At 63.4% G+C, this 56,908-nt stretch carries 55 protein-coding genes (2 of these 55 cut by a window edge); 27 read left to right on the top strand and 28 right to left on the bottom strand.

The genetic code is table 11. The features are described from left to right. Positions 1-109: the final stretch of a protein-export chaperone SecB gene (gene secB / locus FN835_RS10830; protein ID WP_142663241.1), read on the top strand. 407 nt of this gene lie to the left of the window's left edge; only the last 109 of its 516 coding nucleotides appear in the window; its start codon lies off the left edge, out of view; its stop codon occupies positions 107-109. Between the two features lie 106 nt (positions 110-215). Next, positions 216-821, top strand: coding sequence for a YfbR-like 5'-deoxynucleotidase (locus tag FN835_RS10825; protein ID WP_142663240.1), 606 nt, complete (start codon positions 216-218; stop codon positions 819-821). Positions 822-868: 47 nt separating this feature from the next. On the opposite strand, the gene FN835_RS10820 is transcribed toward FN835_RS10825, so the two are convergent. After that, positions 869-1,177 (bottom strand): H-NS histone family protein, encoded by a 309-nt coding sequence (locus tag FN835_RS10820; RefSeq protein WP_142663282.1) that lies wholly within the window; start codon positions 1,175-1,177, stop codon positions 869-871. Between the two features lie 92 nt (positions 1,178-1,269). Continuing rightward, positions 1,270-1,821: an ActR/PrrA/RegA family redox response regulator transcription factor gene (locus FN835_RS10815; protein WP_142663239.1), complete on the bottom strand. Its 552-nt coding sequence runs from the start codon at positions 1,819-1,821 to the stop codon at positions 1,270-1,272. A 168-nt stretch (positions 1,822-1,989) separates the two neighbouring features. Here FN835_RS10815 and FN835_RS10810 point away from each other — a divergent pair, with 168 nt between their 5' ends. From FN835_RS10810 to FN835_RS10800, 3 genes are all read left to right on the top strand, one after another. Continuing rightward, positions 1,990-3,330 (top strand): ActS/PrrB/RegB family redox-sensitive histidine kinase, encoded by a 1,341-nt coding sequence (locus tag FN835_RS10810; RefSeq protein ID WP_142663238.1) that lies wholly within the window; start codon positions 1,990-1,992, stop codon positions 3,328-3,330. A 76-nt stretch (positions 3,331-3,406) separates the two neighbouring features. Then, the gene (locus FN835_RS10805; RefSeq protein WP_142663237.1) at positions 3,407-4,996 is read left to right on the top strand and encodes a PAS-domain containing protein; all 1,590 of its coding nucleotides are present in this window, start codon (positions 3,407-3,409) and stop codon (positions 4,994-4,996) included. Between the two features lie 63 nt (positions 4,997-5,059). Beyond that, complete coding sequence (locus FN835_RS10800) at positions 5,060-5,701, top strand: 5'-methylthioadenosine/S-adenosylhomocysteine nucleosidase (RefSeq protein ID WP_142663236.1); 642 nt, start codon at positions 5,060-5,062, stop codon at positions 5,699-5,701. Positions 5,702-5,710: 9 nt separating this feature from the next. Here FN835_RS10800 and FN835_RS10795 read toward each other — a convergent pair whose 3' ends face one another. The 7 genes from FN835_RS10795 to FN835_RS10765 all read right to left on the bottom strand — a co-directional run bounded on the left by FN835_RS10795 (position 5,711) and on the right by FN835_RS10765 (position 13,782). After that, a complete protein-coding gene (locus FN835_RS10795; protein ID WP_142663235.1) occupies positions 5,711-7,339 on the bottom strand; it encodes a DUF4139 domain-containing protein in 1,629 nt (542 codons plus the stop codon). 86 nt (positions 7,340-7,425) lie between these two features. Beyond that, on the bottom strand, positions 7,426-8,448 hold the full coding sequence (locus FN835_RS10790) for an aspartate-semialdehyde dehydrogenase (protein ID WP_142663234.1): 1,023 nt from the start codon (positions 8,446-8,448) through the stop codon (positions 7,426-7,428). 100 nt (positions 8,449-8,548) lie between these two features. Further along, entirely contained in the window at positions 8,549-9,163 is a 615-nt protein-coding gene (locus FN835_RS10785) for a glycosyltransferase family 29 protein (protein ID WP_142663233.1), read from the bottom strand. Further along, complete coding sequence (locus tag FN835_RS10780) at positions 9,160-10,191, bottom strand: glycosyltransferase family 4 protein (RefSeq protein ID WP_142663232.1); 1,032 nt, start codon at positions 10,189-10,191, stop codon at positions 9,160-9,162. The genes FN835_RS10785 and FN835_RS10780 overlap by 4 nt, the downstream gene beginning before the upstream one ends. Then, positions 10,178-11,377 (bottom strand): MFS transporter, encoded by a 1,200-nt coding sequence (locus FN835_RS10775; protein ID WP_142663231.1) that lies wholly within the window; start codon positions 11,375-11,377, stop codon positions 10,178-10,180. Before FN835_RS10775 ends, FN835_RS10780 begins: the two co-directional genes overlap by 14 nt. A 65-nt stretch (positions 11,378-11,442) precedes the next feature. Next, positions 11,443-12,417 carry a glycosyltransferase gene (locus FN835_RS10770; protein ID WP_142663230.1) on the bottom strand — a complete coding sequence of 325 codons (975 nt, stop codon included), beginning with the start codon at positions 12,415-12,417 and terminating at the stop codon, positions 11,443-11,445. 117 nt (positions 12,418-12,534) lie between these two features. Next, entirely contained in the window at positions 12,535-13,782 is a 1,248-nt protein-coding gene (locus FN835_RS10765; RefSeq protein ID WP_142663229.1) for an MFS transporter, read from the bottom strand. A 122-nt stretch (positions 13,783-13,904) separates the two neighbouring features. Between FN835_RS10765 and FN835_RS10760 the strand changes: the two genes are divergently transcribed. After that, positions 13,905-14,492 carry a glutathione S-transferase family protein gene (locus FN835_RS10760; RefSeq protein ID WP_142663228.1) on the top strand — a complete coding sequence of 196 codons (588 nt, stop codon included), beginning with the start codon at positions 13,905-13,907 and terminating at the stop codon, positions 14,490-14,492. On the opposite strand, the gene FN835_RS10755 is transcribed toward FN835_RS10760, so the two are convergent. The 5 genes from FN835_RS10755 to FN835_RS10735 all read right to left on the bottom strand — a co-directional run bounded on the left by FN835_RS10755 (position 14,471) and on the right by FN835_RS10735 (position 20,223). Then, positions 14,471-15,655: a BaiN/RdsA family NAD(P)/FAD-dependent oxidoreductase gene (locus FN835_RS10755; RefSeq protein ID WP_142663227.1), complete on the bottom strand. Its 1,185-nt coding sequence runs from the start codon at positions 15,653-15,655 to the stop codon at positions 14,471-14,473. The genes FN835_RS10760 and FN835_RS10755 overlap by 22 nt on opposite strands. Then, positions 15,652-16,680 (bottom strand): DNA polymerase III subunit delta, encoded by a 1,029-nt coding sequence (gene holA, locus FN835_RS10750; RefSeq protein WP_142663226.1) that lies wholly within the window; start codon positions 16,678-16,680, stop codon positions 15,652-15,654. Before holA ends, FN835_RS10755 begins: the two co-directional genes overlap by 4 nt. Next, entirely contained in the window at positions 16,677-17,171 is a 495-nt protein-coding gene (gene lptE, locus FN835_RS10745) for an LPS assembly lipoprotein LptE (RefSeq protein WP_142663225.1), read from the bottom strand. The genes holA and lptE overlap by 4 nt, the downstream gene beginning before the upstream one ends. Then, complete coding sequence (leuS, locus tag FN835_RS10740; RefSeq protein WP_142663224.1) at positions 17,158-19,695, bottom strand: leucine--tRNA ligase; 2,538 nt, start codon at positions 19,693-19,695, stop codon at positions 17,158-17,160. Before leuS ends, lptE begins: the two co-directional genes overlap by 14 nt. 63 nt (positions 19,696-19,758) lie before the next feature. Further along, positions 19,759-20,223, bottom strand: a complete 465-nt coding sequence (locus tag FN835_RS10735; RefSeq protein ID WP_142663223.1) for a DUF3576 domain-containing protein — start codon at positions 20,221-20,223, stop codon at positions 19,759-19,761. A gap of 456 nt (positions 20,224-20,679) precedes the next feature. Between FN835_RS10735 and FN835_RS10730 the strand changes: the two genes are divergently transcribed. The 8 genes from FN835_RS10730 to FN835_RS10695 all read left to right on the top strand — a co-directional run bounded on the left by FN835_RS10730 (position 20,680) and on the right by FN835_RS10695 (position 29,451). After that, positions 20,680-21,645: a porin gene (locus FN835_RS10730; RefSeq protein WP_142663222.1), complete on the top strand. Its 966-nt coding sequence runs from the start codon at positions 20,680-20,682 to the stop codon at positions 21,643-21,645. A gap of 69 nt (positions 21,646-21,714) precedes the next feature. Continuing rightward, a complete protein-coding gene (locus tag FN835_RS10725; RefSeq protein ID WP_142663221.1) occupies positions 21,715-22,368 on the top strand; it encodes a YggS family pyridoxal phosphate-dependent enzyme in 654 nt (217 codons plus the stop codon). Continuing rightward, positions 22,365-22,877 (top strand): DUF1643 domain-containing protein, encoded by a 513-nt coding sequence (locus FN835_RS10720; protein WP_425467468.1) that lies wholly within the window; start codon positions 22,365-22,367, stop codon positions 22,875-22,877. The genes FN835_RS10725 and FN835_RS10720 overlap by 4 nt, the downstream gene beginning before the upstream one ends. Positions 22,878-22,960: 83 nt before the next feature. Continuing rightward, positions 22,961-23,827 (top strand): calcium-binding protein, encoded by an 867-nt coding sequence (locus FN835_RS10715; RefSeq protein ID WP_142663220.1) that lies wholly within the window; start codon positions 22,961-22,963, stop codon positions 23,825-23,827. A 144-nt stretch (positions 23,828-23,971) separates the two neighbouring features. After that, on the top strand, positions 23,972-24,241 hold the full coding sequence (gene rpsO, locus FN835_RS10710; protein ID WP_142663219.1) for a 30S ribosomal protein S15: 270 nt from the start codon (positions 23,972-23,974) through the stop codon (positions 24,239-24,241). Between the two features lie 228 nt (positions 24,242-24,469). After that, positions 24,470-26,167: a malate dehydrogenase (quinone) gene (gene mqo / locus FN835_RS10705; protein ID WP_221930411.1), complete on the top strand. Its 1,698-nt coding sequence runs from the start codon at positions 24,470-24,472 to the stop codon at positions 26,165-26,167. 266 nt (positions 26,168-26,433) lie between these two features. Continuing rightward, positions 26,434-28,581, top strand: coding sequence for a polyribonucleotide nucleotidyltransferase (gene pnp, locus FN835_RS10700; protein WP_142663217.1), 2,148 nt, complete (start codon positions 26,434-26,436; stop codon positions 28,579-28,581). Positions 28,582-28,653: 72 nt separating this feature from the next. Further along, positions 28,654-29,451: a hypothetical protein gene (locus FN835_RS10695; RefSeq protein ID WP_142663216.1), complete on the top strand. Its 798-nt coding sequence runs from the start codon at positions 28,654-28,656 to the stop codon at positions 29,449-29,451. A gap of 355 nt (positions 29,452-29,806) precedes the next feature. Here the strand turns inward: FN835_RS10695 and FN835_RS10690 are convergent, their stop codons facing one another. Next, positions 29,807-30,469 carry a peroxiredoxin gene (locus FN835_RS10690; RefSeq protein ID WP_142663215.1) on the bottom strand — a complete coding sequence of 221 codons (663 nt, stop codon included), beginning with the start codon at positions 30,467-30,469 and terminating at the stop codon, positions 29,807-29,809. A 176-nt stretch (positions 30,470-30,645) separates the two neighbouring features. On the opposite strand from FN835_RS10690, the gene FN835_RS10685 reads away from it, so the two are divergent. The 6 genes from FN835_RS10685 (at position 30,646) to FN835_RS10660 (ending at position 37,515) form a co-directional block, all read left to right on the top strand. Continuing rightward, positions 30,646-32,097, top strand: a complete 1,452-nt coding sequence (locus FN835_RS10685) for an aldehyde dehydrogenase family protein (RefSeq protein WP_142663214.1) — start codon at positions 30,646-30,648, stop codon at positions 32,095-32,097. A 95-nt stretch (positions 32,098-32,192) separates the two neighbouring features. Further along, the gene (locus FN835_RS10680) at positions 32,193-33,092 is read left to right on the top strand and encodes a sugar kinase (protein ID WP_142663213.1); all 900 of its coding nucleotides are present in this window, start codon (positions 32,193-32,195) and stop codon (positions 33,090-33,092) included. Between the two features lie 125 nt (positions 33,093-33,217). Beyond that, positions 33,218-34,264: an ABC transporter ATP-binding protein gene (locus FN835_RS10675; RefSeq protein ID WP_142663212.1), complete on the top strand. Its 1,047-nt coding sequence runs from the start codon at positions 33,218-33,220 to the stop codon at positions 34,262-34,264. A gap of 75 nt (positions 34,265-34,339) precedes the next feature. After that, positions 34,340-35,653 (top strand): ABC transporter substrate-binding protein, encoded by a 1,314-nt coding sequence (locus FN835_RS10670; RefSeq protein WP_142663211.1) that lies wholly within the window; start codon positions 34,340-34,342, stop codon positions 35,651-35,653. Between the two features lie 57 nt (positions 35,654-35,710). Next, a complete protein-coding gene (locus tag FN835_RS10665) occupies positions 35,711-36,637 on the top strand; it encodes a carbohydrate ABC transporter permease (RefSeq protein ID WP_142663210.1) in 927 nt (308 codons plus the stop codon). Next, the gene (locus tag FN835_RS10660) at positions 36,637-37,515 is read left to right on the top strand and encodes a carbohydrate ABC transporter permease (RefSeq protein WP_221930410.1); all 879 of its coding nucleotides are present in this window, start codon (positions 36,637-36,639) and stop codon (positions 37,513-37,515) included. The genes FN835_RS10665 and FN835_RS10660 overlap by 1 nt, the downstream gene beginning before the upstream one ends. A 149-nt stretch (positions 37,516-37,664) precedes the next feature. Here the strand turns inward: FN835_RS10660 and FN835_RS10655 are convergent, their stop codons facing one another. The 4 genes from FN835_RS10655 to FN835_RS10640 form a co-directional block, all read right to left on the bottom strand. Further along, positions 37,665-38,399 (bottom strand): SDR family oxidoreductase, encoded by a 735-nt coding sequence (locus FN835_RS10655; RefSeq protein WP_142663208.1) that lies wholly within the window; start codon positions 38,397-38,399, stop codon positions 37,665-37,667. Between the two features lie 26 nt (positions 38,400-38,425). Continuing rightward, complete coding sequence (locus FN835_RS10650; RefSeq protein ID WP_142663207.1) at positions 38,426-39,163, bottom strand: GntR family transcriptional regulator; 738 nt, start codon at positions 39,161-39,163, stop codon at positions 38,426-38,428. Continuing rightward, positions 39,150-40,124 (bottom strand): D-erythronate dehydrogenase, encoded by a 975-nt coding sequence (denD, locus tag FN835_RS10645; RefSeq protein ID WP_142663206.1) that lies wholly within the window; start codon positions 40,122-40,124, stop codon positions 39,150-39,152. Before denD ends, FN835_RS10650 begins: the two co-directional genes overlap by 14 nt. Positions 40,125-40,225: 101 nt before the next feature. Continuing rightward, on the bottom strand, positions 40,226-41,137 hold the full coding sequence (locus FN835_RS10640; protein ID WP_142663205.1) for a dihydrodipicolinate synthase family protein: 912 nt from the start codon (positions 41,135-41,137) through the stop codon (positions 40,226-40,228). Between the two features lie 139 nt (positions 41,138-41,276). On the opposite strand from FN835_RS10640, the gene FN835_RS10635 reads away from it, so the two are divergent. From FN835_RS10635 to FN835_RS10605, 7 genes are read left to right on the top strand one after another with little or no spacing between them, the layout of a single operon-like run. After that, a complete protein-coding gene (locus tag FN835_RS10635) occupies positions 41,277-43,058 on the top strand; it encodes an IlvD/Edd family dehydratase (RefSeq protein ID WP_142663204.1) in 1,782 nt (593 codons plus the stop codon). Positions 43,059-43,082: 24 nt separating this feature from the next. Continuing rightward, on the top strand, positions 43,083-43,817 hold the full coding sequence (locus FN835_RS10630) for an SDR family oxidoreductase (RefSeq protein ID WP_142663203.1): 735 nt from the start codon (positions 43,083-43,085) through the stop codon (positions 43,815-43,817). A 4-nt stretch (positions 43,818-43,821) separates the two neighbouring features. Beyond that, positions 43,822-44,757, top strand: coding sequence for a 2-hydroxyacid dehydrogenase (locus FN835_RS10625; protein WP_142663202.1), 936 nt, complete (start codon positions 43,822-43,824; stop codon positions 44,755-44,757). 11 nt (positions 44,758-44,768) lie between these two features. Beyond that, positions 44,769-45,446: a GntR family transcriptional regulator gene (locus tag FN835_RS10620; protein WP_142663201.1), complete on the top strand. Its 678-nt coding sequence runs from the start codon at positions 44,769-44,771 to the stop codon at positions 45,444-45,446. A gap of 3 nt (positions 45,447-45,449) precedes the next feature. Then, positions 45,450-46,388 (top strand): DMT family transporter, encoded by a 939-nt coding sequence (locus FN835_RS10615; protein WP_142663200.1) that lies wholly within the window; start codon positions 45,450-45,452, stop codon positions 46,386-46,388. After that, positions 46,385-47,227, top strand: a complete 843-nt coding sequence (locus tag FN835_RS10610; RefSeq protein WP_142663199.1) for an ureidoglycolate lyase — start codon at positions 46,385-46,387, stop codon at positions 47,225-47,227. The genes FN835_RS10615 and FN835_RS10610 overlap by 4 nt, the downstream gene beginning before the upstream one ends. Before the next feature lie 55 nt (positions 47,228-47,282). After that, positions 47,283-48,038, top strand: coding sequence for a hydroxypyruvate isomerase family protein (locus tag FN835_RS10605; protein ID WP_142663198.1), 756 nt, complete (start codon positions 47,283-47,285; stop codon positions 48,036-48,038). 13 nt (positions 48,039-48,051) lie between these two features. Here FN835_RS10605 and FN835_RS10600 read toward each other — a convergent pair whose 3' ends face one another. The 9 genes in view from FN835_RS10600 to mmsA are tightly spaced (at most 45 nt apart) and all read right to left on the bottom strand, a layout consistent with a single transcriptional unit that may run on beyond the window. Continuing rightward, a complete protein-coding gene (locus FN835_RS10600; protein ID WP_142663197.1) occupies positions 48,052-48,804 on the bottom strand; it encodes a GntR family transcriptional regulator in 753 nt (250 codons plus the stop codon). A 45-nt stretch (positions 48,805-48,849) separates the two neighbouring features. Beyond that, complete coding sequence (locus tag FN835_RS10595; protein WP_142663196.1) at positions 48,850-49,860, bottom strand: aldose epimerase family protein; 1,011 nt, start codon at positions 49,858-49,860, stop codon at positions 48,850-48,852. After that, entirely contained in the window at positions 49,857-50,702 is an 846-nt protein-coding gene (locus tag FN835_RS10590) for an SMP-30/gluconolactonase/LRE family protein (RefSeq protein ID WP_142663195.1), read from the bottom strand. The genes FN835_RS10595 and FN835_RS10590 overlap by 4 nt, the downstream gene beginning before the upstream one ends. Beyond that, a complete protein-coding gene (locus FN835_RS10585; RefSeq protein ID WP_142663194.1) occupies positions 50,699-51,292 on the bottom strand; it encodes a 2-dehydro-3-deoxy-6-phosphogalactonate aldolase in 594 nt (197 codons plus the stop codon). The genes FN835_RS10590 and FN835_RS10585 overlap by 4 nt, the downstream gene beginning before the upstream one ends. Then, positions 51,289-52,191, bottom strand: coding sequence for a 2-dehydro-3-deoxygalactonokinase (locus FN835_RS10580; RefSeq protein ID WP_281285406.1), 903 nt, complete (start codon positions 52,189-52,191; stop codon positions 51,289-51,291). Before FN835_RS10580 ends, FN835_RS10585 begins: the two co-directional genes overlap by 4 nt. Continuing rightward, positions 52,185-53,117, bottom strand: a complete 933-nt coding sequence (locus tag FN835_RS10575) for a Gfo/Idh/MocA family protein (protein ID WP_142663193.1) — start codon at positions 53,115-53,117, stop codon at positions 52,185-52,187. Before FN835_RS10575 ends, FN835_RS10580 begins: the two co-directional genes overlap by 7 nt. Continuing rightward, positions 53,104-54,846 (bottom strand): L-arabinonate dehydratase, encoded by a 1,743-nt coding sequence (gene araD, locus FN835_RS10570; protein WP_142663192.1) that lies wholly within the window; start codon positions 54,844-54,846, stop codon positions 53,104-53,106. Before araD ends, FN835_RS10575 begins: the two co-directional genes overlap by 14 nt. Then, complete coding sequence (gene mmsB / locus FN835_RS10565; RefSeq protein ID WP_142663191.1) at positions 54,846-56,033, bottom strand: multiple monosaccharide ABC transporter permease; 1,188 nt, start codon at positions 56,031-56,033, stop codon at positions 54,846-54,848. The genes araD and mmsB overlap by 1 nt, the downstream gene beginning before the upstream one ends. Further along, positions 56,026-56,908 carry the 3' portion of a multiple monosaccharide ABC transporter ATP-binding protein gene (mmsA, locus tag FN835_RS10560; protein WP_142663190.1) on the bottom strand. The gene runs 689 nt beyond the window's last position, so 883 of the gene's 1,572 nt are visible here — the last part of the coding sequence; its start codon lies off the right edge, out of view; it ends in the stop codon at positions 56,026-56,028. The genes mmsB and mmsA overlap by 8 nt, the downstream gene beginning before the upstream one ends.

Genomic DNA, 56,908 nt, shown 5'->3' with positions numbered 1-56,908 from the left:
TGGTTTCCCGCCTTTCAACATGGACCCGGTGGATTTCGTGGCGCTGTATCGTCAGGAAATCGCCCGCCGGATGCAGGCCGAACGCCCTGCCGATCAGCCCCTGTCCTGATCCCGTTACCAGATTGCAGAACCCGCGTTGCTGACGCGGGTTTTTTCATGCGCTGGCGCAGGCAGGCCGATCCGTCTAGTTTCACCCGAAACATGAGGTGGGGCGAATGGCAAAAGCCGCAAAAAGGGCGTGGCAAAGAATGCTGTCGGGACGCAGGCTGGATCTGCTGGACCCGACGCCCTTTGATATAGAGATCAGCGATATTGCCCACGGTCTGTCCTTTGTTGCCCGCTGGAACGGTCAGACCCACGGAGACTGGGCTTATTCCGTGGCTGAGCATTCCTTGCTGGTCGAGGAAATTCACCGCCGCAGCAATCCCGATTGTGCGCCCAAATGGCATCTGGCCGCGCTTTTACACGATGCGCCGGAATATGTGATTGGGGATATGATTTCTCCGGTCAAGGCGGCTTTGGGCAGTGAATATGGACAAATGGACGACCGGCTTTCTGCCGCGATCCACCAGCGTTTCGGTTTGCCTGCGCATCTTCCCAAGCAGATCAAGGCTGCAATCAAGCGTGCGGACAGAATTTCCGCATGGCTGGAAGCGATCCAGATCGCGGGATTTTCGCGGTCCGAAGCGGATCGTTTGTTTCCCGTGCCCAAGCCCGAACTGCTTGAAGGGCTGGAAATCAGGCTGCGGCCTCCGGTTGAAACGCGAAAGGCATTTCTGGACCGTTTCGCCCTGCTAATTGATGAGATCGACAAGGCATAAAAAAGCCCCGCAATTTGCGGGGCTTTTTATTCGCATTTGCATGAATTCTAGATTTCAAGTTCTTCCAGCGTTTTACCGGAATCCAGCGCCTCCTGAACCCAACGCGGTTTGCGGCCGCGCCCGGTCCAGGTGCTGTCGGGATCGGTCGGATTCGCATATTTGGCGGCAACTTTGCTGCGTCCGGTTTGCGAGCTGGCAAGTTCCGCAAGGCTGAAGCCAAATTCACGCGCGGCGGATTCGACGGCAGCCAAAGCCTCGCGTTTGCGGCGATCTTCGAAAGTGGTGATCGCTTTTTCCACCTTATTGCGCAGTTCACGCAGTTCGCGCAGCGACATCTTGTCGAGGTCAATATCCATCTGCATTATTTCCCTGGGCATGTATTTTGCATTGCGCCGAGCATATTTGAGCATCGACTGCATTTGCAACTGCGACATTGGGTAACTTATATTCAGCGCGGGCTGCGTTTTGCCAAAATACGCTGAAGCGTCCTGCGATGCATATGAAGCCTGCGTGCCGTTTCACTGACATTTCGGTCGCATTGTTCATAAACGCGCTGGATATGTTCCCAGCGCACGCGATCGGCGGACATGGGGGATTCGGGCGGCGGGGGCAAAGCCGCCTCGGCGTTGGAAAGCAGGGCCCGCGTCACTTCATCGGCATCTGCGGGTTTCGACAGATAATCGGTCGCCCCCATTTTCACCGCAGCAACTGCGGTTGCAATGGCGCCATATCCGGTCAGCACGATGATCCGGGCATCCTGACGCGCTTCGCGCAGGGCATCGACGACATCAAGACCGTTACCATCCTCAAGCCGCAAATCGACGACCGCAAAGGCCGGGGGCGCAGCCGCGACGATGCTTTGCGCTTCGGCGACCGAGGCGGCGCGCGACACGATAAAGCCGCGTTTCTCCATGGCTCGGGCCAGGCGGTTCAGAAAAATATCGTCGTCATCGACCAGCAGCAGGCTGGGATCAGGTCCGATATTCAGGCTCTCGGTCATGATTGCTCACCCGGTCAATTATCGGCTGCCTTCTATGCCTGTTTGGGCAATTGGTCAAATCATGCGGAAAATGCGTCGCAATGCCGCGCATGTCGTGCCGTGGCCCGCATTGATCGGGCTGGGCCGTGGGCGTAACACTGGGCCGTTCACGTTAAGTCAGGCTTGCAGATGTTCATCGGCTTTGTGTCGCGCCGCTTCGATCTCCTTCCCGGTCAGCCCGGCCCAGAACCGATCCGCCTGCGCACGCTGATCCTGCTGCGCTGGGTGGCGATCATCGGGCAATCCGCCGCTGTCGCCATGGCGCTGCTGATCGGGGCGCATCTGACGCTGTGGCCGGTGTTGATGGTCATCGGCCTTGCTGTGCTGTTGAACCTGATCCTGATGCTCAGCGCCTCGCGCCGGATTTCCGCGATCGAGGCGGCGTGGCAACTGGGCTTCGATCTGGCGCAGGTGGCGGCGCTTTTGTCACTGACCGGCGGGTTGACCAACCCCTTTGCGGTGCTGCTGCTGGCGCCGGTGACGGTCGCGGCAACCGCATTGCCGGGGCGTCAGCTGATCGCGCTGGGATTTGCGACCTTCATCATGGTGACGCTTGCCGCCTTTATGGCGCGCCCGCTGACATTTTCCGAAGGCCGGATCGCCACACTGAACGAACCCCTGATCGTCGGCACGTGGCTGGCGATCATCATCGCGGCGCTGTTTTTTGCGTTCTACGCACGAACGGTCGCGGCCGAGATCATCGCCACCTCGGATGCACTATTCGCTGCCCGCATGGCGTTGGAGCGTGAGCAGAAATTGCAGCATCTGGGTGGTGTCGTCGCTGCGGCGGCGCATGAAATGGGTACGCCGCTGGCAACCATCAAGCTGGTCAGTTCAGAGCTGGCCGATGAAATCGCCTCGGCCCTGCCCGAGCGTGAGGATCTGGCCGAGGATCTGGCCCTGCTGCGGCAATCGGCCGACCGGTGCAGCGGTATTCTGAAATCCATGGGCAGTGCCGGGCGCGACGATCTGCTGTTCCGCATCGCTCCGCTTTCCGAGGTCATCAAGGAGGCCGCGGCCCCCCATCGCAATCGCGGCATCCGCATCCGCGTCGAAATCGCGCAAGACGCGCCCAGCATCAAGCGCGATGCCGCCTTGATCCATGGGCTGCGCAATCTGATCCAGAACGCCGTGGATTTCGCGCGTGTCGAGGTGCTGATCGAAGCCAGCTTCGACAAACGCGAAATCCGTTTGCGCATTGCCGATGACGGGCCGGGTTTTCCTGCCGCGCTGCTGCCCAAGATCGGCGATCCATTCCTGACCACCCGCCCCCGCGCCGAAGACGGTCGCAGCTACGAAGGGCTTGGTCTTGGGCTGTTCATCGCCAAGGCCCTGCTGGAACGTTCGGGTGCGGCGATGCGGTTCGGCAACCGTCAACGCGGTGCGCAGGTCAGCGTTATCTGGCCGCGCAGCGTGATCGAGGCGGATGAACGGGCCGTTCTGGGCCAAAACCCGGAAATCACTGGATGATCCGGGATACGTTAACCCTTTATTATCATTTCGTGTTATAGTTGTTCCTGAAATGACGAACGCGGGGTGAACTGCAGTGGTTGCGCAATTTCTTATCGCCCTTTCGGCAGCATCCATTGCAGTCTGTCTCGCCTTGGGGTTGATCGGCCTGCTTGATCGTCGTCGCGCGCGCAGCGTGCCTGCGGATGCGCTGGATCGTAAGATAGAACCCATCGTTTTCCTGTTCCGGCATGAAGGGCTGATCGACGCCACTCCGCCCGCAAACAGCCTGATGGCGGCATTGCCGGGAAACAACGACTGGCATCGTCTGATCGCATGGCTTGCCATGCGGCTGCCCGATGCTGGTCCGGCCTTGTTGAATCTGGGACAGGACGGGCGGGTGGAACTGACCGGCGGCGACGAAGCCGGCAGCGCGCGTTTGCGCGTGCTGGCCGAAGATCTGGGCAACGGTCTTGTCCGCGTGACCTTGGCCGATCCATCGGCCGAAAATGCGGGAATCGTGGTGGATTCCCTCTCGCTCGCCGCGATGGAGCAGGAGTTGGAAATCCTGCGCAGCACCATGGATCATTCGCCCATGCTGGCATGGCGGCAGGATGCGGCGGGGCAGGTGACTTGGGCAAATTCCGCCTATCTTCAACTGACCGATGCGGTCCTGGACAGGCAAAGCGGCTGGCCGTTGCCGCCCCTGATCAATCTGAACGCGCGCCCGACGCAGGGTGCTGCGTCGGCATCCTCGCGCAGGGTGCAGATTCAGCACGATGGTCACGTGCGCTGGTATGATTGCCACACGCACGAAGTCACGGGGCAGACGGTCGCCATTGCGCTGCCTGCGGATGCCGCCGTCAGGGCCGAACGATCGCTGCGCGAATTCGTGCAGACGCTGACCAAGACCTTTGCCGATCTGCCGATCGGTCTTGCGATATTCGACCGCGACAGGAACCTGCAGCTGTTCAATCCGGCGCTGATTGATCTGACCGGGCTCGCCACCGGGTTTCTGACCGCGCGTCCGACGCTTTACGCCTTTCTTGATCGCCTGCGCGAAGGTCGGATGGTCCCTGAACCAAAGGATTACCGAACCTGGCGCAACCAGATGAACACGCTTGAGGCGGCAGCCTCGACCGGCCACCATGTCGAGATGTGGTCGCTGCCCGGTGGGCAGACCTATCGCGTGACGGGCAGGCCCCATCCCGATGGCGCTGTGGCGTTTCTGTTCGAAGACATCACCTCGGAAATCTCGCTGACGCGGAAGTTCCGCGCCGATCTGTCCTTGGGGGCCGAGGTGCTGGACGCGCTGGAAGATGCCGTGGCGGTCTTCGACGCGAATGGCGAATTGCTGATGTCGAACCGCCGATACAAGATTCTATGGGATGGCATCGATGGTCTGACACTGGACGACCAGATCGCCCATTGGGCGAAGACGTCGGGTGAAAGTCCCGGTCTTGCCAGCCTGCGCGACGCTTTGCACACCGCGCGACCGCAGGATGGGTTGCACGGGGCGATGGCCGCGCCTGCCGGTGGGCTTTTGGCATGGCATCTGCGCGCCCTGTCGGGCGGGCGTGCGATGCTTAGCTTTCAGGCACCCGTTCCCGCTTCCGCGCCGGCAACGCGCGATACCGCTGCGGGCCAGATCCGGCCTAAGGGCGATGCCCGTGCGCTGACAGGCTAGATCGATCTTGCGCTGCCGCCTGCGCTGCTATTCCCTGCGCGGGCACGAATATCGGAGAGCAAGATGCACGACCTGACGCCCGACCGTCTGAATGGCCACGACGTTCTTTTCGTCATGGCGGTCGATGCGGAATATGGGCCGCATCTGCGCCGTCGCATCACTCCGCTGATGACCGGCATCGGCCCGGTCGAGGCGGCGGTGCAACTGACCGCAGCCCTGTCGCAGATGCGGGCGGCGGGCCGTTTGCCGGGGCTGGTGGTATCGCTTGGTTCGGCCGGGTCGCGCGCGCTTGAGCAAACGCAGGTCTATCAGGTGCGCGAGGTGGCCTATCGCGACATGGACGCCTCGGCGCTGGGATTTCCGAAAGGTCAGACGCCCCTGCTGGACCTGCCCATCCGGGTCGCACTGCCGCAATTGCCCGGTCTGCCCTCGGCGAGTCTGGCGACGGGGGCCAGCATCGTCAGCGGCGTTGCCTATGATGCGATCCCCGACGACATGGTGGATATGGAGACGTTTGCCGTTCTGCGCGCCTGCCAGCATTTCGGCCTGCCCTTGATCGGGCTGCGCGGTATTTCCGACGGGGCCGAGGAACTGACCCATGTCGATAACTGGACCCAGTATCTGCATATCGTCGATGAACGGCTGGCCGAGGCCGTCGATCTTTTGGCCGATGCCCTAGCCGCTGGCACGTTCACGGCGGGCTAGCGCCCAGCATCAATACGGACCGCTGACCACCTGACCTTCGGGCCAGCGCAGGGTCGTGGTCAGGGTGATATCCTGCGTTTCGCCTGCCGCGATGCCGCGGTTCCAGACCAGCAGGCCGCGCTTGCCATCCGGGTCGGTTTCATCCGGCGCGGGGGTCGCGGTCCAGTCGATGCGCAGATCCTTTTGCGTGGAAACCGGCACCTGATCGATGACCCGCAGCGGCCATTCGCGGTCGGTCAGGTTGCGGATGCGCAGCAGCGCCTCCTCTCGTCTTTCCGAGGAGCGGCTGATGATCCCCGACCCGCCTTCGGTTTCGGTTGGCAGGCGGCGTTCGACCAGAATGCCGTTCAGCTTGCCAAAGCCCCAAGTCGCCTCATCACCCGCAGCCGTCAGCTCCAATGTGCCGCGTCCGACCATGCCGCCATCGACATGGAAGGTCGCATCGCCCGGCAGGATGATCGCGCCGGAGGTGTTGACCACATCCGCCACCAGAAAGGCGCGGTCGTCGCCGCGCGGCACGGCCTCGGCCAGCACCTTGGCGTCCAGCGTGAACGCGCCCATGGGCAAGCGAAGCGCATCGGCACCATCGCGCAGATTGACCGGCCTGGGGTAATCATAGACCACGGTTTCGCCGCTGAAACCTTGCAGCGCGGACGGGGCCACTTCGGGGGCGGGGACCATCTCCGGCGCATAGCCCTGCGCCATTTCGGCCATCCGATCTTCGGCTGGGGCGGCGCGGGAATAAAGCTTGGCCTCATCCCCGATCCGCGGGAACATGGGCGACAATTCTGAGGGATGCGCGCGGTCCAGCGGCTGCGCGGTGGACAGGACCAGACGCACGTCGCTCCAGTCCTCGCCGGTTTCCTGCGCGACCAGAAGCCCGCGGTCCAGCACCACCTTTTCATCGGCCTGCGACAGCGACAGGTCATAGACCGGCTGCCAGCCCGCCGCATCGGTCATGCTGGAGATGCGCAGCGTCGCGGGACCGCCCTGCCCCTGCACGGCAATGACCAGCGCACCCTGCTCCCCGTCAGGGGCGCGCAGCGCGTCCAGCCGGGCTTGCGCGCGTTCCAATTCGGCCACCTGATCGTCACGGCCGATCTGGGCACTGCGGATTTCGGCCTGCGCCTCGATCATGGTCTGGCGCGCCTGCAGCACTTGCTGGCCTACGGCGCTGGCGATGGCGGCGATGTCCTGACTGCCCGCGCCATCTGATTCCGCCAGCGCCATCAGGAATTTCACCGTATCCTCGGCGGCGTCCGATCGGGCGCGGATGCGGGCGACATTGGCGTCGCGTTCGGCCAGCGCTGTTTCCAGACGGCGCACCTCATCCTCGGCTGCGGTCAGTGCCGGGGATTTCGCAGGCGTCGCGGGCAGGGCGCGTGTCTGCTGGAACCCCACTGCGCCCACGACCGCGCCCGTTGCGTTGACGCGCAGGGTGGCGGGATCGGTGCCATCGGGCAGGCCGGGGATGACCAGTTCATGCGCGCCTTGCGGCAGGTCCAGCGTGACTTCGCGCGTGACGCTGGCCCCCTGAGGATAGATCGTTGCGGCGCGGACCGGGGCTGCGGCCTCATACCGTTCCGCCAAGGCGGGGCTTGCGACAAGAATGGCGGTGGTGATCAGAAAATGGCGCATGGGAACCCCCGGAAAATTTCCCGGCAAGGGTCGGAAAGTCGCGCCCGAAATGCAAGAGGCGCCCCGAAGGGCGCCCCGATTTCCGCTTAGCCTTTTTTCAGGCAGCGATTGCCCAGCAGTTCCGCGATCTGGACCGCGTTCAGCGCCGCGCCTTTGCGCAGGTTGTCGGACACGATCCACATGTTCAGGCCGTTTTCGATCGTCACGTCCTGACGGATGCGCGACACGAAGGTCGCGAAATCGCCCACGCATTCGACGGGGGTCGAGTAGCCGCCGGGCTCGCGCTTGTCGATCACCAGAATGCCCGGTGCTTCGCGCAGGATGTCGCGGGCTTCGTCTTCGTCCAGGAAATCCTCGAACTCGACATTGACCGATTCCGAATGGCCGACAAAGACCGGAACGCGCACGCAGGTCGCGGTCACCTTGATCGACGGATCGATGATCTTTTTCGTTTCCGCCGTCATCTTCCATTCTTCCTTGGTGTCGCCACTATCAAGGAAGACGTCGATCTGCGGGATCACGTTGAAGGCGATCTGTTTCTGGAACTTCTTGGGTTCGACTTCCTGACCGGGGACATACATGCCCTTGGTCTGGTTCCACAGCTCGTCCATGCCATCCTTGCCCGCGCCGGAAACCGACTGATAGGTGGACACGACAACGCGCTTGATCCGCGCACGGTCGTGCAGCGGCTTCAGCGCCACGACCATCTGCGCGGTCGAGCAGTTGGGGTTCGCGATGATCATCTTGTTGCGGTATTCTTCGACCGCATCCGGGTTCACTTCCGGCACGACCAGCGGGATCTGCGGATCATAGCGATAAAGCGACGAGTTATCGATGACGACGCAGCCCTGGCTTGCCGCGATCGGGGCATAGGTTTTCGTCGCGTCCGAGCCGATGGCGAACAGCGCGATGTCATAGCCGGTGAAATCGAAACCCTCGATATCCTTGCACTTCAGGGTCATGTCGCCATAGCTGACCTCAGTGCCAATGCTCCGGCGCGAAGCCAGAGCAACAACCTCATCGGCAGGGAACTGGCGTTCAGCCAGGATGTTCAGCATTTCGCGGCCCACGTTCCCCGTGGCGCCGGCGACAACGACCTTGTAGCCCATCTGGGGTCTCCTCACATAAGACGCCGCGATATAGGGCTATTCCGGGGAAAGGGAAAGCAAGATTCCGGCGATTTGTCTGATGATACGGCGATTTTTAGTCTTAATGACGAACTATCCGGCGATCTGCCGAAATCAACCGATGCACCCATTCGGATTCGCCGGAAAAGTCATGCGGAACCTGATCGGCGGTCCTGCTGCCCGACAGCGAAAGCGAGGCGAAAAAGTCAAAGCCGAACAGGTCCAGCCGCGCGGCATCCGAACGCGCGATCAGATCGATCATCATCGCGCCGGTGGTCGGGGGCGCGGCAAGCTGCGTTTTCAGCGCGGCATAGTCGGCCAAGGGGTGCAGATAAAAGCCGGGGCTGGTCGCCGTCTGCCAGTCCAGCCGCTTGCGCTTGGGCGACATCCAAAGGATGCGCCCCGGCGCGATGCGGGTGCGGTCCTGCGCGCCAAGCCGCGTGGCCAGCGCCAGCCAATCGGTGCGCGCGCCGTGGCTTCGGGCCTGTGGCATGGGCGCGCGGTTGATGCGGATGACCAGATCGGCGGCATCTATCAGCGCCCCTTGCGAGGTATCGGCCAACGCCCGCGCATTCCCGACCAGCGCCACATGCTTGCCCGCAAGATCGTTCAGCACTGCGGATTGATGTGTGGACAGGCTTTGCAGCGCAGCTTCATCCCGCAGGGTGCGCGCGGCCAGAAAGCGCAGACGGTTCAAGACAGCAGCTTTCGGTAGATCTGGACGATGGCCTGCGCCTCGCCCTCGATCGCGTGATTGGCCTGAACATGGGCGCGGGCGGAATGTCCCGCCTGCGCGCGGGCCGCGTCATTGTCCAGCCAATAGGCCAAGGCTTCGGTCAGGGCATCCGCGTCTTCGCGTGCCACCAGACTGCCGGTTTCCCCGTCGCGGATCAGCGTTTCATAGGCGCCGACGCGGGCGGCGACGGTGGGGACGCCGCAGGCCGCCGCCTCCAGCGGGGTCAGGCCGAACCCTTCCCAACGGGCGGGGGCGGCGAACAGGTCCAGCGACTGGTAATTGCGGACCACCTGTTCCCAGGGCACCTCGCCCAGAAACCGGATGCGGTCCGACAGGCCCGCCGCAGCGATCTGCGCCTGCAGATCATCGGCAAAGGCCTGATTGTCTGCTGTGACCCGGCCCGAAAAGATCAGCTTCGCGCGGGGTCGGTCGGGAAACAGCCGCAGCGCGGCCTGCATCAGCAGATCGACGCCCTTTTGCGCACGGACCCGCCCAAAGCAGCCGATGACGATATCGTCGGGCGCAAAGCCCAGTTCCGCCCGCAGCGCCGCCCGGTCGGGCGCGGGGTGAAACACGCTTAGGTCGACGCCGTGCAGGATCACCGTGGCCGGAAGCTCAAGATAGCTGGCGGCCTGCGGCGAGGTAGCGATCAGCGCATCCTGCCTGCGGATCAGCCAGCGGGTGAACCGCTTGTGCCTGCGCTGCGCGGCGGATGTGAACAGCAGTCGGTAACGCCGCCGCAGCACATGGCGCAGCAGCAGGCCCAGCACCATTTCCGTATTACGGCGCGCGTGCCAGACCCGCCAGCGGTCGCGTGGCAGCGTCGCCGCGCGGGACAGCGGGATATGCGGCAGCTCGGGCGGCAGCCCCGGCCCGGTCGCCACGATCCCGATCATCCGCGCCTGCACCGGGATCAGGCGCACCACGGTCGCGGTGACGCCCGACAGGCGGCGTTTCAGGTTCGGGGCAACGACATCAATATCGGGCATGGCGATCCTCGGGGCTGAAAAGGTAAAGCACCAGCCCGATCACCACGGGTATCAGGAACAGCAGAAAGATGTAACCGTAAGCCGTCGCGGGCGCATGGCGGGCCGACGCCGCCAGATACACCGGACGAGAGATGAACTGCATCACCCCCACCCCCGCGATCGAGGTCATGTTGAGCAGCGTGATCCCCCGCCCGACCAGATGCGGCGGCAGGAATGCGCGCCCATGTGACATCATCAGCGAATATGAGCTGTCCGAGATGCAGACCATCACCAGCAACACCGCCGACAGCCCAAGGCTAAGACCCGGTGCCAGCCACAGCGTCGCCAGCACTGCGCAAAGCAGCGTGTTGTTCGCGATCGAGGTGCGCTTATCCGACCCGAACAGCCGCACGATGCGCCCGACGAACAGGTTGGCCGTGACCATCGCCAGCCCCATGCCCAGCGTGACCAGCCCGATCAGCTGGTCGCTGGCACCAAAGACCTGCGACAGATATGGCCCGGCCCAAAGTCCGCGGATGCAGGCCGATCCGGCATAGGTTACGCCCAGCAGCGGCAGGATGAGCCGCAGCTCGCGCACCTTCCACAATTCCCGCAACGAGGCTTTGGGATGGTTTCCTTCGGGGGCCGGGGGGTTCTTGACCAGCGCCAGCAACAGCAAAGCCACCCCCAGCGTCACCAGCGAAAGCCCTGTCAGCGTCATGCGCCAGCCAAGCTGGCCCACCACCCAGACCAGCGGGGCCGCGCCAAGGATATTGCCCAGCGACCCAAGGCCCACGACGATGCCGCCTGCCGTGCTCATCATCGTCGGGGGCAGGATGCGGGCAAAGATGAAAAAGCTGCCGATCATCACGGGCGCGCAACCGATGCCCAGCAGTGCCATCGCGATGTGGATGTGCCACGGCGCCTGCGCCAGCGCAAAGACCGCAGCCCCGCCCGCGCCGCCAAGCGCCAGCAGCGTCGCGACCGTTTCGCGCGGGCCGAAACGGTCCAGCGCCCAGCCGATCGGCAGTTGCATCGCCGCAAAGGCCATGAACCACAGTCCCGAACTGATCGCCAGATCATCGGGGCCAGCGCCCAGTTCCTGATGCAGGACGGGGGCCAGCACGGCCAAAAAGGCGCGATAGAACTGGCTAAGCATATAGGCAAGGATCAGGCTGGCGATCCCGCCCGACAGCATAAGGCGCATGGCATGAACTCGTGTTATGGTCGGCGGAGACTTGTCGATCTGGCGCGCCGACGCAAGCCCGTGCCCTAGCTGCGGCGCAGCAGGACCGCCAGCCATAGCGCGGCCTGCGACACCCGCCCCTGCCGCCTGAACCCACCCCGCCGCAATGCGCCGACGCGCTGGGGGAACGATCCGTGCAGCGCGGCGAATTGTTCAAGCAGCGCGCGGTTTTCCGGCGTCAGGCGGTGTTTCGATGCGACAAGCGCCTGAAGGTTCGTCCGGCTCCATTCGCGATAGGTTCCGGCAAACATCCGCTTCAGCCCGCCAAGGCGCGAGATCAGGCGGTTGTTCGCTCCGACCACATTCGCCCCATGCTGCCGATAAAGCACCGAGGGCAACGGATCATAGATCACCTGCCCGCCCGCCCCCGTCACCAGTTGGTAAATCCACCAGTCATGCATGACCACCGGCCCCGCCTCGGCATTGGCGGCGCGCACGATGTCATAGGCGGCGCGGTTCATCAGCAGCGTGTTGCCCTGCACAAGGTTCTGCATCAGCGCATGGCGAAAGCATGGCTTGTGACGCGGCAGCGGCGACAGGGACAAGGGCTGCATTCGCATGTCGCAGACGACGACACGGCTGCACCAGATGGCCGGGACATGTTCGGGCAGCGCCTGAATCCCGCGCGACAGTTTTTCGGCGTCCCATGCGTCGTCCTGATCGCAAAAGGCGATATGGGTCGCATCGGGGGGAACCTGATCCAGCAGCGCGCGGAAATTGGCGGCAGCGCCCGCACGCGGTCCCGGCACCGTTCGAACGCGACCGGGGGCAAGCTCGGCCGCGAAATCGTCAAGGATCTTGCGGCTGCGATCGGTAGATCCGTCGTCGCCCACGATCAGGTGCCAGTCCTGCCAGTGCTGTTCGATCAGGCTGCGCAGTTGCACGGGCAGATAGGTCTGCCCCTGATAGACCGCCATGAGGATCGAGACCTGACGCGGCATCGGCTGGGTATCAGTCCCCAGCGTCGTCGTTACCGACGCGGCGTCAGCCAGCTTCTCCATCCGCGAATCCTTGATGTCCGGGCCAATTCCCGGACAGGTCAATCCGTCTTACTCCTGCTTGTCATGCCGGAAAAGCCGGGTCGCACGCATCGACGGCACGGACATAAAGCCCTTATGCTATGCTGCAACAGTCCGGGGGCGGGCCGGGGCTTCGCGCACCGGCAGATGGATCAGCGCGCTGAACGCGCCGACGCCCACGCCGACCCACCAGACCAGCGTATAATCGCCGTAAGTGTCATACATCTTGCCGCCCAGCCAGACGCCCAGAAAGCTGCCCAGCTGGTGGCTGAGGAATACGAACCCGTAAAGCGTGCCCATATAGCGCAGCCCATAGATATAGGCGACCAGTCCCGAGGTCAGCGGCACGGTGGCCAGCCACAGCCCGCCCATGAACAGCGAAAAGACGATGACGGTGGTCGGCGTGATCGGCGTCAGGATAAACACCGCCGCCGCAATGGTGCGCAGCGTATAGATCCCGGCCAGCAGGTATTTCTTGCTGTAGCGCTTGCCCAGCCATCCGGCCAGAATCGCACCCCCGATATTGGCCAGCCCGATCAGTGAAATCGCCGCAGCCCCAAGGGCCGATGTGGTAGTGATCCCGATACTGGCCAGCGTGCCGCCCGGCGCGATGGGGCCGCACATCTCGGTAATCATCGCCGGGAAATGCGCCGTGATGAAGGCCAGCTGATAGCCGCAGGAAAAGAACCCCGCAAAGATCATCAGGTATGACGGGTCGGTAAAGGCGCGGCGCAGCACGCTGCCCATGCTTTCTTCAAGCTCGGACCTTGTTGCGGGCTTGCCGTTCCCCAGCATGGGCAGGAAGAACAGGCAGGACAGCACCAGCACGCCAAAGATGATAAAGACCGATTGCCACGAATAGAATGCCAGCAGCATCTCGGCCAAGGGCGCGCCGAAGACCTGACCGGCGGAACCGGCTGCGGTGGCGATCCCCAGCGCAAGGCTGCGGTTTTCATCGCTGGCCGCCCGCCCGATGACCGCAAGGATGACGCCAAAGCCCGTGCCTGCGACACCAAAGCCCACGATGATTTCCAAAAGCTGGATCGAGGTGGGATCGCTGGCGAATGCCGTCAGAATCAGCCCCGCCGAATACAGAAACGCCCCGATGATGATCGACCAGCGATCACCCCAGCGTTCCCCAAGCGCGCCAAAGATCGGCTGGCCGATGCCCCATGCAAGGTTCTGGATCGCGATGGCCAGGCTGAATTCGGCCCGCGGCCACCCGAATTCCTGCGCGATGGGAATCTGGAACACGCCGAAACTGGCGCGCAGTGCGAAATTGATCAGCAGGATCAGCGAACCGCCGATCAGAACGGGCGTGAAGATCGAGGCGCGGGCCGTGGACATGACAGTCTCTCCTGGCGGGATGGGCAATTCCTGCGCCTTGTATGGCACGGCGTCAATGCCCGGCGTGCATTGCCTGCCATTGCGCCCGGCGTTAGCCTGATCGCAACAACAGGGGGACGTCTATGTATCAGGTCATCGGCACCGCCCAAAGCCGCGCCTTCCGCGTCGTCTGGATGCTCGAAGAACTTTCGTTGCCGTATGAACATATGCCGCTGGCACCGCATTCTGAAGGCGTGACCTCGTTCAACCCGGCGGGCAAGGTTCCGGTGCTGATCGTGGACGGCACGCCCATCACCGATTCCACCGCGATCCTGACCTATCTGGCCGATCGCCATGGTGGGCTGACCCATCCCTCAGGCACGCTGGACCGGGCGCGGCAGGACAGCCTGACCCAGTTCATTCTGGACGAATTCGACGCAGCGCTGTGGCTGGCCGCGCGCCACAGCTTCGTCCTGCCCGAGGAGATGCGCCTTTCGGCTATCAAGAACACGCTGCGCTGGGAATTCGAACGCAGCCAGCGCACGCTGGTTCATCGCATGGCCGAGGACGGTTTTCTGATGGGCGATCAGCCGACCGTTCCCGACATCATTCTGGCGCATTGCCTGACATGGGCGCTGTCGGCGCGTTTCCCGATCACCGAACACCGCCTGACCAAGTTTCTGGACATGATGCGCGCCCGCCCGGCCTATCAGCGCGCGGCGGCCAGATAGGCGGCAGCGGCCAGCCCTGCCCGCCTGCCCTGCGCCAGACATCCCGTCAGCAGATAGCCCCCGGTAGGGGCTTCCCAATCCAACATCTCACCCGCGACGAACGTGCCGGGAATGGCGCGCAATTCCAGGTTCTCGGTCAAGCTCTCCGCCATGATCCCACCGGCCGAAGATATGGCGCGCTCCAAGCCCATTGGGCCTGCATGGGACAGGCGCAAAGCCTTGGCGCGGGCGGCCATCGGCGCGGGGTCTTGAGGCAATGGCTGGCCCCATTCCATCAACAGGGCGGCGCGAAGCGGATCACCCAGGACGCGGCGCAGACGGTTGCCGACGGACAATTTGGCCGGGGCCTGCGCCAGCCGCCGCGCCAATTCCTGCACGGACAAATCCGGGGCCAGATCGACCCACGCCTCGGCACCGTCGCGGATTGCGGCGGCGACCTCATAGACCCCGCCGCCTTCGATGCCTTGGGCGGTCACGACCCATTCGCCGCGACTGCTCAGGTCGCCCGCCGTGATCGCCGTGCCCTTGACAGCCTGACCGAAATGCCGCGCCATCTGCGGCGACCAACCGATGCGGAACCCCATATTCGCCGGACGAAACGGCGCGATCCGCACATCCCTGCCCGCCAGCCACGGCACCCAGGCGGCATCCGATCCCAGCCGCGGCCAGCTTGCGCCGCCCAGTGCCAGCACGACGGCCGCAGGATGCAGCACCTCTGCACCGTTCGGTGTCTCAAAGCGCCAGCCCGCGCCCTGAAAACCGCTCCAGCGCCAGCGCGTGCGCAGCTCGACGCCCTGCCCGCTCAGCCGTGCCAGCCAGGCCCGCAGCAGCGGCGATCCCTTCATCCCCACCGGAAACACCCGCCCGGTCGAGCCGGTAAACAGCTCGATCCCCAACCCGCGCGCCCAATCCATGACATCGCGCGGCCCCAGTTCTCGGTTCCCGAAATACTCCGGGGTCCGGGGCAGCGCCCCGGAAAACCGCGCCGCAAAAGCCGCGTCCGGTTCATCCTTGGTCAGGTTCAGCCCGGATTTCCCGGCCATGAGGAACTTGCGCGCAGGCGTGGGCATCGCCTCGGCTATCACCACGCGCGCGCCCTGCCCGGCCAGAACCTCGGCGGCCATCAGCCCGGCGGGACCGGCGCCGATGACCAGCGCGGTCATCGCCCGCCCCGCGGCATCATGCAAAGCCGCAAAAGCATCCGCTCCATCACCGCCATCGCCGGCGCTTTCGACGAAGACCGCAAGGTCAGATCCGTATCGATCAGCTGATGGATCGCGTCTTCCAGCGCAATCATGCCCCAGCCCTGCGCCTGCCGCATCATCCGGTCGCGGCGCGGGCCAAAGACCGGAGGCCGCAGCCTGCCCAGACCCGCACCCGGTCCGCCGGGATCCGAAGACGCCGTATGCAGCGCCCGGAAATGCCGCAGCGCCGCGATGCAGATGGTTGTGGGGGCGATGCCCTGCCCCTCGATCCGGCGCATCAGCGCGCCGAATTGCTTGGCCTGACCATCGGCCACGCAATCGATCAGATCATCCACTTCGGCCTCGATCGTCGCCGGGGCCAGCGCCGCAATCTCGGCAGGCGTCAGTGGCGCGCCATCGCCATGTTTGTAAAGCCCGATCTTCTCGACGGTCTGGCGGAAATCGCCGGGGTCCAGCGCGCGGGAAAGCGACATCAGATCGCGCATCGCATCGCGGGGAACATCGCGCAGCCCTGCGTCGTGCAGCCACCGCCCGATCTCCTCTTCGCCCGGCGGGTCGTCATAGATCGGGGCCGTGACCGCGGCAGGATGCGGCTCGAACAGCTTGCGCAGTGCCGATGACTTGGGAAGGCCTCCTGCCGCGACCACGATCACCGCGTCGCCCGAACGCCATTCGCCTATGGCCGAGGTGATCGCAGGCGCCGCCGCATCCGGCGCGTCATCGACCAGCACCACGCGCTGACCGGGAAAAAAGCCCACTGCCTTGACCGCATCCAGCAGCGCCGCCGGGTCTTTGCGCAGATCCGCGCCCGGCAGGCGGGACAGTCGCATCTCTTCCTCGGCGCCTTCGCCGACCAGCGCCTTGACGGCCTCGGCCCGTTTCAGCGCCACGCGCATCGCGTCCTGACCATAGATCAGCAGCGCAGGACGCGTCGGGTCGGGACGCGCCAGATAACGGGCGATTTCCCCGCCCTTCAGGATCATGGGATCTGCGTGGGGTCGATGGCCAGAAGCCGCGTCACCACCTGATCGGCCAAAAGCCGTGCCAGCCGTTCATGCGCGTCCTGTTCGGCCGCCATTGTGGCGATGGTCGTGCCGGTCGTGGAATAGGACGTAAAGCTGCTGACCTGTCCGCGCGCCACGGCGCGCTGGGTCGTCATGTCGCTCAGGATGTAATCGGCGCTGCCGTTCAGCGCATAGCGCGTGGTGATTTCGTCAGGCGTGATCGCCTGCGGCACCACGGCGATGCGCAATTGCCAGCTCAGCTCATAGGCGGCGGTGTCATCCGGTCCAAGCTGTTCGTCGATACGGCCCGCAAAGGCGAAGTCGTCCGGCGTCTTGGGATCGGCGGTGCGCACCTTGCCCTGCAGCCGTGTGCCCGTGCCGCCCGGACCGTAGACCGGGGCAAAGCCACAGGCGGCGACGGTCAGAACCGCCACCGAGCCGACAAGGAACGCGCGCCTAGACAACGACATTGACGATCCGCCCCGGCACCACGATCAGCTTTTTCACCGGCGCACCTTCCATGAAACGCAGCACGGTTTCATCGGCCAGCACCATCGCTTCGATCTGTTCCTTGGGCATGTCCTTGGGCACCTCGATTTCGGCGCGGCGCTTGCCATTGATCTGGATGGGCAGGATCACGCTGTCGGAAACCAGCAGCGCGGGGTCCGCCTTGGGCCAGGCCGCATCCACGACCATGCCCTGCCCGCCCGCGTTCGACCAGACCTCTTCGGCCAGATGCGGCACCATCGGCGCCAGAAGCTGCGCCAGAATCCGCAGCACTTCGCGGCGCTGTTCGCCGCCCGCCTGCGATTTGCCGATGGCATTGGCCAGCTCGTAAAGTTTCGCGACGGCCTTGTTGAAGGCAAACCCTTCGATCGCTTTGGTCACATCGGCAATCGCGCGATGGGCGGCGCGGATCAGGTCGGCATCCTCGCCCGCCTTGGGGACATCATCGGCCAGACGCCAGACGCGGTTCAGGAACTTGTTCGCCGCCTCGGCCCCGGCAGCGGTCCATTCCACGTCGCGTTCGGGCGGGCTGTCGGACAGCATGAACCAGCGCGCGGTGTCTGCACCGAAGTTTTCGACGATGTTCACCGGGTCCACGACGTTCTTTTTCGACTTGGACATCTTGGCCGAGGGGATGATCTCGACCACCGTGCCATCCGCCAGTTTGCCGTCGGTCACGCTTTCCGGCAGGTGATAGACCGCCCGGCCGCGTTCGTCGGTGGTCTTGTATATCTCATGCGTGACCATGCCCTGCGTGAACAGCGCGTCAAAGGGTTCCTTCGATTTTTCAGGCAGATGCCCGGTCTTGACCATCGCGCGGGCAAAGAAACGCGAATACAGCAGGTGCAGGATCGCGTGTTCGATGCCGCCGATATACTGATCGACGTTCATCCAGTAATCGGCATCCTCGGCCACGGTCGGCGTCGTGGCGTGCGGCGCGGTGAAACGCGCATAATACCACGACGAATCGACAAAGGTGTCCATCGTGTCGGTTTCGCGCCGCGCCGCCTTGCCGCAGACCGGGCAAGGCACGTCGCGCCATGTCGGGTGGCGGTCCAGCGGGTTGCCGGGCACGTCGAAGGTCACGTCCTGCGGCAGGATGACCGGCAGGTTTTCTTTCTTTTCGGGGACCGTGCCGCAGGTGTCGCAATGTACGACCGGGATCGGGCAGCCCCAATAGCGCTGACGCGAGATGCCCCAGTCACGCAGGCGGAACTTGGTGACGCCCTGACCGTAACCCTCAGCCTCGGCATGGGCGATGGCGGCAGCCACCGCCTCCTCGCCGGTCTGATCGGCATTGCCCGCGAAACCGCGCACATAGGTCACCGCTTCCGATTTCAGCGGGACATAGGGCGCATCGGCGATCAGCGCATCCGCATCGGCCAGCGTTGCGCCTTTAGGCCCGAAGGTCGCGCGGATCGGCAACCCGTATTTCGTGGCGAATTCGTGGTCGCGCTCGTCATGCGCCGGGCTGCCGAAAATCGCGCCAGTGCCGTAATCCATCAGCACGAAATTGGCGATCCAGATCGGCAATTCCCACGCCGGATCAAGCGGATGCCGAACGGTCAGTCCGGTGTCGAAGCCCAGTTTGGGCGCGGTTTCGATCGCTTCTTCGGTCGTGCCGATGCGGCGGCATTCCTCGCAGAAAGCAGCGATGTCGGGGCGCGTCTCGGCCAGATGCTTGATCAGCGGGTGGTCAGGCGACAGCGCCGCAAAGGACGCCCCCATCAGCGTGTCGGGGCGTGTGGTATAGACCTCGATCGCGTCGAAACCTGTGGGGGCATCCACGGTTGCAAAGCTGAATTGCAGCCCGCGCGATTTGCCGATCCAGTTGGCCTGCATCAGCCGCACCTTTTCCGGCCAGCCATTCAGCCCGTCCAACGCGGTCAAAAGCTCGTCCGAGTAATCCGAGATGCGGAAGAACCACTGCGTCAGTTCGCGCCGTTCGACCAGCGCACCGGAACGCCAGCCGCGCCCATCCTCGACCTGTTCGTTGGCCAGCACGGTCATATCGACCGGATCCCAGTTCACCATCGCGGATTTGCGATAGATCAGCCCGGCCTCCAGCATGTCCAGAAACATCGACTGCTGCTGATGCACATAGGTATCGTCGCAGGTGGCGAATTCGCGGCTCCAGTCGATGGACAGGCCCAGCGGCTTCAACTGCTCGCGCATGGTGGCGATGTTGCCATAGGTCCAGTCGCGGGGGTGGCCACCCTGCTCCATCGCGGCATTCTCGGCGGGCATGCCGAATGCGTCCCAGCCCATCGGATGCAGCACGGAAAAGCCTTGGGCGCGTTTGAACCGCGCCACCACGTCGCCCATCGTGTAGTTGCGCACATGGCCCATATGGATACGCCCCGAGGGATAGGGGAACATCTCAAGCACATAATACTTGGGCCGCTCGTCGCGAACCGCGCGGAAGGTGTCCGCACTCTCCCATGCCTCTTGCCAGCGTTTTTCGCTGTGTGCGGGATCATAGGGCATGGGAACCTCCGGGCGTCAGATTGCCCGCAGGGTATTAGCGGTTGCTTGCGCGCAGGTCCAGCGTCAGAGATTGCGGTCTTGCGCGCGCAGCTGACGGGCGCGGGTCAGGATCGCATCCTCGACGGCGCGGACGGTATCGGGTGCCACGGCGCTGCCGCCCGCACCCTGCAGCGACACCTTAAGCCCGCGTGCGTCCAGCGCCGGGTCCGATACCTTGATCGTCGCGCGATAGGAACGGCCACCGCCGGGCGGCGTGCCGTAGCCGGTGACGATGACGCCGGTGAACGGGTCGATGGTCTGGACCGGCAGGAAGTTCAGCACCTCAAGGCTGGCGTTCCACAGATACTTGTTCACCGCGACCGTATCATTGGGATCGCGGCGATTCGAAAACAGGTCCCAGAACGTCGACTCGCGTTCGGGCTGGGCGGCCTGCTGTTGCTGCTGGCTGGCCGAGCCACCACCGGAACAGGCGGCAAGCCCCGCGGTCACAAACAGGGCGGCGGTCAGCCGTGCGGCGCGTCTGGTCATCTGTCATCCCCCGGATCGTCCTTGGGATTTGCCATAGCGCAATTCATGCCCAAGCGACAAGAGCGGGGCCGCGTCATCCGCCCGTGACGGCGCAAGGCTGATTCCATGGCAGGAAAGCGTCAGCTTATGTCGCAAAACCGTGCCCTGCACCCCGCCATGGGGATCGGCAGGGTGGTGCGCAAGGGCAGCAGGCCGCGATGCAACCGACATTCCGCGCCCATGCACCAAAAGCCTGCAAAAGTCGTAATTCTTATCAGTCGTAATGACTTGCATGTCCGCGCAGTGGCATGGATCGGCCCCATTCTGCGGGTGTGGCCCATGTGCATCACAGCAGTTGCTAAACAGATTGGCCCGGTGTGAATCCGTTGCATTGATCGGACGAAAGCGCGACACAACATGCCATACCCCAAGCCGGTCATCCGGGTGGGGCACACGAGAGAGACAAGAGGGAAAACCATGAAAAAGGTTCTTTTCGCCACCAGCGCCCTGGTGATGTCGGCTGGCTTCGCCTCCGCAGAAGTCGCCGTTTCGGGCGACGGCCGCATGGGTATGATCTATGACGGCAACGACGTTCAGTTCTCGAGCCGCGCCCGCGTGAAATTCACCCTGACGGGTGAGTCGGATGCTGGCCTGTCGTTCGGCGGTGCGTTCCGTGTCGACCAAGAAAACTACAGCTCGAACGACTACCGCTCGGCCGCTCGCGGCACCGGTGGTTCGGTTTGGGTTTCGGGCACCTACGGCAAACTGTCGATGGGTGACGTTGTCGGCGCTGCTGAAGCTGCGATCGGCGACCTGTACGAAGTCGGCTACACCGATGGTTCGTTCGCTGGCGACGTGGAAGAAATCAGCTTCCTGGTCGGCGACGGCAACAACCTCGACCAAGGCCCGACCGCTCTGTATGAATACACCGTCAACAACATCTCGCTCTACGCGTCGATGACCGATGGTTCGGACACCGATTGGTTCACCACCGTTGGTGCTGACACGGATGGCGGTCTGTCGGACGAGCTGGCATACTCGCTGGCCGCGAAATACGAAGGCTCGAACTTCTGGGCCGCTCTGTCGTACTCGAAGCACGACGAAGCCAAAGAAATCGGTCTGGCTGCTGAAGCCACCTTCAACAACTTCGCCATCAAAGGCGTGTACATGGACTACGAAGACGCCTTTGATGGCGATCTGAACGAGCTCGAGTACACCGCTGGCCTGGCAGGTTCGTACCAGATGGACGCGATCCTTGTGAAAGGCTTCTGGCGTCAGGACAAGTATGACCTGTTCGGTACCGCTGGTTCCGAGAAGTACGACTCGTTCGGCATCGGCGCTGACTACGACCTGGGCGGCGGCGCTGTTCTGGCCGGCGGCATCGTCGACACCGACTACCTGGACGACACCGTTGTCGACATGGGCGTCAAGTTCAAATTCTGATCCTTCGGGACCCGGAATTACGGAAGAGCGGGCCTTGTGCCCGCTCTTTTCTTTTGGAAATCTGGCACCATGCAGCTTGATGACATTTCCCGCCGCATCGCGGCCGCCGAAACCGCTGCCGGGCGCGCGCCGGGTAGCGTTCACCTGATCGCCGTCAGCAAGGTTCAGCCCCCGGATCGGGTCGAAGCGGTGCTGAACGCGGGTCATCGCGTCTTTGGCGAAAATTATGTGCAAGAGGCAGCGGGCAAATGGCCCGCTTGGCGCGACCGCTTTCCGGGCGTCGAACTGCACATGATCGGCCCGTTGCAGACCAACAAGCTGAAAACCGCGCTGGAGCTTTTTGACGCCTTCCACACGCTGGACCGCCCCTCGCTTGCCGAAAAGCTGGCGCGTCAGGTGCAGGCGCGCGGGGCTTGTCCGCAGCTTTTCGTGCAGGTCAACACCGGGGCAGAACCGCAAAAGGCCGGGATTCTGCCCGATGATGCCGACGCCTTTGTCACCCGCTGTCGCGAAATGGACCTGCCGCTTTCTGGCCTGATGTGCATCCCGCCCGAAGATCAGGACGCCGTTCCGCATTTCCGCCAATTGCGCGACATCGCCGCCCGCAACGGGCTTTCCGGCCTTTCGATGGGCATGAGCGCGGATTTCGAAACCGCTATAGCCGAGGGCGCGACCCATATCCGCGTCGGCAGCGCGATCTTCGGGGCGCGGAGCTACGCTTGATCTCAACGATCACACGCCGCCATCGCGAAGGTGACCGGCGCTCCAGCGCGGTGTTTTCCCGCTGCGGCTGTTATCGTTTTGCCCTGACGCGCATCTGGGCCGATGGGCCGCGGCTGACATTCGTCATGCTGAATCCCTCGACCGCGGATCACCGGCGCAATGACCCGACGATCGCGCGTTGCGAAACCCGCGCAAGGGACGAAGGGGCAGGGGCGTTCCGCATCGTCAACCTGTTCGCGTGGCGCGCGACTTTCCCGGCCGAACTTCGTAGCAGTCCCGATCCGGTCGGTCCCGGCAATGATGCCGCAATCCGCCGCGCCGCGCTGTGGTCAGACCGCGTGATCTGCGCTTGGGGTGCCCATGGTGCGCTGGCCGGACGCGATGTTCAGGTCCAGGCGCTGCTGTGTCGGACCGGCCGCCCCCTGCTGCACCTGGGCCTGACCCAAGCAGGTGCACCGCGTCATCCGCTGTATTGCCCCCGCAATTTGCCGCTGTCGGAGTGGAGTTAACCCTTTATTCGCAAAGGAAGTGCGGGGCTGATCCGGGCATCCTAGTCTGTCCTGACAGTTTATCGATTCTTGCGAGTATTGCCATGTTGCTGCTGGGCAGCCTGATCGCGCTTCTGCTTGCGGGCCTTGCGGTCGATGTGACCGGCGCACGAGCCGCGTCCGCGCCCGAGGATGAGGAGCCCGATCCCCCGGAGGAAGCCGAGGGCGAAACCGGGAACGGCACGCCGGGCGCGGATTGGCTGGCGCGCGGTGACGGCGATGATCTGCTTCGCGGATATGCAGGCAATGATGACCTGCATGGCGGCTTTGGCGGCGACACTTTGCTGGCAGGCGCGGGTGACGATTGGGTCTATGGCGACGATGACGATGGCCCCGGTGGCAACGATTATATCGCAGGCGGTGATGGCGACGACTCATTGGCCGGGCAGGGGGGCGACGATACGGTCCATGGTGGTCGCGGTTCCGACACGATCTTTGGCGGAGAGGGGGATGATCTGCTGTCCGGCGGGCCGGGGCAGGATTGGATTTCCGGCAATTCCGGTGACGACACACTGATCGCCGGTGCGGGGCAGGATGATCTGGACGGCGGTGACGGGGATGACGTGCTGCACGGATCGACCCAGCCGGGTCGGGCGTGGCTGCATGGCGGGGCGGGAAATGACGCGCTTCATCCCGGCGCAGGCGATTTCGCCGAGGGTGGCACGGGCGCGGATCGCTTCGTATTGGACGAGCCGGGCGAAGGCGTGCCGATCATCGCAGATTACGACCGTTCCGAGGATCTGATCGTGCTGCATTATCAGCCGCTGCAGGATGTCCCGGCGCCGCAGGTGACGCTGGACATCGTCGAAGGCGTCACGGTGATCCGGCTGGACGGCATTGCCATCGCGCAGGTTCTGGGCGATACCGGATTGCGCGCTGCGGATGTCGTGCTTAGGCCGGCGCATCGCTGACGCAGAAAAGCCTTTATTTCTTGGAAAAATCCATCTATACGCGCCCATCCTTTGGGGCCGAATCCCATGGGCTATCTCCACGGGCCTGAGCTGGACGACATCCCGGCCTGCGCCATAACCCTTTGTTTCTGAAAGGAGACCCCGATGTCGATCACTGTTGAAGAAAAGAACCGCGTGATGACCGAATTCGCGACCGCGAAAGGCGACACCGGTTCGCCCGAGGTTCAGGTTGCGATCCTGTCGTCGCGTATCTCGACCCTGACCGAGCACTTCAAGACCCACAAGAAAGACAACCATTCGCGTCGTGGTCTGCTCAAGCTGGTCGCACAGCGCCGCAAGCTGCTGGACTATCTGAAGCGCAAGGACGAAGCCCGTTACACCGACCTGATCGGCAAACTGGGTCTGCGCCGCTGATCCCAGCCGGTTCGCAGGAACGACGCCCGTGGTGAAAGCCGCGGGCGTTTTCTTTTGGGCAGATCATGATCGAAAGTTTCGGGTCTGGGCTGTGCCAAAGCCGCATACCGCGCAGCCAGCAGGTCCACGTAAACCACGTTTGGCATACAATCGGATGCCGTCTTGCAAGCGTCGCGCGGCCCATATATGAGGCGCGGCAGGGAGGCAATGCGACAGAAAGGCCTACCCGTGACGCAATCTTCCCAAAATGAAAAACGCCCGCGGATCGCCCTGACTCGCCGCCAATTGCTTGGCTCGGCCCTTGCCGCAGCCGCGATCAGCTATCTTCCCGCGACTCAGGGCCGCGCGCAGACCAACGAACGCAATGTCGATGTCCTGCTGGTTGGCGGCGGCATCATGAGCGCGACCTTGGGCGTGCTGCTGCATCAGCTAGAACCCGGCTGGACCATCGAGATGATCGAGCGGCTGGACGCCGTGGCCGAAGAAAGCTCGAACGGCTGGAACAATGCAGGGACTGGCCACTCGGCGCTGTGCGAGCTGAACTACACGCCCGAAGACAAGGACGGCAACGTCCAGATCACCAGCGCGATCAACATCAACGAACAGTTCCAGATCACCCGTCAATTCCTGAGCCATCAGGTCGAAATGGGCGTGCTGCAGAACCCGCGCAGCTTCATCAACTCGACCCCGCACATGAGCCTTGTCTGGGGCGATGAGAATATCGAATACCTGCGCAAGCGGTTCGAGGCGCTGAAGGCCAGCCCGCTTTTCGCCGGAATGGAGTTCACCACCGACCGCGCCAAGATGACCGAATGGATGCCGGTCATGATGGAGGGCCGCGATCCGGCGCAGAAACTGGCCGCGACCCGTTCGCCGCTGGGCACGGATGTGAACTTTGGCGAGATCACCCGCCAATACGTCAAATTCCTGCAAAGCCAGCAGGAATTCGTGCTGCGCACCGGCCATGAGGTCCGCGCGATCTTCCGTAACGAAGACGGAAGCTGGCGCGTCACCTCGCAGAACCTTGCCGAGGGCACCGAAGAAGTCGTGAACGCGAAATTCGTTTTCCTTGGCGGCGGGGGTGGTGCGCTGCCGCTGCTGCAGCTTTCGGGCATTGCCGAAGGCGACGACTATGCGGGCTTCCCGGTCGGCGGGTCGTTCCTTGTAAGCGAAAAGCCCGAAATCGTCAGCCGCCATCTGGCCAAGGTCTATGGCAAGGCCAGCGTCGGTTCGCCCCCGATGTCGGTCCCGCATCTGGATACGCGGATGCTGGACGGCAAGCAGGTGCTGCTGTTCGGGCCCTTTGCCACCTTCTCGACCAAGTTCCTCAAGAATGGCTCGCTTTGGGATCTGCCCGCTTCGGTCACGCTGGACAATATCTGGCCTATGCTGAACGTCGGCTGGACCGAGTTCGATCTGGTCAAATATCTGGCAGGTCAGCTGATGATGTCGCAGGAAGATCGCATGAACGCGTTGCGCGAATACCTGCCCGAAGCCAAGGATGAAGACTGGCGCCTGTGGCAGGCCGGTCAGCGCGTCCAGATCATCAAGCGTGATGCCGAAAAGGGTGGCGTTTTGAAACTGGGGACCGAGATCGTGTCCTCGGCAGATGGCTCGATCACGGCGCTGCTGGGCGCATCGCCGGGTGCTTCGACCGCCGCGCCGATCATGCTGAACCTGCTGGAAAAGGTCTTTGCAGACCAATTGGCGACCCCGGCATGGCAAGAGCGTGTGCGTCAGATCGTGCCGAGCTATGGCACCGCGCTGAACGACGATCCGGCTGCCGTGGCCCGCGTCTGGGCGGTGACCGAGGCGCGTCTGGATCTGGCGATCGCCTCGCCCGTTCTTGACGGCGTGGCCGCGAACCTGCCCGACGCCCCCACCGAAACGGGCGAGGTCGTGCGCGTGCCGGACATGGCGCTGTAAGCTACCCCAATCGCAGGGAAACGCCCGCAGCATCGGTTGCGGGCGTTTTCGTTTGGGCGGGTGTATGCACGGCTGCGCGCACACGCGCGCGGCGCGGCCCGTCCTGCAAACCACTTCCCAAACCTCAAGTTTTGCTGTATTGCGCGGCCATCTGTGACGTGCCGCCCATGCCTCGGGGCACATGCAAAGGATAGGGGCAGGCGGCAATGGGGCCGCCAGACAACACGGGCGCGACCAGAGGGCTGGCGCCGCCCAGAGGAAATCAGATGTTTGATGAAGTGAAGAAATCGATCCAGTGGGGCCAGGAAACGCTCACGCTGGAAACGGGCAAGGTTGCCCGTCAGGCAGACGGCTCGGTCATCGCCACTTTGGGCGAAACCAGCGTCATGGCCAACGTCACTTTCGCGAAAGAACCGAAGCCGGGCCAAGACTTTTTCCCGCTGACGGTGCATTATCAGGAAAAATACTACGCTGCCGGCAAGATCCCCGGCGGCTTCTTCAAGCGCGAAGCGCGCCCGACCGAAAAAGAGACGCTGACTGCGCGTCTGATCGACCGTCCCTGCCGTCCGCTGTTCGCCTCGGGCTTCAAGAACGAAGTTCTGGTCATGTGCACCGTGCTGTCGCATGATCTGGTCAACGATCCCGACATCGTGGCAATGATCGCGGCTTCGGCTGCGCTGACCATTTCGGGCGTGCCCTTCATGGGGCCGATCGGCGCGGCGCGCGTCGGTTTCGCGAATGGCGAATATGTCCTGAACCCCGAAGTTGCGGATATGGACCACCTGCGTTCCAACCCGGAACAGCGTCTGGATCTGGTCGTCGCGGGCACCAAAGACGCCGTGATGATGGTCGAATCGGAAGCCTATGAGCTGACCGAGGAAGAAATGCTGGGCGCCGTGAAATTCGGCCATGACGCGATGCAGCCGGTCATCGACCTGATCATCGATCTGGCCGAAGTCGCCGCAAAAGAGCCCTTCAACTTCCAGTCGCCCGATTACAGCGCGCTGTATGCCCGCGTGAAATCGCTGGGCGAGGCCGATATGCGCGCCGCCTATGCGCTGCGCGACAAGGGTGAGCGTCACGACGCCGTCGAGGCCACCAAGGCCAAGGTCAAAGCGGGCCTGACCGAAGAAGAACTGGCCGACATCAACCTGGGTTCGGCGCTGAAAAAGCTGGAATCGGGCATCCTGCGCGGTGACATCATCAACGGTGGCGCCCGCATCGACGGTCGCGACAACCGCACCGTCCGCGCCATCGACAGCGAAGTGGGCGTGCTGCCGCGCACCCATGGTTCGTCGCTGTTCACCCGTGGCGAAACGCAGGCGCTGGTCGTGACCACGCTGGGCACCGGCGATGACGAACAGATCATCGACGCGCTGCACGGCAACTCGCGTTCGAACTTCCTGCTGCACTATAACTTCCCGCCCTATTCGGTCGGCGAAGTGGGTCGCGTGGGTTCGCCCGGTCGTCGCGAAATCGGCCACGGCAAGCTGGCATGGCGCGCGCTGCAAGCCGTGCTGCCCGCACCGACCGACTTCCCCTATACCATCCGCGTCGTGTCCGAGATCACGGAATCGAACGGCTCGTCTTCGATGGCGTCGATCTGCGGCGGTTCGCTGTCGATGATGGATGCAGGTGTTCCGCTGAAAGCGCCGGTTGCTGGCGTCGCCATGGGCCTGATCCTGGAAAGCGACGGCAAATATGCGGTCCTGACCGACATTCTGGGTGACGAAGATCACCTTGGCGACATGGACTTCAAGGTTGCGGGCACCTCGGCCGGCATCACCTCGTTGCAGATGGACATCAAGGTTGCTGGCATCACGCCCGCGATCATGGAGCAGGCGCTGGCGCAGGCGAAAGATGGCCGGATGCACATCCTTGGCGAGATGTCCCATGCCCTGACCGAAGGCCGTCGCGAATTCAGCGCACACGCCCCGCGCATCGAGACGATGACCATCCCGACCGACAAGATCCGCGAAGTGATCGGCTCGGGCGGCAAGGTCATCCGCGAGATCGTGGAAACCTCGGGCGCGAAAGTCGACATCAACGACGATGGCGTCATCAAGATCGCGTCGGCCAATGCCGATTCGATCAAGAAGGCTTACGACATGATCTATTCGATCGTGGCCGAGCCGGAAGAGGGCAAGATCTATATCGGCAAAGTCGTGAAGCTGGTCGATTTCGGCGCCTTCGTGAACTTCTTCGGCAAGCGCGATGGTCTGGTTCACGTGTCGCAAATCGCGAACAAGCGCCTGAACCACCCCAACGAGCTGCTGAAGGAAGGCCAAGAGGTCAAGGTCAAGCTGCTGGGCTTTGACGACCGCGGCAAAGTTCGCCTTGGCATGAAGATGGTCGATCAGGAAACCGGCGCGGAAATCGTGGCCGAGAAGAAAGAGGAAGAACAGAGCGAGTAATCGCCTGTCCTCTTGTGAAATGACGCGCGGCCCGGAGATAATCTCCGGGCCGTTCGCTTGGGGAGGGATGGGATGCGGAATTCACTGGCGACGCTGTGGGTGGGCGACAGGCTGGGACCGATCGAGCTGGCCTCGGTCGCGTCGTTCCTGCGCATGGGCAATCCGCTGACCGTCTATAGCTATGCGCCGATCCAGAACCTGCCCCCGGCGGTGCAGGCCCGCGATGCCAACGAAGTGCTGCCCACGCACCGCATCGCGGTCTATGCGCGCGAACAAAGCCCGTCGCTGCATTCCAATTTCTTTCGCTTTGCGCTGATGCGGAACACGGATCACACTTGGGTCGATCTGGACATGATCGCGCTGCGCCCCTTCGATTTTCCGGGCGACCGCATCTATGGTTATGAAAAGCCCGATCAGGTGAACTGCGCGGTGCTGCGCCTGCCAAAATCGTCCCCGACGCTGGCCGATCTGTCGAAACTGACCGCCGGGACGCGGGGCATCGCACCCCATATCAACGGGCTGCGACGGGCGAAATACTGGGTCAAGACGCTGGGCCGGGGCGTTCCCATCGACCGCTGGCCATGGGGCAGCACAGGGCCACGCGCCCTGACCGCCTATCTTCGCAAGCATGATGAACTGAAACACGCATTGCCGCTTGAGGTGCTGTATCCGATTCTGACCCGCGACTGCCGTCGATTCGTGGTGCCGGGCGATCTGAGCGACGCCAGTTTCGGCGAAGAAACCAAGGCAGTGCATCTGACCGCCAGCAATATCAACAAGATCATCAAGGCCGAATTCGGCGGCGAGATCCCTGAGGATTCGTTTCTGGGCCACCACGTCGCGAAAGCCCGCGCGGCGGGGTTAACATAAGTCAGTTATGACTGCATCGGTTCCGACACATTTTCGAAAATTCGTCGTGATAGCGGAAACATGCCAGCGGAATACATTGATATGCGCATAATGCTGCCGTGCAGCATTCGGGGGCGAAAAGTCAGGATTGACCTTGAATGGTAGCCGGAACAGGCTCTGGCCATGCCTTGATCAAAGAGTTTTCTGTTTCCGAGTTCTAAAATATTCAGGCACTTCGCGGCGATGTCGCGACCATGGTGGCATCATTCCACATCAGATTTGTGGCGCCGCCTTTGACCCCGCTTTGGTGTTTTCAAACAAAAAGGCGGGGTCGATCTTTTTCGTCGCCCCCGCCTTAGGATGATTTGCCGTTAAATCAGCCCTTTTGCGGGGCCTTGGCAAAGCGCAGATAGGGCAGCTTTTTGTCCAGCGCGCCATATTTCGCCTCGGCCGCGGCGTCGTCCAGCGCCAGCGCCACGATCACGTCCTGACCGGGCACCCAGTTCGCGGGGGTCGCCAGCGGCACGCCGTCGGTCTGCTGCACCGCATCCAGCGCACGCAGGATTTCAGCGAAATTCCGACCCACGGACATGGGATAGGTCATGGTCAGGCGGACCTTTTTATCCGGCCCGATGATGAAAACGGTGCGAACGGTCGCGGAATGCGCGGGCGTGCGGCCTTCGGTCGGCAGATAATAGTCGGCGGGCAGCATGTCATAGGCCTTGGCCACCGACAGTTCACGGTCGTCGATGATCGCGAAGTTGGCGGGAACGCCGGCGACGGTTTCGATGTCATGCTTCCATTTGCCGTGATCTTCGACCGAATCGACCGAAACCCCCAGAACCTTGGTTCCGCGCTTTTCGAATTCTGGAATCAGTTGGGCGACGGCGCCGAATTCGGTTGTGCAGACCGGCGTAAAATCACGCGGATGCGAGAAAAGGATGGCGTAGCTGTCGCCGATCCAGTCATGGAAGCTGATCTGGCCTTCGGTCGAATTGGCGGTGAAGTCGGGGGCGATGTCGTTGATGCGCAGGGACATGGAGCCGGGTCCTTTAGGTTGCTTCACCGTCCAACATAATGAAGTTGCGCGCCATTCCAAGGACGACTTATCAAGTCGTGTATAATTCCATCGCTGCACTGCGGCGAGTCGTCGCTCTTGCAGACTGCCATACCGGGTGCCACGTTATGCCAATCCAGAAGCACAGGGGGCCGATGATGGGCGAACTTGCAGACAAGCGGAAATTCTACATCAATGGAAAATGGGTCGATCCGGTTCAGCCGAACGACCTAGAGGTGCTGGACCCTTCGACCGAAGAGCCGGTGGCCGTGATCTCGGTGGGCGGGCAGGCCGATACGGATGCGGCGGTCGCTGCCGCGAAGGCCGCTTTCCCGGTATGGTCACAGACCGCACCCGCTGAGCGTCTGGCCTATGTCGAAAAGATCCTTGCCGGTTACAAGCGCCGCGCGCAGGACATGGCGAATGCCATTTCATCGGAAATGGGTGCGCCGCAGGATATGGCGCTTGCGGACCAGACCGGTGCGGGCGTGTCCCATATCGAAGCCTTTATCGAGGCCTTCCGCAATTTCGAATTCATCCGCCCGCTGGGTCCGCACGCGCCGACCACGATGGTCGCATGGGAGCCGATCGGCGTGATCGGGCTGATCACCCCGTGGAACTGGCCGATGAACCAGGTCACGCTAAAGGTCATCCCGGCAATTCTGGCAGGCAACACGGTCGTGCTGAAACCGTCCGAGATCGCGCCGCTTTCCTCGATCGTCTGGACCGAGATCGTGGACGAAGCCGGGCTGCCTGCGGGCGTCTATAATATGGTGAACGGCGACGGTCCGGGTGTCGGCACGCAGCTTTCGACGCACCCGGATGTCGAGATGATCAGCTTCACCGGCTCGACCCGCGCGGGAATCGCAATCACCAAGGCGGCGGCGGATACCGTGAAAAAAGTCACGCTGGAGCTGGGCGGCAAGGGCGCGAACCTTGTGTTCGCCGATGCCGATGACAAGGCGGTGGAACGCGGAATGCGGCATGTGCTGCTGAATTCGGGGCAGTCGTGCAATGCGCCGACCCGGATGCTGGTCGAACGCTCATTCTATGAAACCGCGATCGAACAGGCCAAGAAGCTGGCAGAGGATGCGCAGATCGCGACCGCACACCAGCCGGGCGACCATATCGGGCCGGTCGTCAGCAAACAGCAATGGGACAAGATCCAGGACCTGATCCAGAAAGGCATCGACGAAGGTGCGCGTCTGGTCACCGGCGGTCCGGGTCTGCCCGAAGGCGTGAACCGGGGTTACTTCGTGCGTCCGACGGTCTTTGCCGATGTGACGAACGACATGACCATCGCCCAGCAGGAGATCTTTGGTCCTGTCGTCTCGATCATCCCCTTTGACACCGAGGAAGAGGCGATCAGCATCGCCAATGACACGATCTATGGCCTGACGAACTATGTCCAGACGCAGGACGGCGCACGCCGCAACCGTCTGGCCCGCCAGCTTCGCGCCGGGATGGTCGAAACGAACGGCGAACGCCGTGGCCGTGGGTCGGCCTTTGGTGGCGTCAAAGCCTCGGGGCGGGCGCGCGAAGGCGGCGTCTGGGGCATCGAGGAGTTCATGGACAGCAAGCAGATCAGCGGCTGGGACGTGGACGCCTAAGCGCCGTGACATGGGAAAGGGGCCGCCGTTTGGCGGCCCTTTTTCATTCCCGCCGTTCCCGCTAACGTGCCCGCCAACATCAAAGGGGGAATGTGATGCGGGTTGTGTCGGTCGGCGAATGCATGGTGGAACTGTCGGGCGCGGGGCAGGGGCTTTGGCGTCAAGCTTTCGCGGGCGATACGTTCAACACCGCATGGTATCTGCGCGCCCTGATGCCCGGCGACGCGCAGGTCGATTACCTGACCTGCGTGGGCCGCGACGGCATTTCGCAGGCCATGCTGGATTTCATCGCAGGTGCTGGCATCGGCACCGATTGCATCACCTGCCATCCGACCCGTGCGCCGGGGCTTTACATGATCGACCTGAAGGACGGCGAGCGCAGCTTTACCTATTGGCGCGACAGCTCGGCCGCGCGCTGTCTGGCGGATGATCCCGACCATCTGGCGCGCAGCTTCGAAGGCGCAGATCTGATCTATTTCTCGGGGATCACGTTGGCGATCCTGACGCCCGACCGGCGGCAGGCGCTGCTGGCCGCGCTGAAAGCCGCGCCGGGGCGCGTGGCTTTCGACAGCAACATGCGCCTGCGCCTGTGGTCGGATCGGTCCGAGATGTGCGACTGGATCGCCCGCGCCGCCGCCGTTGCCAACATCGCCCTACCCAGTTTCGAGGAGGAATCGCAATTCTTCGGCGACGCAGCCCCCCGCGTCACCGCCGAGCGTTATCTGAACGCCGGGGCTAGCGAGATTCTGGTCAAGAATGGCGGCGAGGACATGCTGGGCCATCTGGATGGGCAATGGCTGGACCTGCCCTGCGGCACGCGCGTCACGCCGGTCGATACAACGGGAGCGGGCGACAGCTTCAACGGCGGCTATCTTTCGGCGCGACTGGCCGGGCTGGATATGGCACAGGCGGCGCAACGCGGCCATGCCACTGCCTCGCGCGTGGTCATGCAGCCCGGCGCGCTGATTGCCCGCGACATGCTTGTCGGAAAATAGCGTATACATTGGGCGCGGCGATGTCGCGCCATCAGAATTCGCGATTTATCCGATAAATGTCTTGATCGGTGATGCCATTCCTGCCAGCCTGCCCAACAATGGATACCTTTGGGAGGAGGGATCGCATGGCCTCGGTGACTATCCGCGATGTGAAGAAGTCCTATGGCGCGGTCGAGGTGATGCATGGCGTCTCGGTCGATATCGACGAAGGCGAGTTTGTCGTGCTGGTCGGCCCGTCGGGTTGCGGCAAATCCACGCTGCTGCGGATGCTGGCGGGCCTTGAACATATCACGTCCGGCGACATTCTGATCGGGGAAAAGGTCGTGAACGACCTGCCCCCCAAGGATCGCGACATCGCGATGGTGTTTCAGAATTATGCGCTTTACCCGCATCTGACCGTCGCGGAAAACATGGGCTTTTCGCTGAAGCTGAAAGGCACGTCGCGATCGGAAATCGAAACCAAGGTGAAGCCCGCCGCCGAGATTTTAGGTCTGGCGCATCTGCTGGACCGCTATCCGCGCCAGCTTTCGGGCGGTCAGCGCCAGCGCGTCGCCATGGGTCGCGCCATCGTGCGCGATCCGCAGGTGTTTTTGTTCGACGAACCGCTGTCGAACCTTGACGCCAAACTGCGCGTGACGATGCGGACGGAAATCAAGAACCTGCATCAGCGGCTGAAAACCACCACGGTCTATGTCACCCATGATCAGATCGAAGCCATGACCATGGCCGACAAGATCGTGGTCATGCACGATGGCCGTGTCGAACAGATCGGCGCACCGCTGGAGCTTTACGACCGCCCCGCGAACCTGTTCGTGGCGGGCTTTATCGGCAGCCCGTCAATGAACATGATCGAAGGGCAGGCCCAAGGCGGCGTGTTCGTGGCCAAGGATGGCCAGCACCTGCCGATCCCCCGCGCGCCCGAAGGCCGCAAGCTGATCTATGGCGTCCGCCCCGAGGCGATCACACTGGGCGGGGACATCCCCCTGACCATCGAGACGCTGGAGCCGACCGGCTCGGAAACCTATGTCGTCGGACGTGTGGGCGGCCAACCCGTCACCTGCGTCTTTCGCGACCGTCTGTCGGCGGGTCCGGGCGATGTGGTGCAGATTTCGATCGATCCCCATGCCGTGCATCTGTTCGATGCCGAAAGCGGGATGCGTCTGACGGATTGACGACTTACCCGCGCGCGTCGCGGGGCCGGAATGGCCGGGAGGACGGCCGCATTGCACTTTGGGAGGAGTTCAGCAATGTCTATCGACCGCAGAAAACTGCTCAAGACCGGGGCCGCCATCGCGGCGGTATCCGTGCTGCCCACGCCGTTTGTCCGCCGCGCCTCGGCGCAGGCGGCGGGCATGACCTTCACCCCGGAAGAAGGCGCCAGCCTGCGCCTGCTGCGCTGGGTGCCCTTCGTCGCCGGAGAGGAAGCGGCGTGGAACGCCAACACCCAGGCATTCACCGAGGCGACGGGCGTTCAGGTCCGTATCGACCAGGAAAGCTGGGAGGACGTGCGCCCGAAAGCCGCCGTCGCCGCAAACGTGGGCTCGGGCCCCGATATGGTGATGAGCTGGTTCGACGACCCCTTCCAATATCCCGACAAGCTGGTCGATGTCACCGACCTTTGCACCATGCTGGGCGAAAAGAACGGCGGCTGGTATGACGGTCTGCGCGGCTACGGCGAACAGGATGGCAAGTTCATCTCGACGCCGCTTTGCGCCATCGGCAACGCGATCTGCTATCGCGACAGCCACGTGAAGGCGGCAGGTTTTGACACCTTCCCGACCACCACCGACGAATTCCTGAAACTGTGCCAGGCGCTCAAGGAAAAGGGCACGCCCGCCGGTTTTCCGTTCGGCAAGGCCGTGGGCGACGGCAACAACTTCGCGCATTGGCTGCTGTGGAGCCATGGCGGCCAGACCGTCAACGAGGCGGGCGAGGTCGCGATCAACACGCCCGAGACCGCCGCTGCCATCGAATATGCGAAACAGCTTTACGCATCCTTTATTCCCGGCACGGAAAGCTGGCTGGACATCAATAACAACCGCGCCTTCCTGGCCGGTGACGTGTCGCTGACCGCAAATGGTGTGTCGCTGTATTATTCCGCGATGAAGGATGACGCGACCAAGGAACTGGCCGCAGACATCCGCACGGCGATCCTGCCCATCGGTCCCATCGGCCAGTCGGTGGAACTGCATCAGGCATCCACCATTTCGATCTTCCAGCACTGCAAATTCCCGAATGCCGCCAAGGCGTATCTGGAATGGATGTATCAGGCCGATCACATGAACGCCTGGATCGAAGGGGCCAGTGCCTATTGCTGCCCCGCGCTGAAAGATTTCAGCAAGAACCCGGTCTGGACATCGAACCCGATCCACGAGCCCTATTCCAAGGCGTCGGGATCGCTGCGCCCGAACGGCTATGCAGGACCGCTGGGGCCGGCATCGGCAGGCACCATGGCCGATTACGTTCTGGTCGATATGTTCGCCGAGGCCGTCACAGGCCAACGCTCGACCGAGGATGCGATCCGCAACGCCGAGCGCCGCATAGGCCGCTATTACCGCTGAACCATGGCGGGGGCGTTCGCGCGCCCCCTTTCCTCTGGACAAGTCCCGGAGTGCTTCATGCCACCCGTTCCCGAAAAACGCGCCTCGTTCTGGCGGCGATTTACCGAAAGCCGCAATGGTCTGGGCTTTCTGTTCATGCTGCCTGCGGCAGTCTTCCTGCTGTGCTTTCTGACCTATCCGCTGGGTCTGGGTGTCTGGCTGGGCTTTACCGATGCCCGGATCGGCCGCGAAGGCGTCTGGATCGGGCTTGAGAACTACATCTGGCTGATGGACGACCCGGTCTTCTGGCTGTCGGTCTTCAACACGCTGTTCTATACCACCATCGCCTCGGTCCTGAAATTCGGGCTGGGGCTTTGGCTGGCCCTGCTGCTGAACCGGCATCTGCCGTTCAAGAACCTGTTCCGCGCGATCATCCTGCTGCCTTGGGTCGTGCCCACGGTGCTGTCGGCGCTGGCATTCTGGTGGATCTTCGACAGCCAGTTTTCGATCATCAGCTGGGTCTTGATAAAATGGGGCATCATCAGCCAGCCGATCAACTTCCTTGGTGATCCGTGGACGGCGCGGTGGTCGGTGATCGCGGCAAACGTCTGGCGGGGGATTCCCTTCGTTGCCATCTCGTTGCTGGCGGGCCTGCAAACCATCCCGCAATCCCTGAACGAGGCGGCGGCGATCGACGGTGCAACGCCGTGGCAGCGGTTCACCAAGGTGACGCTGCCGCTGCTGACGCCGATCATTGCCGTGGTGATGACGTTTTCGGTGCTGTTCACCTTCACCGACTTCCAGCTGATCTATGTGCTGACACGCGGCGGGCCGGTCAATGCGACGCATCTGATGGCCACGCTGTCATTCCAACGCGCCATTCCCGGCGGGCAACTGGGCGAAGGTGCGGCGATTGCCGTCGCCATGATCCCCTTCCTGCTGGCGGCGATCCTATTCAGCTTCTTCGGCCTTCAGCGCCGCAAATGGCAGCAGGGAGCAGACTGATGGCCAAGACCGTCACCGACGACAACGCAGGTCTGGACCAGTTCGAAAGCCGGGGCCGCAAGATATTCCTGGTCTGGCTGCCCTTGGCCTGCTTCATCTTCGTGCTGCTGTTCCCGTTCTACTGGATGGCGATCACGGCGGTAAAACCGAACAGCCAGCTGACCGATTACCAGAACCACAGCCCGTTTTGGGTGGTCGGCCCAACGTTGCAACATATCAAATACCTGCTTTTTGAAACCAGCTATCCCGGCTGGCTGTGGAACACGCTGATCGTGGCGGTGGCATCGACCTTCCTGTCCTTGTTCGCCTCGGTCTTCGCGGCCTATGCGATTGAACGCCTGCGGTTTCGGGGCGCGCGGATCACGGGCCTTCTGATCTTTCTGGCCTATCTGGTGCCACCGTCGATCCTGTTCATCCCGCTTTCGGTGATCGTGTTCCAGATGGGCATCTTCGACAGCAAGCTGGCGCTGATCCTGACCTATCCGACCTTCCTGATCCCGTTCTGCACATGGCTGCTGATGGGTTATTTCCGCTCGATCCCCTATGAGCTTGAGGAATCGGCACTGGTCGATGGCGCGACACGCTGGCAGATCCTGACAAAGATCGTGCTGCCTCTGGCGGTGCCGGGATTGATCTCGGCAGGGATCTTCGCCTTCACGCTCAGCTGGAACGAATTCATCTATGCGCTGACCTTCATCAGCAGCTCGGAAAACAAGACGATCCCGGTGGGCGTTCTGACCGAACTGGTGCGCGGCGATGTCTACGAATGGGGCGCATTGATGAGCGGGGCACTCCTCGGCTCGCTGCCCGTGGTCATCCTCTATTCGTTCTTCGTGGATTACTACGTCAGCTCAATGACCGGCGCGGTCAAGGAATAAGGGGGGAAGCCAAAGGGGCGGGCCATCCAGACCCGCCCCTTTGGCGCCGCGCCTGCCGGACGGCGCGGCCGCCCCCGGCTTCTTGGTTCCGAAAATACCCCGGGGGGAGAGCCCGGAACGGGATCGGGGGGCAGCGCCCCCCTTTTGCGTCAGTAAGTCGCGCGACCGCCCGAAATGTCGAACACCGCCCCGGTCGAGAATGCGCAATCCTCCGATGCCAGCCACGCGACCAGCGACGCGGCCTCGGCGGGTTCCAGAAAGCGGTTCATCGGGATCTTGGCCAGCATATAGTCGATATGTTCCTGCGTCATCTGGTCAAAGATCGGCGTGCGCGCCGCCGCAGGCGTGATCGCATTGACCAGAACCCCCGTCCCGGCCAACTCTTTGCCCAGCGATTTCGTCAACGCGATCAGCCCGGCCTTCGAGGCGGAATAATGCGCCGCGTTCGGATTGCCCTCCTTGGCGGCGATCGAGGCGATGTTGACGATCCGGCCATAGCCGCGCGCGATCATACCCGGCACAAGTGCCCGACAGGCGACGTAGGGCGCGTTCAGGTTCACCTCGATCACCTGGCGCCAGACTGCCGGATCAAGATCCCATGTCTTGCCATTGCCGCCGGTGATGCCGGCATTGTTGACCAGAATATCGACCGGCCCCGCGGCCTGCGCGGCGGCGTCGATCTGCGCATCATCGGCCAGTTCCACCGCCCGCGCGCTGGCCGAAGGGCCAAGCGTTTCCGCCGCACGTCCTGCCGCATCGCCGTCGCGGTCCCAGATGATGACGCGCGCGCCGCTGTCCACGAAACGCTGCGCCACGGCATAACCGATGCCCTGCGCTGCGCCGGTCACGACCGCAAGACGGCCCTCAAGGTCGATCTTGTTCATAAATTCTCCCCTCCCAAAGAAAACTGTCAGGCAAACCCGCTGCTGCCCAAGGAACGCCCCAGCAGGTCAAGCTGCTGCGCGTCGGCACGGTCGCGATGCGCGTTGTGGCGGCTGCGCGTCAGCTGGCGGTCGCCTGCCTTCAGCGCCTCGAATATGCCGCGATGTTCGATGTCGGATTGCACGGGCGAAGGGCGCAGCGGCAGGATCATCATCCGCGCCCGGTATTGCTGGCCCCAGAATGCGTTCAGTGCGTCCTGCAGCCGCGCATTGCCCGAAAGCGCCACGATCTGCGAATGGAATTCATCGTCCAGATCCGCCCAATGGCCCAGATCATGGGCCAGTGTCGCGGCCTCCATATCCTCCAGCATCCGCTCAAGGGCGCGGGCTTCGTCGGGCTGCAGGCCGCGTGCTGCGACCAGCTCGAACGCCCGCACCTCAAGCGCCGAGAACACATTGAGGATATGGGCAAAGTCCTGCATGGACAACGGTTTGACCGTGACGCCGTGACGGGGGCGGACATCGACCAGCCCCTCCTCCTCCAGCTTGATCACCGCCTCGCGCACAGGGGTGCGCGACAGCGATAACAGACCCGCAAGCTCGGTCTCCAGCAACGTCGTGCCGGGCGCAAGACGGCCCGTCATGATGCGATAGCGCAGATCGTGATAGGCGCGGTCGCGTGCGGGCATGTCGGCCAGCCCCTGAAGGCTGGGCGCGGCCCGCCAGGCCCGCGGCAGCTTGCGCGACGACGGATCAGCCGTCCGCATGGGCCATGTCCCGAATATGGGCGCGGATGATCGACTGGAAATCTGCATCGGCGGTGAAACCCACCGACAGGGCACGGGACGGGTCGAAATCCTGCGGCCAGCCCGCGACGATGCCGCGAATGGTATCGTTGGGCACACGCTTGACCCGCGCCACTGCATCGTCGCCTGCGACTTCGCGCAGTGCCGCCAGCACCTCGGCGATGGTCAGCGACAGGCCCGGCATTGTCAGGCAGCGCCGCGCACCAAGGGGCGCGGTGTCCATGGTCGCCGCATGAAGCAGGAAACCCACAGCCGCATCGGGGCTGGCGAACCAATGGCGCACGTCGTCTGCGACCGGCAGTTCTGCATCCAGACCCGCCAGCGGTTCGCGGATGATCCCCGAGAAGAAGCCGGATGCCGCCTTGTTCGGCTTGCCCGGACGCACGACGATGGTGGGCAGGCGGATGCCGATGCCGTCGAAGATGCCCTTGCGGGAATAATCGTTCAGCAGCAATTCCCCGATCATCTTTTGCGCGCCATAGCTGGTCATGGGCGCGGTGATGAACGTATCGGTGATCTTATCCTCGAACGGGGCGCCAAAGACGGCGATGGATGAGGTATAGACCACGCGCGGATGGTAATCGGCCTGTGCGCGGATCGCCTCGAAGATATGGCGCGTGCCGTCAAGGTTGATGGCATAGCCTTTGTCGAAATCCGCCTCCGCCTCGCCCGAGACGATGGCGGCAAGATGGAAGATCACGTCAGGGCGTTCGGCGATCAGCCCGTCCACGGTGGCGCGGTCGGACACATCGCCCGACAGCACCGTGACCTGAACCTGCGGGGTCGAGGCAAGATCGGCCGGAAACACGTCGAAAGCGGTCAGTGCATCCACAGCCTGCCCGCCCAACTGGCCCGATTTCAGGATCGTTTCGGCCAGCCTGCGGCCAACCATTCCTGCGGCACCGATGATCAACAGCTTCATGTCCGAACCTTCCTCCCTCACTCCGGTTCGTTTATGTATACATTGTTGAATCGATCAGTGCCAGAGGGCGCGTGCGTGTCGCGCCCCTGATTTTCAGCGGATCACTTGCCCCAGCGCAATGCCACGGGGTCCAGCGGGCGCACAAGGTCCAGCAGCATGGCGCTTGTCGCGGGATGCAGCGGCGCGATGGGGTGGCGGCTGAAATCGGAACGGATCACGCCGCCTTCCTTCATCACCGCCTTGGCGCTGCGGAAACCGCATTGGCGGTTTTCGTGGTTCACCGCAGGCAGGATGCGGGCATAGGCCGCCGTGGCCGCCGCACGGTCGCCCGCCTGCCAGTGGGTCAGAACCGGCTTGATCTGGTCGGGGATCATGGCGCTGGTCATCGTGCCCGTCGCGCCCGCGTCCAGATCGGCCAGCAGGGTGATGGCTTCTTCGCCGTCGAATGGCCCTTCGATGGCGTCGCCGCCCGCCTCGATCAGCGCGCGCAGCTTGGCGGCGGCCCCGGCGCATTCGATCTTGAACAGGCGCACCTGTTCGATTTCCCGCGCCATGCGGACCAGCAGCGGCACGGGCAGATCGACACCCGACAGCGGCGCATCCTGGATCATGATAGGGATGCCGACCTTCGAGATTTCGGCGAATTGCTCAAACGTCTGGTCTGCCGTGCCCTTCAGCAGCGCCCCGTGATAGGGCGGCATGACCATGACCATCGCCGCGCCCAGCGATTTCGCCAGCTTGGCGCGTTCGACGACGATCGGCGTCGAATAATGGCTGATCGTGACGATCACCGGCACGCGGCCCGCCACGTGTTCCAGCGACAGCCGCGTCAGCGCCTCGCGCTCGGCATCGGAAATCAGGAACTGCTCCGAGAAATTCGCCAGCACGCAGATGCCATCGACGCCCTGGTCGATCATGCAGTCCAGAATGCGGCGGTTGCCGTCCAGATCCACTGCTCCGTCATCGCGGAACGCCACCGGCGCGACCGGCCAGATACCCGAATATTTTGCCACTTTGGCCCCCTCCGTAAGTTGGCGCAAATGGTATACCAAAATTCGAAACGCGCAAGCTGCCCCCTTCCCATATCTTCAAATCTGGTATACCAAAATTTTACCAAGCATCGTGTGAGGCCAGGAGAGGGGGGAACACGTCATGGGAAATACCCGCGCCAACAAGCGATTCCGGTCACAGGAATGGTTCGACAATCCGAACAATCCGGGCATGACCGCGCTATATATCGAACGCTACCTGAACCAGCAGTTCACCCGCGAGGAATTGCAGTCGGCCCGTCCGATCATCGGCATCGCGCAGACGGGCAGCGATCTGGCCCCGTGCAACAAGATCCATGTTTTCCTGATGGATCGCATCAAGGCGGGCATCCGCGACGGCGGCGGCATCCCGATGGAATTCCCGGTCCATCCGATTCAGGAAACCGGCAAGCGCCCCACTGCGGCGCTGGACCGCAATCTGGCCTATCTGGGTCTGGTCGAGGTGCTGCACGGCTATCCTTTGGACGGGGTGGTGCTGACGACCGGCTGTGACAAAACCACGCCGGCCATGCTGATGGGCGCGGCGACGGTCGATATTCCGGCGATTACGCTGAATGGCGGGCCGATGCTGGACGGCTGGTGGAAGGGCAAGCGCGCGGGTTCGGGCACGGTGGTCTGGGAAAGCCGTCGCCTGCTGTCCGAAGGCAAGATCGACTATGATGAATTCATGTCCCGCGTCTGCGCCAGCGCCCCGTCGCTTGGCCATTGCAACACGATGGGCACGGCCAGCACCATGAACGCCATGGCCGAGGCGCTGGGCATGTCGCTGACCGGCTGTTCCGCCATTCCCGCTCCGTTCCGCGAGCGGATGAACATGGCCTATCAGACCGGCAAGCGCATCGTGGGAATGGTCTATGACGACCTGAAACCCAGCGACATCCTGACCCGCCAGGCGTTTGAAAACGCGATCATCGTGAACAGCGCCATCGGCGGTTCGACCAACGCGCCGCCGCATTTGCAGGCGATTGCACGACATGCCGGGGTCGAACTGGACGTGACCGACTGGCAAAAGATCGGCTTCGATGTGCCCTTGCTGGTGAACATGCAGCCCGCTGGGGAATTCCTTGGGGAAAGCTTCTTTCACGCGGGCGGTGTGCCTGCGGTCATGGCCGAGCTGAAAAAGGCCGGACGCCTGCATGAAAACGCGATGACCGTCACGGGCGCGAGCATGGGCCAGAATCTGATTGGATGGGAAAGTCAGGATCATGCGGTGATCAAGACCTATGCCGAACCGATGCGGCAGAATGCCGGTTTCATCGTGCTGACCGGCAACCTGTTCGATAGCGCACTGATGAAGACCAGCGTGATCTCGGGTGATTTCCGACAGCGGTTCCTGTCGAAGCCGGGGGCCGAGGGCATCCATGAAGCCCGCGCCATCGTCTTCGAAGGCCCCGAGGATTACCACGAACGGCTGAACGACCCGGAACTGGCGATTGACGAAAACTGCATCCTGTTCATTCGCGGCGTGGGCTGCGTGGGCTATCCCGGCAGCGCCGAGGTGGTGAACATGCAGCCGCCGGATGCGCTGCTGAAACAGGGCATCAACCATCTGCCCACCGTGGGCGACGGGCGGCAATCGGGCACCTCGGAAAGCCCGTCGATCCTGAACGCCTCGCCGGAATCTGTGGTCGGCGGGGGGCTGGCCTATTTGCAGACCGGCGATCGGGTGCGGCTGGACCTGAATGCGGGACGGATGGATGCGCTGGTCGGCGATGCCGAGTGGCAGGCCCGCAAGGATGCGTGGACCCCGCCGGTGCTGGAAAACCAGACCCCGTGGGAGGAGATCTATCGCAAGGAGGTCGGTCAGCTGGCTCAGGGCGGCTGTCTGGAACTGGCAACGGCCTATCAGCGCGTGCGCAAGACCTTGCCGCGCGACAATCATTGATGAACCGGCAATAGGGGAGGAGACATGACGAACATCCTGATTACGGGCGGCGGCAGCGGCGTGGGCCGTGTCACGGCGCAACTGTTTCTGGAAAAAGGCTGGCAGGTCGGCCTGATCGGCAGGCGTGCCGATGCGCTGCAGGAAACTGCGGCGGGCCATCCCAATGCGCTGGTTCTGCCCTGCGACGTGACCGATGCGGATGCGGTCGATGCGGCATTCGCCAAGGCCGCAGGCGAATGGGGTCGGCTGGACGTGCTGTTCAACAACGCGGGCGCTTCGCTGGGCTCGATCCTGATCGACGAAACCACCGTCGAGCAGTGGCAGAACCTTGCGCGGGTCAATATCGACGGCATGTTTTATTGCGCACGCGCCGCGTTTCGCCACATGCGCCGGCAAGACCCGATGGGTGGACGGATCATCAACAACGGCTCGGTTTCCGCTGATGTGCCGCGTCCGGGGACCGCGCCCTATACCATGTCAAAACATGCGGTGACCGGGCTGACGCGCACGCTGTCGCTGGACGGGCGGCCGTTCAACATCGCCTGCGGGCAGGTGGATATCGGCAATGCGCTGACCGAAATGGCGCAGAAGATGACCAAGGGTGTGCCGCAGGCCGATGGCTCGATCAAGGTCGAGCCGGTGATGGACGCGCGCACCGTGGCGCAGTCGGTCCTGCACATGGCCACCCAGCCCGAGGGTGCGAATATCCAATGGCTGACGGTGATGGCCACCAACATGCCCTATATCGGGCGGGGGTAAGGCAATGGCACAGGTTCTGGCCGTCGGCCCCTATTCCGAACTGGACGCCACCGCGTTGACGCGCGATTTCGCAGCCCCCCTGCTGGAAAGCGCCGAAGACGTCACCGCATTGCCCGAGGCCGAGCGCGCCAACGTCGCCGCGCTGGCTTTTCTGGGCCACAAGGGTCTGACTGCCCAGGTGATGGACCAATTGCCCAATCTGCGCTTCATCACCAATTTCGGCGTGGGCTATGACGCGATCGACATTCCGGCGGCGACGGCGCGCGGCATCACCGTCACGAACACGCCCGAGGTGCTGAATGACGATGTGGCCGATCTGGCCGTGGCGCTGCTGGTCATGGAAAACCGCCGCCTGAATTCGGCCGAAACCTGGATGCGCGCGGGCGAATGGGCCAAGGGTCCGGAATATGCGCTGCAGCGCAAGATGTCTGGCCGCAAGGTAGGTGTTCTGGGCCTTGGCCGCATCGGGCGCGAGATCGCGGACCGACTGGCAGCCTTCAAGTCGGAAATCCATTACTTCTCGCGCAGCGAAAAGCAGACACCGGGCTGGCAATGGCATTCGGACCCGGTGGCGCTGGCGCAGGCGGTCGATGATCTGGTCATCGCGGTTGTCGGCGGGCCGGAAACCGAAGGGCTGGTGTCGCGCGACGTCATCGCGGCGCTTGGCGACGGCATCATCGTCAATATCGCCCGCGGCTCGGTCATCGACGAATCCGCGCTGCTGGACGCCCTTGAAACGGGGCAGCTGCGCGGTGCGGGGCTGGACGTGTTCCGGGGCGAGCCGAAACCCGATCCGCGCTTCTTCGGGCTGGCGAATGTCACGCTTTTGCCGCATGTCGGCTCGGCCACGCATGAAACCCGTGCGGCGATGGGGGAATTGCAGCGCGCGAACCTGCGTGCCCTGCTGGATGGCCAACCCGCCATCACGCCGGTGAACTAAGGGGAAAGGCGATGACCGAGGATACTTTGGCCGAGGCCATCGCCTATGAACTGCGCCGCGAAATCCTGCGGGGCAATCTTGCCCCCGGCGCACCGATCAAGGAACGCGACAATGCCGAACGTCAGGGCGTGTCGCGAACCCCCATGCGCGAGGCGATCCGAATTCTGGCCAAAGAGGGGCTGGTGCAACTGCGCCCGCTGCGCAGCCCCGTCGTCGCCAACCCGTCCCTGACCGAGATCATAGACCAGATCCGTGTGCTGCACGCGCTGGAGATGCTGTCGGGCGAGCTGGCCTGCGAAAAGGCCACCGATCAGGAAATCGCCGCCATCGGCGCGCTCAAGGATCATATCGAATCCATCTATGGCGAGGCGGATACGCTGGACGTGTTCGAACTGGACATGCGCTTTCATTCGGCCATCGTTGCCGCTTCGCACAATGCTGCCTTGGCGCAGACGCATGGATCATACATGGCGCGGCTGTGGCGGGCGCGGTATCTGTCGGCGCGGCGCAAGCTGTCCCGCGAACGTGTGCTGCGCCAGCACAAGGCGATACATGCCGCGCTGGCTTCCCGCGACATCGGGGCGATCAAAACCGAGATCGGCGCCCATCTTGGCGCAATGGTCGCAAATATCGAGGACCATTTCCGCGAGGAGATGGATGCGGGCAATGACGGGCAAGACGGTAGCTAAGGGATGACACCCGCAAGCACCCTGACGGGAATGCTGCTTTTCGCGGCGGCGGTGATGTTGTTCACGGGGCTGGACACCACGGCAAAATGGCTGATCGGTTCGGGACTGGCCGTGATGCAGGTGGCCTTTGTGCGTTACGCGGTGCATCTGGTCGTGACGCTGGCAGCGGTCCTGCCGCGGCAAGGTCTGGGCGTGCTGCGTTCGGTCAATCCCAGGCTGCAGATCCTGCGATCCCTGGCGCTTCTGGGCAGCACCGGCTTTAATTTCGTCGCGCTAAGCTATCTGCCGCTGACCACGGTGACGGCGATCATGTTCGCAAGCCCGGTGCTGGTCACGCTGCTGGCCGTGCCGATGCTTGGGGAAAAGGTCAGCCCGCTGCAATTCGTGGCGATCACGCTGGGTTTTGTCGGGGTGCTGGTGGTCGTATCCCCATGGGGTAACGACCTGCATTGGGCGATCCTGTTTTCGCTTGGGGCCTGCGTCAGCACGTCTTTCTATTACATCCTTAGCCGGATGCTGGCGCGGGAATCGACGGCGACCCAGCAGATATGGGCCAGCGGCATCGCTTCGCTTTGTCTTGCCCCGCTGGCGTTGCTGCAATGGCAGGAACCGTCAAGCTGGCTGGTGGTCTGCCTGATGTTCATGGTCGGTATCTTCGGCGCGACATCGCACAGCCTTGTCACGCTGGCGCATCGGATGGCGGATGCCTCGGTGCTGGCACCGGTCATCTATCTGCAACTCTTGTTTGCGACGCTTTCGGGCTATCTGGTCTTTGGTCAGGTTCCGGGCGTTTCTACCCTGTTCGGCGCCCTGATCATCGTGTCGGGCGGTGCACTGCTTTGGTTGTCTGGACGGCGAAAGAGAATTGCCGCCATCAGGACTTCCGCAATCGCGATTTCTTCGGAACAGTCGCAAGTGAAAACCAAGGAGGAGAGACGATGAAACTGCTGCGCTATGGCCCCGAGGGTCAGGAAAAGCCCGGTCTGCTGGATGCATCGGGGGCGATTCGCGACCTGTCCGGCCATGTCGCCGATATTTCGGGCGATGTGCTGACACCCGAGGGGCTGGCAAAGCTGGCGGCGATCGACGTTGAAAGCCTGCCGGTGGTGTCGGGTGCGCCCCGCATCGGTGCCTGCGTGGGCAATGTGCGCAAGTTCATCGCCATCGGGCTGAACTATGCCGACCACGCTGCAGAAAGCGGCATGGCCGTCCCGACCGAGCCGGTGGTCTTCAACAAATGGACCAGCTGCATCGTCGGCCCGAACGACGATGTGATGATCCCCGAAGGCTCCTCCAAGACCGATTGGGAGGTCGAGCTGGGCGTGGTCATCGGCAAGACCGCTCGCCGCGTCTCGGAGGCCGAGGCGCTGGAGCATGTTGCGGGTTACTGCGTCGTTAACGACGTGTCGGAACGCGAATACCAGCTGGAACGCGGCCAGACATGGGACAAAGGCAAGGGTTTCGACACCTTCGGTCCCATCGGCCCATGGATGGTCACCCGCGACGAGGTGCCGGATGCCGGCAATCTGACCATGTGGCTTGAGGTGGATGGCAAGCGGTTCCAGGACGGCTCGACCAAGACGATGATCTTTGGCGTGGCCGAGCTGGTCGCCTATTGCTCGCGGCTGATGACGCTGCTTCCGGGCGATGTGATCACCACCGGCACGCCCCCCGGCGTCGGCATGGGCCAAAAGCCGCAGGTCTTCCTGAAGGGCGGCGAGGTGATGCGGCTGGGGATCGAGGGTCTGGGCGAACAGACCCAAAAGGTCCGCCGGGCCTAAGGAACATGGCGGCGGGGGCGACCCTGCCGCCTTTTTCATTCGCGGAGGGGGATGGATGCTGTTTTCCGCCAATCTGGGCTTTCTATGGGCCGACCGACCGCTGCCAGATGCGATCCGCGCCGCCAAGGCTGCGGGCTTCGATGCCGTCGAATGTCACTGGCCCTATGATACGCCGCCCAAGGATGTCGCCGCCGCTCTGACCCAGACCGGCCTGACCATGCTGGGCCTGAACACTCTGCGCGGCGGCGCGGGGGAAAACGGCCTGTCCGCCTTGCCGGGCCGCGAGGCCGAAGCACGGGCCGAAATCGACCGCGCCATCGCCTATGCCCGCGCCATCGGTTGCGGTGCGGTCCATGTCATGGCGGGTTTTGCCGAAGGTCCGGCGGCCGAGGCGATATTTCTGGCCAATCTGGACCATGCCTGCCGCGCCGCGCCCGATCTGACCATCCTGATCGAGCCGCTGAACCGCTATGACGCGCCGGGATATTTCCTGTCACGCTCGGATCATGCGCTGCGCCTGATCGAACGGGCCGGTCATCCGAACCTGAAACTGATGTTCGACTGCTATCACCTGCAGATCATGGAGGGCGACCTGACGCGGCGCCTTGGCCGTCTGCTGCCGGTGATCGGGCATGTGCAGATCGCCTCGGTCCCTGATCGCGGCACGCCCGATCATGGAGAGCTGGATTATCGCCACATCTGCGCCACCCTGCGCGATCTGGGTTGGCAGCGTCCGATCGGGGCCGAATACAAACCCGTGGGTCCGACCGACGACAGTCTGGGCTGGATGGCTGGACTGCGCGCGATCTAGCGACAGCCGCCGTTCAGACGTTGATCGTCAGGTCGTAATGCATCCGCGAGATGCAGGTTTCGGGCCGGTCGAAATAGTCGGGCGATACCCGGACCACGGCGGACAGATCCTGAAACACGCGGCGCAGGTGCATCCGTAGCGCCGCCTCGGCCTGATCCAGATCCTGCGCGGTGATCGCTTCGACGATGGCGCGGTGCTGGTCCAGCATTACATCATGCGGCGTCACTGCGGAAATCAGGTGCCGCGCGCGGTCCAGATGCACCTTCAGCCCCTGAAGATGGCCCCAGACCAAGGGCTTTCCGGCGATGGCGGCCAGAGCCGAGTGAAATTCCTCATCCAGCGCGACAAGGGGGGCGACCTCGCCATTGATCAGTTGCGACTGCCGGTCCAGCAATTCGTGCAGCAAGGCGATCTGATGCGGCGCGACATTGCGGGCGGCAAGGCGCACGATGTCGGCTTCGACCGATTCGCGGATAAAGCGCGTGTCCAGCACCCAATCCATGTTGATGCGGGTGACGAATGTGCCGCGCTGGGGCCGCACCTCAAGCAGACCTTCGCCCGCAAGGCGGATGAACGCCTCGCGCACGGGTTGGCGCGACAGGTCGTATTGGTCTGCGATGTCCTGTTCGGACAGCCGCATTCCGGGGACAAGATCGCCCGAAACGATGCGTTTGCGCAGGAATGCGTGCATCTGTGCGGCTGCTGGCGGCTCGCCTGCTGTCGTCTGCTGTCGTTCCGTGCCAGATTCAGGCGTTGTGTCGTTCATTCGATGCCTCCGCCCGGCCTATTTCGGGCCAGAAGGGCGGTGGCGTCAACTGCCTGCCGCAGGGCGGAAACGCAGGTTGGTGATATGGCGATACACATCACCCCTTCGCAGCTCGGCCAAGGGGTAGTCGGGATGATGCGGCGAATCGGGCCAGAACTGGGTTTCCAGCGCGATTCCGGCAAATCGGTGATAGGGGCGGCCAGCCAGCCCGGTCGCGCCGGGACGGATGTGATCGCCCGCATAGACCTGCAATCCCGGCATGGTCGTTTCGATCTGCATCGACAGATTGGCAGCCTGAAGCGTGGCGACCGGCACGGGCGACCCAAGGTTCTGCGCGCCGATGCAAAGATTGTGGTCGATCAGCGGGCCGTGCAGCCGATCGGCCAGTCGGGTCGGTTCGCGAAAATCCAGATGCGAACCCTGGACCGGGGCAGGCGCACCCACGGGGATCAGGTGATCGTCCACCGGCAGATATGTCTGGGCCGCGATGTGCAGCAGATGCCCGGACAGATCGTCGCTGCCATCCAGATTGAAATAGCTGTGCGGCGCGAAATTGCACAAAGTCGTGTCGCTTGCCGTGGCCAGAACGCTGATACGCAGCACGGGGCCGGGCATCAGGCGATAGAAAGCCCGCACCAGCATCGCGCCCGGAAAGCCCATATGCCCATCCGGCAGATGATCGACCAACGAGACGTGATCGGGTCCATGATCGGCAATGGTCCAGTTGCGCTGGCCGGTGCCGTCCGCGCCGCCATGCAGCATGGTCCGGCCCTGTTCGTTCCGGTCCAGCTGATAGCTGCGGCCCGCGATCCGCGCCTCTCCAGCCGCGATGCGGTTGGCATAGCGCCCGACGATGGCGCCGAAATACACGCCCTCGGTCAGATATGGTTCAAGCGTCGGATAGCCCAGCACCAGCGGGTGTTCGGTCCCGTCGATGCGCAGGTCCTGCAGAGACGCGCCCAGCGTGATGATGCTGGCGGTCAGCCCGTGGCCTTGCAAGGTGACGCGCGTGACCTGTCGCCCGTCGGGCAGGGTTCCGAATATCTGCGCTGTCATGGCCGGATACGGGGTTCGGGCAGGCCGCGCGCGCCGTTGGGCAGCACCAGCCAGCTGCGCCCGTCCTGCGCACCGCCCAGATCGACCGCCGCGCTGGTCAGCAGGATGCGGTCCAGTTTTTCGCCCATGAAGGCCGGGCAGGTCGTCTGGGCCGAGGGCACGGCGATTTCATTTAGTACCCGCCCATCCGGCGCATGGCAGACCAGCCGCCCGGTGCCCCAACGCGCATTCCAGAAATTGCCGTCCGCATCCGTCACCGCGCCATCGGGAAAATCACCCGTGCCGCGCAGGTCCAGAAACACCTGCCTGTCGCCCAGGGGCCAGCCTTCGGCATCAAGCGGCTGGCTCCAGACCATCTGCGCCTCGGTATCGGCGAAATAGGCGCGCTGGCCGTCGGGGGCGAAGCAGATCGCGTTGGGGATGGACATATCGCCCCACAGCCTGACCAGATCGCCGCGGAAATAGCGATAGATCGCGCCTTTGCCGGGGGTCGCGTCAATCGCCATGGTGCCGATCCAGAACCCGCCATGCGGATCGGCCCGCCCGTCATTGGAGCGGGTCGTCGGGTCGTCCGCCTCAAGCGGGCAAAGCGCGTGGCGGGTCTTGTCGCGCAGATCGAACCGGAACAGCGCGGTTTCGCTGGCAATCAGCAGGTTGTCGCGGTCGAACCACCCCGCCGCCGAGACACGTTCGTCAAAGCGCCATTCCAGTTCATGCCCCTGATGGCGGCTCAGCAGGCGGCGGTTCAGGATGTCGAACCAGAAGACCTGCTGCCGTTCCGGGTGCCAGAACGCGCCTTCGCCAAGTTCGCAGATGCGGGGATCGAACAGCGTATGTCTCATGCCAGTGCGGCGACCATTTCGCGGGCGCGGGCACCGACCTGATCGGCGCTGTCGCCGGGTTTGTAAAGCGATGTGCCGATGCCGAAGCCCTGCGCACCGGCGGCAAACCACTGCGCGAAATTTCCGGGTCCGACGCCGCCCACGGCATAGACCGGCATGTCGCGCGGCAGAACCGCCCGCAGCGCCTTGAGATAGCCCGGTCCGGCCTGATCTGCGGGAAATATCTTCAACCCCGAGGCCCCTGCCGCGATGGCGGCAAAGCATTCGGTGGCGGTGAAGACGCCGGGATAGGATTCCAGCCCGCGCCGCACGGTTTCGCGGATCACATCGGGGTTCATGTTGGGCGATACGATCATGCGCCCGCCCGCATCCGCGACGCGGGCCACGTCCTCGACCGTCAGGACGGTGCCTGCGCCGATGGTGGCCTGCCCGGCAAAGCTGGCTGCCATCAGGCGGATGCTTTCCAGGGGATTGGGCGAATTCAGCGGCACCTCGATCCGGTCGATGCCCGCATCGATCAGGGCGCGGCCAACGGGCAGCGCCTCGGCCGGGGTCAGGCCGCGCAGGATGGCGATGATGGGTTGGGTCATGTCGTCCTCGTGATTGCGGCGCGGGCGGCGGTCAGGCCCGCAAGCACAAGCGCCGCGCCGTCCATCTGGACGGCATCGGCCCCGGCCTGCGCCAGCGCCCGCTGATAAAGTGCCGCCAGTTCGGGTGCGCCGATGATGACGGTGCGCCGATCCAGCCATAAAGGCCGCGCGGCTGCAAGCTCGGCCCCGATCAGCAGGCCCGACAGCCGCCCCGCGCCCTGCGCCGCATCCAGACCGTTCAGCAGCGCGGCGGCACGCAGCGGGAACAGACCCGCATGGCACAGATCGGGATTGGCCAGAGCCTGCGCCGCCGCCTCAAGGAACGCCACGGCGTCGGGCTGCGCGTCACCTATGGTCAGGCGCAGCACGGATTGGCGGGCGATCAGGGAATAGACCTCGCCGGTCATGAAGGTGTGAAAGCCCTGCACCGCGCCGTCCGCGATCCGCACCCATTTGCAATGCGTGCCGGGCAGGCACAACGTGCCGTCGAAATCGGGCTGTTCGGCCAGAAAACCCGCGATCTGGGTTTCTTCGCCACGCATCACGTCCGGCGGGTCGATCTGCGACAGGCCGGGCAGGATATGCACATCCAGCCGCGGGTCGGACACCGGGGGCCGCGTGGCGCGGGCCGGGTCCAAAGGCGGGCAGGGCACACTGCGGTAATCCGCCTCGGCCCAGCCAGTGCGGGCACCGACCATGCCGCAGGCGATGACGGGCGGCCGCGTATCCAGCCAGTCCGAGACAAGCTCCAGCAGCGCGGGCTGAAACCCGTCGGGCGAAAGCTGCCCCATGCCCTTGTCCGAGCTTCGCGCCTCGATCACCGTGGCGCCGCGCATCGCCCAGACGCGCAGGCGCGTGGTGCCCCAGTCCACGGCAATCCAGTCGGGCGAGACTACCAATTGAACGCCTCGGTCGTGGTGCGGCGGCCCAGCATCATCGCATCCGCGACATGGCGGAACGGCGCAAGGTCCACATCGCTTTCGCAGCGTTCGATCAGCTTGGCAAAGCGCGCATAGATGCGGTCATATTCCCCCGCCAGCGCGCCTTCGGCGGCCAGCGTTTCGCCGCCCGCGCTGACGGTCGCACCGCCTTGCGACAGCGCCAGCGTGCCGCGATCGGTTTCAATGCGCATGTCCCAGGTCTGCGTGCCGGTTTCGCGGAAATCGAAATCCAGATCGGCGGGGGCGCCTTCCTCGGTCAGCATCTTCAGCCGCGCGGCGATGGGCGTTTCGCGGTTTTCGGGGAATTCCAGCTCCGCCTCGGTCGTGTAAAGCGCGATGGGCAGGATATGGGTCAGGATGGAATAGGCGTTGATGCCCGGATCAAAGACCCCCGCGCCGCCGGGGGCAAAGATCCAGTCCTGACCGGGATGCCAGCGCCGCACGTCTTCGCGCCACGTCACCGTGATGCGCGTGATGCGCTTGTCGGCCAGCCATTTCTTCGCCCCCGGAATGCCCGGCGCGAACTGACTGTGCCACGCGGTGAACAGCGTCCGCCCCTGTTCGCGGGCGATGCGTTCCAGCGCCATCACCTCGGACACGCTGGTCCCCGGAGGTTTTTCCAGCAGCACATGCCGCCCCGCCAGCAACGCCTGACGCGCGACGGCAAAGCGGATTTGCGGCGGGGTGCAAAGCGACACCGCCCCCACATTGGGCATCCGGCGCAGAAAGCTGTCGGTGTCTGGGAAAGCCTCCACGCCCTCGGCCCGGTTCACCGGATCGACGGTCGCCGCCAGATGAAACACCGGCGAGGCGTCCAGCGCCGCGCGGTGCTGATCCCGCGCGATCTTGCCGAAGCCGATGATGGCCAGATCAATGGCTGTCACGTCCCACCTCCGATCCGCGCGGACCTTTCAGGAAGTCGAAATCGGCGCCGGTATCGGCCCCTTCGACATGTTCGTGGAACATCCGGGCATAACCGCTGACGGGCGGCTGAACCGGGTTTTTCCAATCGGCCAGACGCTGGGCGATTTCTTCGTCCGACAGATCCAGATGCAGGCGGCGGTTCGGCACGTCCAGTTCGATGAAATCCCCGCTGCGCACGATGGCCAAAGGCCCGCCCCGCGCGGCTTCGGGCGAGGTATGCAGGACCACGGTGCCGTAGGCGGTGCCGGACATGCGGGCATCGGAAATCCGCACCATATCGGTGATGCCCTTTTTCAGCACCTTGGGCGGCAGGCCCATATTCCCGACCTCGGCCATGCCGGGATAGCCCTTGGGGCCGCAGTTCTTCATGACCATGATGCAGGTCTCGTCGATGTCCAGCGCGTCGTCGTTGATGCGGGCCTTGTAGTCGTCGATGTCTTCGAAGACGACGGCGCGGCCGCGATGCTGCATCAGATGCGGGCTGGCGGCCGATGGTTTCAGCACCGCCCCATCCGGCGCAAGGTTGCCGCGAAGAACCGCGATGCCGCCTTGCTGGGTCAGGGCGCGTTCGACGGGCAGGATTACATCCTCGTCCCAGTTCCGCGCCTGCGAGACCTCATCCCAGATGGTTTCGCCGCTGACGGTCAGGGCGTCTTTGTGCAGGACCCCCGCCTCGCCCAGCCGTTTCAGCACGACGGGCAGACCGCCTGCGTAAAAGAACTCCTCCATCAGATATTTGCCCGAGGGCATCAGGTTCACGATGGTCGGAATGTCGCGCCCGCAGCGGTCCCAATCGTCCAGCGTCAGGTCGATGCCAACGCGGCCCGCAATCGCCAGCAGGTGAATGACCGCATTGGTCGATCCGCCAATCGCGCCATTGGTGCGGATCGCGTTCTCAAACGCCTGCTTGGTCATCACGTCGCTGGGTTTCAGGTCGTCCTTGACCATCTGCACGATGCGGCGACCGGTCATCTGCGCCATGACGCGGCGGCGGCTGTCCACTGCCGGGATCGCGGCATTGCCGGACAGTGCCATGCCCAAAGCCTCGGCCATGCTGGCCATGGTGCTGGCCGTGCCCATGGTGTTGCAGGTGCCGGACGACCGGCTCATGGCCTGTTCCGCCTCAAGGAAATCTTCCTGCGTCATCTCGCCCGCCTTCACGGCTTCCGAGAATTTCCACAGATGCGTGCCCGAGCCGATGCGTTCGCCCCGGAACCAGCCGTTCAGCATCGGCCCGCCCGTGACCACGATCGACGGAATGTCGGTGGATGCCGCGCCCATCAGCAAGCTGGGCGTGGTCTTGTCGCAGCCGACCAGCAGCACGGCACCGTCGATGGGCTGGCCACGCATCGCTTCCTCGACCGCCATGGCGGCGAGGTTGCGATACATCATCGCGGTCGGGCGATAGGTGTTTTCCGAGGCGGAAAACACCGGAACCTCGACCGGGAAGCCGCCAGCCTCCCATATCCCGGCGCGGACCTTTTCGGCCAGTTCGCGCAGATGGCCGTTGCAAGGCGTCAGGTCCGACCATGTATTCAGGATGCCGATGATCGGTCGCCCGTCGAACAGGTCATGCGGATAGCCTTGGTTCTTCAGCCAGCCGCGATGATAGATGGTGTCGCGGGAATTGCCGCCATACCAATGCTGTGACCGCAGCTTGCGCGGCCATTCGGCAGGTTTGAAGGTCATTATGCTTTGCTCTTGTTCGATACGTCGAAGATGACGGCGGCCATCAGCACAAGGCCCTTGATGACCTGCTGATAGTCGATGCCGATGCCAAGGATGGACATGCCGTTGTTCATCACGCCCATGATGAAGGCGCCGACCACGGCCCCGATCACCGTGCCCACGCCGCCCGCCATGGACGCGCCGCCGATGAAGACGGCCGCGATCACGTCAAGCTCAAACCCGGTGCCCGCCTTGGGCGTGGCCGAGTTCAGGCGTGCCGACACAACCATGCCCGCCAGTGCCGCCAGCATCCCCATGTTTACGAAGGTCAGGAACACCACGCGTTCGGAGTTGATGCCCGACAGCTTGGCCGCCTTGGCATTGCCGCCGATGGCGAAGATGCGGCGACCGATGGTGGTGCGCTCTGACAGAAAGGCGTAAAGCGCGACCAGAACGGCCATGACGATGAAGACGTTGGGCAACCCGCGGAAGTTCGCCAAGGCCCAGCTCATCCATGCCAGCGCGATGAAGATCAGCGCGTTTTTCGCGGCAAAGAAGGCAAAGGGTTCGTCGGCGATGCCCACCGCTTCCTCGCGCCGGCGGTTGCGGATCTGCAGCCACAGGATGACGCAGGCCGCGCCCCAGCCAAGGATCAGCGACAGGGTGTTGGGTTTGTCCGGCCCGAACAGGTCGGGGATGAAGCCCGAGGACAGCATCTGGAATTCACGCGGGAACGGCCCGATGGACTGCCCTTGCAGCACCCACATCGTCAGCCCGCGAAACACCAGCATCCCCGCCAGCGTGACGATGAAGCTGGGGATCTTCCAATAGGCGATCCAATAGCCCTGGATCGCGCCGATGATCGCACCCGCCGCCAGCGACAGCACGATCACGACCGGAATCGGCAGGCCCAGACGCACGATCATCAGCGCAGCCAGCGCACCGACAAAGGCCGCGACCGAGCCCACGGACAGGTCGATATGGCCCGCCACGATGATCAGCAGCATCCCCACCGCCATGATGACGATATGGCTGTTCTGCAGGAAAAGGTTCGTCAGGTTCACCGGGCGGAACAGGATGCCGCCCGTGACGATCTGGAAGAACGCCATGATGATGATCAGGGCGAACAGGATGCCGTATTGGCGAATGTTGCGGCGGATGAAGCCGAAGGTGTCGCCTTGGCGTTGTTCTTGTGAAATATCAGACATGGGCGTTTTCGGCCTCGATTTCTTCGGGGGTCAGGGTTTCGTCGGTCAGGTTGTGGCCCGACTTGATGATGACCGACATGATGCGTTCCTGCGTGGCCTCGGCTGTGGGCATGTCGCCGACCAGACGGCCTTCGTTCATCACAAGGATGCGGTCGGTGATGCCCAGCAGTTCAGGCATTTCCGATGAGATCACGATGATCGATTTCCCCGCCGCCGCCAGATCGCGGATGATGGTGTAGATTTCATATTTCGCGCCCACGTCGATGCCGCGCGTGGGTTCGTCCAGGATCAGGATCTCGGGGCCGGAGAACAGCCATTTCGCCAGCACAACCTTTTGCTGGTTGCCGCCTGACAGGTTCACCGTCGCCTGATCGATCGAGGAGGAGCGGATGTTGATCTGCTTGCGATAGTCGCGGGCGACCTGACCTTCCTTTTGCCGGTCGATCACGCCCTTGGGCGCGACGCCGGGCAGGTTCGCCAGCGGGATATTGCGGCGGATCGTGTCGTCCAGCACAAGGCCCAACGATTTGCGATCCTCGGTCACATAGGCAAGACCCGCGGCGATGGCCTTGGGCACGGTGGACAGATCGGCGGGCTTGCCGTGGATCGTGACCTCGCCCGATTTCCAGTCGCCCATGCTGCGGCCAAAGATCGACATGGCCAGTTCCGTGCGGCCCGCGCCCATCAGGCCCGCGATGCCCAGCACCTCGCCACGCTTCAGCGCGAAGCTGGCATTGTTGACCAGCAGCCGGTCGCGCGAGGGGTCCGACACGGTCCAGTCTTTGACCTGCATCACCACTTCGCCGATTTTCGGTTCGCGGGGCGGATAGCGGTCATTCATCGAACGGCCCACCATGTCGCGGATGATCTGCGAT

Origin of the sequence: Paracoccus laeviglucosivorans (assembly GCF_900182695.1) — a bacterium.
GTDB classification, from domain to species: domain Bacteria; phylum Pseudomonadota; class Alphaproteobacteria; order Rhodobacterales; family Rhodobacteraceae; genus Paracoccus; species Paracoccus laeviglucosivorans.
This window is presented reverse-complemented; position numbering and strand designations above follow the sequence as displayed.

Coding starts and splice junctions, on each gene's coding strand:
- lptE (WP_142663225.1), bottom strand. CDS start 17,171: ATGTCGTTGTCTAGGCGCGCGTTCCTTGTCGGCTCGGTGGCGGTTCTG.
- FN835_RS10735 (WP_142663223.1), bottom strand. CDS start 20,223: ATGACCAGACGCGCCGCACGGCTGACCGCCGCCCTGTTTGTGACCGCG.
- leuS (WP_142663224.1), bottom strand. CDS start 19,695: ATGCCCTATGATCCCGCACACAGCGAAAAACGCTGGCAAGAGGCATGG.
- FN835_RS10670 (WP_142663211.1), top strand. CDS start 34,340: ATGTCTATCGACCGCAGAAAACTGCTCAAGACCGGGGCCGCCATCGCG.
- FN835_RS10685 (WP_142663214.1), top strand. CDS start 30,646: ATGGGCGAACTTGCAGACAAGCGGAAATTCTACATCAATGGAAAATGG.
- FN835_RS10690 (WP_142663215.1), bottom strand. CDS start 30,469: ATGTCCCTGCGCATCAACGACATCGCCCCCGACTTCACCGCCAATTCG.
- FN835_RS10815 (WP_142663239.1), bottom strand. CDS start 1,821: ATGACCGAGAGCCTGAATATCGGACCTGATCCCAGCCTGCTGCTGGTC.
- FN835_RS10680 (WP_142663213.1), top strand. CDS start 32,193: ATGCGGGTTGTGTCGGTCGGCGAATGCATGGTGGAACTGTCGGGCGCG.
- FN835_RS10655 (WP_142663208.1), bottom strand. CDS start 38,399: ATGAACAAGATCGACCTTGAGGGCCGTCTTGCGGTCGTGACCGGCGCA.
- FN835_RS10775 (WP_142663231.1), bottom strand. CDS start 11,377: ATGCGCCTTATGCTGTCGGGCGGGATCGCCAGCCTGATCCTTGCCTAT.
- pnp (WP_142663217.1), top strand. CDS start 26,434: ATGTTTGATGAAGTGAAGAAATCGATCCAGTGGGGCCAGGAAACGCTC.
- FN835_RS10605 (WP_142663198.1), top strand. CDS start 47,283: ATGCTGTTTTCCGCCAATCTGGGCTTTCTATGGGCCGACCGACCGCTG.
- FN835_RS10595 (WP_142663196.1), bottom strand. CDS start 49,860: ATGACAGCGCAGATATTCGGAACCCTGCCCGACGGGCGACAGGTCACG.
- FN835_RS10635 (WP_142663204.1), top strand. CDS start 41,277: ATGGGAAATACCCGCGCCAACAAGCGATTCCGGTCACAGGAATGGTTC.
- FN835_RS10780 (WP_142663232.1), bottom strand. CDS start 10,191: ATGCCCGATATTGATGTCGTTGCCCCGAACCTGAAACGCCGCCTGTCG.
- FN835_RS10590 (WP_142663195.1), bottom strand. CDS start 50,702: ATGAGACATACGCTGTTCGATCCCCGCATCTGCGAACTTGGCGAAGGC.
- FN835_RS10795 (WP_142663235.1), bottom strand. CDS start 7,339: ATGCGCCATTTTCTGATCACCACCGCCATTCTTGTCGCAAGCCCCGCC.
- mmsB (WP_142663191.1), bottom strand. CDS start 56,033: ATGTCTGATATTTCACAAGAACAACGCCAAGGCGACACCTTCGGCTTC.
- FN835_RS10765 (WP_142663229.1), bottom strand. CDS start 13,782: ATGTCCACGGCCCGCGCCTCGATCTTCACGCCCGTTCTGATCGGCGGT.
- FN835_RS10825 (WP_142663240.1), top strand. CDS start 216: ATGGCAAAAGCCGCAAAAAGGGCGTGGCAAAGAATGCTGTCGGGACGC.
- FN835_RS10730 (WP_142663222.1), top strand. CDS start 20,680: ATGAAAAAGGTTCTTTTCGCCACCAGCGCCCTGGTGATGTCGGCTGGC.
- FN835_RS10615 (WP_142663200.1), top strand. CDS start 45,450: ATGACACCCGCAAGCACCCTGACGGGAATGCTGCTTTTCGCGGCGGCG.
- FN835_RS10650 (WP_142663207.1), bottom strand. CDS start 39,163: ATGCGGACGGCTGATCCGTCGTCGCGCAAGCTGCCGCGGGCCTGGCGG.
- FN835_RS10725 (WP_142663221.1), top strand. CDS start 21,715: ATGCAGCTTGATGACATTTCCCGCCGCATCGCGGCCGCCGAAACCGCT.
- FN835_RS10630 (WP_142663203.1), top strand. CDS start 43,083: ATGACGAACATCCTGATTACGGGCGGCGGCAGCGGCGTGGGCCGTGTC.
- FN835_RS10675 (WP_142663212.1), top strand. CDS start 33,218: ATGGCCTCGGTGACTATCCGCGATGTGAAGAAGTCCTATGGCGCGGTC.
- denD (WP_142663206.1), bottom strand. CDS start 40,124: ATGAAGCTGTTGATCATCGGTGCCGCAGGAATGGTTGGCCGCAGGCTG.
- FN835_RS10790 (WP_142663234.1), bottom strand. CDS start 8,448: ATGGGCTACAAGGTCGTTGTCGCCGGCGCCACGGGGAACGTGGGCCGC.
- FN835_RS10715 (WP_142663220.1), top strand. CDS start 22,961: ATGTTGCTGCTGGGCAGCCTGATCGCGCTTCTGCTTGCGGGCCTTGCG.
- FN835_RS10600 (WP_142663197.1), bottom strand. CDS start 48,804: ATGAACGACACAACGCCTGAATCTGGCACGGAACGACAGCAGACGACA.
- FN835_RS10760 (WP_142663228.1), top strand. CDS start 13,905: ATGTATCAGGTCATCGGCACCGCCCAAAGCCGCGCCTTCCGCGTCGTC.
- FN835_RS10585 (WP_142663194.1), bottom strand. CDS start 51,292: ATGACCCAACCCATCATCGCCATCCTGCGCGGCCTGACCCCGGCCGAG.
- FN835_RS10665 (WP_142663210.1), top strand. CDS start 35,711: ATGCCACCCGTTCCCGAAAAACGCGCCTCGTTCTGGCGGCGATTTACC.
- FN835_RS10660 (WP_221930410.1), top strand. CDS start 36,637: ATGGCCAAGACCGTCACCGACGACAACGCAGGTCTGGACCAGTTCGAA.
- holA (WP_142663226.1), bottom strand. CDS start 16,680: ATGATCCTGAAGGGCGGGGAAATCGCCCGTTATCTGGCGCGTCCCGAC.
- FN835_RS10625 (WP_142663202.1), top strand. CDS start 43,822: ATGGCACAGGTTCTGGCCGTCGGCCCCTATTCCGAACTGGACGCCACC.
- FN835_RS10810 (WP_142663238.1), top strand. CDS start 1,990: ATGTTCATCGGCTTTGTGTCGCGCCGCTTCGATCTCCTTCCCGGTCAG.
- rpsO (WP_142663219.1), top strand. CDS start 23,972: ATGTCGATCACTGTTGAAGAAAAGAACCGCGTGATGACCGAATTCGCG.
- FN835_RS10695 (WP_142663216.1), top strand. CDS start 28,654: ATGCGGAATTCACTGGCGACGCTGTGGGTGGGCGACAGGCTGGGACCG.
- FN835_RS10755 (WP_142663227.1), bottom strand. CDS start 15,655: ATGACCGCGCTGGTCATCGGCGCCGGTCCCGCCGGGCTGATGGCCGCC.
- FN835_RS10620 (WP_142663201.1), top strand. CDS start 44,769: ATGACCGAGGATACTTTGGCCGAGGCCATCGCCTATGAACTGCGCCGC.
- FN835_RS10770 (WP_142663230.1), bottom strand. CDS start 12,417: ATGGAGAAGCTGGCTGACGCCGCGTCGGTAACGACGACGCTGGGGACT.
- FN835_RS10610 (WP_142663199.1), top strand. CDS start 46,385: ATGAAACTGCTGCGCTATGGCCCCGAGGGTCAGGAAAAGCCCGGTCTG.
- FN835_RS10800 (WP_142663236.1), top strand. CDS start 5,060: ATGCACGACCTGACGCCCGACCGTCTGAATGGCCACGACGTTCTTTTC.
- araD (WP_142663192.1), bottom strand. CDS start 54,846: ATGACCTTCAAACCTGCCGAATGGCCGCGCAAGCTGCGGTCACAGCAT.
- FN835_RS10820 (WP_142663282.1), bottom strand. CDS start 1,177: ATGGATATTGACCTCGACAAGATGTCGCTGCGCGAACTGCGTGAACTG.